Raw genomic sequence first — 57,671 nt, 5'->3', positions numbered from 1 at the left:
TTAGGATTAGCAGAGTTAATGAACCGTAAGCCTGGACAAATGTCTGGAGGTCAACGCCAACGGGTGGCTGTTGGTCGTGCTTTGGTGCGTAATGCTGATGTATACCTGCTGGATGAACCCTTAAGTAACCTGGATGCACTACTGCGGGAACGAGTCCGAGCCGATATCAAACAAATTTTTGCAGCCCAAAAAGTGCCAGTTGTCTACGTTACCCACGACCAAACATAAGCGATGACGCTCTCCACAAAAGTTGCATTGCTCAACGATGGCTATGTCCAGCAACTTGATCCACCTGACCGCATCTATAACCATCCAGCTAATCTATTTGTGGCTGGATTTGTTGGTAGTCCGCAAATGAATTTGCTGACTTTACCTTGTAAGGGACAATATGCGATCGTGGGTCACTTCCAAGTGCTTCTCCCAGATATACCAACAGTACCACCGCAGATTGTTCTGGGAATCCGTCCAGAAGATGTCCGCATTGCTCAACCAGGTGATACCCAAACTATCCAAGGGCGAGTGTTTTTAGTGGAAAACTTGGGTATGCACTATCTAGTCAGTGTCAGGATTGAGGGTTCACAAACCGGAGCGATTACGGTACGTGCTTTGTTGCCAACAGACCAAAATTGGAGTGGCGAGGATATTATATTAGCATTGCCCCCTGAGGATATTCACTGGTTTGATGTTCAATCTGGCCATGCTCTTGTTAAAAGACAAATGTTATAGCGTTTTTTAGTCTAGTGAGGTACAGTAACAACAATGAGTAAACCAGTTGCGAATATCATTCAAAGAGACTTTATTAAAAGCTGATTCAATAGCTTGTGCTAAATTTGGATAGTTTCTAGCACCTATAGAACGTAGTATACTTTTAATCTTTGACCAGCAATTTTCAATTGGTGAAAAATCAGGAGAATATGGTGGTAAATAAATTAGTTTAGCTCCTGCCATTTCAATTAAATTCTCAATTTCTTTTCCCTTATAAATGGAACAATTATCCATCACTACACAAGCACCTTCCCAAAGCTGCGGGACTAAGTGTTGGGAAATAAAAGCAACAAAAGTCAGCCCGTCAGTGGCACCTACAAGACTATGTGCATAGAGTTCGTGAACTTGGGCGGCAACCCCTGAGTGCTAAAACGAGAAGGCAAGAAGTAGGTTAAGTCCATTACTTCAAAAGTGTTGTTTGAGGCTATCAGCTAATGTTTCATATCAAAAAGCAGAAGTTGAGATTGAGGCATTAACAGGAGTGAAAGTTGGTCACACGACGCAACAAAAACTAGTTCTCGAACAAGATTTTCAACTGCCCGTAGCATTACAAGCCGTGTCAGAAGTCAGTGTAGATGGAGGAAAAGTCCGGCTTAGAGGTAAGCCGAAAGCAGGCTGTCACTGGCGAAACTATAAAACCGTTCGTCTGCAAGGGATTTACTATGGTGCATTTTTTGATGACAACCAATCATTAGTTGATTATGTCAATAGTCAGCGTCTGGTTAACCCGTTAGTCTGTTTAGGAGATGGTCATGATGGTGTGTGGAATCTTGTCATAGAAATTGGTAAAAATGAGAACTTTGAGCGTTGGGAAATTCTAGATTGGTATCACCTCAAAGAAAATCTCTATAAAATTGGTGGTTCTTTAAAACGGCTTAAAGCTGCTGAAAGTTTTTTGTGGCAAGGTCAAATAGATCATACTCAGGCTTTGTTTATTCATTGCCGAGGTAAACAGGTGAAAAATTTCATCACTTATCTCAACAAACATCGTTCTCGTATTGTCAATTACAGTTATTACCAGGCTGAAGAACTCTGTTCTATCGGTTCTGGCGCAGTCGAGTCAGCAATTAAACAGATTGGAGCCAGGATTAAAATTTCTGGTGCACAGTGGAATGTTGAGAGTGTCAACCAAATTCTCTCTGAACGCTTAAGCTTATCTTAACGGTTTACTTGCTATTTGAGTGTTTCTGCCAAAAGTGGATGCTCCCGGTAGACATAGCAGTGCTAACTCTCTACGTCTCTACTTAGGTTCTGGATAATGCGTATTTAATTTCACCATCTAAAGGTTTAATGCGTGGCAATTTTTTTTGTAACGAACTTATGCAAAGCTGTAAGAGAAAATGCCTCGTTAAAGATTATCTATGAACATCCGTAAAGTCTCTACCACTCCCTTTCCTGACCAAAAGCCTGGTACTTCTGGCTTGCGGAAAGCAGTTACTGTTTTTCAGCAGCGACACTACTTAGAAAATTTTGTCCAATCTATCTTCGATTCTGTAGGGGAGTTACAGGGGCAAACCCTAGTCCTGGGCGGTGATGGTCGTTATTACAATCGCCAAGCTATTCAAATTATTTTGAAAATGGCTGCGGCTAATGGCATTAGGCGAATTAAAGTTGGTCAAGGGGGGATTTTATCTACTCCTGCGACTTCCGCTATTATTCGCAAGTATGAGGCCATTGGTGGCATTATCTTGTCTGCTAGTCATAATCCGGGCGGGCCAGATGGTGACTTTGGCGTGAAATATAACATTAGTAATGGTGGCCCAGCGCCGGAAAAAGTGACAGAGGCGATCTATGATCGCAGTAAAGTCATTGATGGCTACCAAATTCTCGAAGCACCAGATGTAGATTTAGAAACTTTAGGTGAGTCACATTTGGGAGAGACGGTAGTTGAGGTGATTGACTCTGTACAGGATTATGAAGAGTTAATGGAGTCCCTGTTTGATTTTGAACGGATTCACCAATTGTTGACTTCTGGAAACTTTCGGATCAGTATTGATGCTTTACACGCAGTAGCTGGCCCATACACCCATGCCATTTTTGAGGAACGTTTGGGCGCACCAGTGGGAACTGTGCAGAATGGTACACCCCTCGAAGACTTTGGGGGCGGACATCCTGACCCAAATTTAGTTTATGCTCATGAGTTGGTGGATATTTTGTATGGAGAGAATGCGCCTGACTTTGGTGCAGCTTTTGATGGAGATGGCGATCGCAATATGATCTTAGGGCGTAAGTTTTTTGTCACCCCTAGCGATAGCCTTGCAGTATTAGCAGCAAACGCCAAGCTAGTCCCTGGTTATAGTGCAGGTTTAGCCGGGGTAGCGCGATCAATGCCTACTAGCCAAGCAGTAGATCGAGTTGCCGCTCAGATTGGCATTGAATCCTATGAAACGCCTACTGGTTGGAAGTTTTTCGGCAATCTCTTAGACGCAGGTAAAGCTACCCTCTGCGGTGAAGAAAGCTTTGGTACCGGCTCCAACCATATCCGAGAAAAAGATGGGTTATGGGCTGTGCTGTTTTGGCTGAATATCCTAGCAGTGCGACAAAAATCTGTTGAGCAGATTGTACGCGAACACTGGCAGATTTATGGGCGCAATTATTACTCTCGCCATGATTATGAAGAGATAGAAATAGGGCCAGCCAATACTTTAATAGAAAGACTGCGTTCCTTGTTGCCAAATCTTAAAGGCAAACAATTTGGTAACTATCAAGTTGAATATAGTGATGACTTTAGTTATACCGACCCTGTTGATGGTAGCGTTAGCCAGAAACAGGGTGTTCGTATTGGCTTTACCGATGGCTCCCGCATTGTGATACGACTTTCTGGTACGGGTACTCAAGGTGCAACTTTGAGAGTTTATCTAGAAAGCTATGAGCCAGATCCCGCCAAACATGACCTCGACCCACAGGAAGCACTTGCTTCTTTAATCACTATTGTTGAGGAAATAGCCCAGATCCGCGAACTAACAGGACGGGAACAACCAACTGTGATTACTTAGTGCTGAGTCCTGAGTCCTGAATTAGGAGTTAGGAGTTAGGAGTTAGAAGTATTTTCTTCTTTCCTACTCTCCATTTCCCATTTACCACAGGAAATAATTAAGCTAATCGTCACTTAAGTTGCATAATAAGAAGATGAAGCCGTTTAAAAGCGACGATGCCGCCCCCAGCCAAGAACTTTTTAACGCCAGAACAAGTTAGCTCCTTACAGCAAGCTCTAAAAGAGAGCGACAAACCACACGTCAGGGAAAGAATTTTAATTATTCTGCTACAGAATGATGGGAAACCGCAACATGAAATTGCTAAATTTTTAGGCTGTTCGCACAGAACAGTGGCATATTGGTGTATGCATGGTGATCCAGATGAGCTAGAAACTCTACATAATAAAAGAGAGTATGAACATTATCGAAAAGCGACTCCTGAATATATTGAACTGTTATTAAAAACTGTTGACCAAGAACCATCAGATTTAGGCTACGACTTCGGCAGATGGACGGCAGAAAGATTAGCCACATATTTAACAAAAGAAACAGGAATTGATTTAAGTAGCTCTCAGGTTAGGAGGATATTAAAGAGAAAAAAGTATAGTTATATCTGGGCTAAATATGACCTAGAAGATAAACAAAATCCTATTGAAAGAGCGAAGTTTAAAGAGAAACTTACTCAATATTTATCAATAGCGCGAGAGCAACCAGAGCGTTTACAGGTATGGTTTTGGGACGAGAGCGGTTTTAGTTTACGCGTGATTCGTCGCAAGGGTTGGGGTAAAAAAGGAAAACGCAAGAATGTTCCAGGTCAACGGCGTTGTGGTCGAGTAAATGTAATGGGGGCAATCAGAGAACTAGACCGAAAACGAGTATGCTTTTTTGTTAAAAAAGGGAACGCAGATATTTTTTATGAGCAATTACAACAATTAAATGAATTAATTAAGCAAGAATGGGTAAGCAAAGGAAACCTTGGTGAGGATTTTGCGAAATATGGGCCAAAGATTATTTTAATTTTAGATAATGCTAGTTTTCATAAACGCAAAGATGTTCTAGCTAAAATATCTGAAGAATTCCCAAATTTTGTTCTAGAGTTCTTGCCCGCTTACAGCCCTGATTACAACATTATCGAGTTAGTCTGGCATTCATGTAAAGAATATATTGCTCATCGGTTATTTAAATCAGTAGATGAATTAAAATCACTGCTAGATAAGCTGTTGAATCAAGGCGAGTTAGTGATTAGGTGGCATCGGAATATAAAACATAAAGGTAATTTCAGCTATGTTGCAGCTTAAATGCTGATTAGCTTATGACGACATTTCAGCAACCTCAAACACTGCAAAATTGGCAATTTGAAGACGATCGCACAGGGTTAAGTGTAGAAACCCTCAAACGAGCGCTTGCTGATAATCTTTTTTACATTCAGGGTAAATTTCCGGCGTATACACTTCGCAGCGAACAAGAAGCGGCGATCGCTGCCTACTATCGTGCAATCGGAGAGAAACAAGTCTAGTAGAATATGCCAAAGCCATTAGATCAACGGTGTCAGCTATGTTCTAAACTACCAACAACTCAAGCCAAACTACTACATTGTAAAGCATTCATAAGTCGGAAGTCGGAGGTGGCAATACGGTTAGGTTAACAAAGTATCTGTTGAGGCGAACAGTTCTTGAGCAGGGGGAGAAGAGAAGCAGGGGAAGATAAATTTTAATAACTTTCCTCCCCCTGCTTATGCGAACCGTATTGGACACAGAGGAACTCATCTTTAGTATAAATACGCAGCTAAAACTTTATTAAATGTGCTAATTTGAGCTTACTGTATGTAATCGACAGCATATAAACGTCAAATTTTCTATTAATGTTAAGTAAAACTTGTAACTAACAGCATTTAACTTACTGTAATATCGCAACAAAGGAGTTTCAAATCTTGAAAGACTATATCTGTGAGATTTTTGCCCAAAATGTTGGTTTATCTATTGCAGAAATTTTTGAAAATGACTTGACGCTATCGGCGATTATCGCTCGTTCCGATCGCCTACATAACAGCATCGATCTGATGGAGGTTTTCGCCAAAACTGCGAATATGCTGAAAAAGCAGTATGGAGTCCAAATACGTTTGCCAGCTTTCTCTCTTGATACACCTATTTCAGATGTATTAGAAGCATTTTTAAATGAAGCTGATACAGTTAATACTTTGAGCTAAAAATGATAAATTTTAAATCTAAAGACTTTTTGGATAATAGAGTCTAGAGAATAAAGTGTAGTGGTAAAAATTTTCATTTTTAGTTTTACAACCAGCTTTTTAACTCACGTTTGCCCTACAGCCCTTCGGGCATCCTACGGCGGGCATTACCATACTCTTTCTCCTAACGAAGACGCTAACGCGAACGGAGAACAAGCTACGCGTCAGCGTCTCGAAGAGAAAGGTAGATAGGTTTTGTTTATGTAGCCGCGACTTCCAGTCACCAAGGCTTTTCAAACAACCTCTAAAACTTAAAAATTAAATTCAAATATCTTCACTATGGTAAATACAATTTCTCGATCTGATCTTGTCAGTAACTTATATACAATTGTTGCCGAGCAACGAAGCTCTTTAGTTGATTTAATATGGGAACAACACTATTTCCATGAAAAGCGCCGATGGAGTGCAGTGGAAATGATTGGTGCAATTAACCTGGAGGCTGTGAATAAATTTGACAAAGCTAATCTCTGGAATGCTGGACGTGCAGAATTGACTACCAAGCCAGGAGCCGATCGCTTGGCTAGATTGGCTGATGCTGAGTGTCGTCGTTGGCAAGATCGCAATCCAGTTTTAGCAAGCATTATGCAAGCTTGTAGTACTTGGAGTCGTTACTGGAATGAGGAAGAAAGCTTTCACGAAACCACACTTAATCGCTTATCGACTCTACTCAGTCTAGAACCTGTCAGTGACGATACTCTCATTGAGTTTCGGAAGATTTTTCCCGACGATGACATGCTCAGAACACTAGTATTATTAGCGATTTCAGAGATTACAGCCACGGTTAACTACTCTTGGTGTGCTAATGTTGCTCAAGACCCTGGATTGAAAAAGCTATTTAAGCAAATTGCTGCTGATGAATCGCAGCATATGACATACTTCATAAGTTTTGCCAAAGCTTTAGTTGATAGTAAAGAGTACTCACCCAAAGGCGCATTTGCTGTTGCACACTTGTTTGTGCGAGAAGGGGGCGAACTTTATGGTAGTAACCGTCAACATCTTGAGCAGCGGGATTCTCACGTCAACTGGTGGGATTCCATCAAGTATGAGATGGTTCTGCCAGACAATATTGAGCGCAAACAAAGTCTGATATTTTCTGCTCTCAGACAAATTACAGGAATTCACGTAAACTCTGCGGCTGAAGTTGAACAGAAGTGGCTGGATCTGGTGGGATGTTAATTGGACTGGGGCACGATATTCAACTGATTGCAGAACTAACAACAGTTGAAGCTTTGAAAGTTCCAGGCATTTTCTTTACAAACACTGAGTGCCTTTACTTCAGCCAAAGTAAAAACCCTCTCCAAAGTATGGCAGGTACTTTTTCAGCTAAAGAAGCCTTGTTTAAGGCTTTGGCAATGGCCCCTAATTTCTACTGGACAGATGTAGAAGTGCGACATAATTCCCGTTACGCGCCTTACTTTGAATTTTACGGCTCACTGGCAGAGCATTTTCAGCTTCAAGGTTGGACTGTTCACCTTTCCATATCTCACAGTGGGGATTATGTGTCTACTGTTGTGGCTATCTCTCCCCAGGCATGATTGCAGCGACTTGGCAGTAGAAAGGTGCAAATAAACAGCAGTTGCCTTGATAATAAATATTCACGCCAACCCACTTATGAACTTTGAAGCTGTTAACCTAAAACTTCAGGTACGCCCAAATGACCTTGACAGTTTGGGTCACGTCAATAATGCCACTGTTCTCGAATACCTAGAAGCAGGGCGATGGTCATGGCTTGAGCATCACAACTTATTTCACGGACAGAGGATTATTCCTGTAGTTGCTCGTATTGAAGTCAACTATAGCCATGAAATATTACCTGGAGAGGTCAAGATTATTACGAAACTCAAAGACACGGAGGAAAATTACTATTATCAAGTAATTTTTCACCAATTTATTGAGATTTTCAAAAACGGAACTGCAAAGGTTGCTGCCGATGCTCTTGTGAAAGTAGCATTCATTGATTCAATTGAACGATCACTTAGAACTCTCCAGGATTTTCTTGATGAAAATAAGCAACAAGATGGTTGAGGTCAAAACAATGCAAGACTTACAACCCAAAACTAAGCTGTCGATGACCGCGATCGCAATGATTCAGGCTCTCAAGAATACTGACTCACACTTGGGCTTGTTCTTAAGACAGGATCGCGCTGCTGAGTCTAAGTTTCTCGCCTATTGTGAGATGTACCAGAAGATTGCAGCCTATATGGAGTACTTTCGGGCTACGGGTGTGGCAGCTGGCTCAAGGATTCTGTTTCCTTTTGAAACAACCGAAGGTGTGATTATTGCATTCTTTGCTTTAGTTGGACTGGGAGCAATTCCACTGTCAGTCAAACCCTACAGCATGGGTGTTGTTAAAGAGAGCTACCTGGAATTTTTGACGAAGGTTACAACCCAATATCAAGCTGAATTTGTGTTGGAAGCACCTAGTATTAGAAGTTTAGAATTGAGCCTCCAGCGTCTACAGTTACCAGACACAGATATTCAGCCCCAAGAATCAGCAAATTTTGCAACAATTACAGATACTGATATTGCTTTTGTGCAGTTTTCTTCTGGCTCGACTTCTTTCCCCAAAGGAATTCCAGTCACTCATGGGAAAATTGTGACACAAATGCAGGCGATCGCTAACCATGCTCAAAATAAACCCAGTGATGCAACTGCAAGTTGGCTGCCACTTTATCACGATATGGGATTAGTCGGTGGTTTGCTCACAACGCTATACGTGAGGCATAACTTGCACCTAAGTACCCCAATACATTTTTTGATGAATCCTGTGGAGTGGTTGAGCGAACTGTCAGAAAAAAAGATTGCGATCGCAGTTATTCCAGATTTTGCCATTAGCTACTGTCTCCGTCGCTTGGCAATTACCGATCCAGAAGAAATTGCCAACTTAAACTTGACCCAGCTACGAATGGTTTTCAATGGCAGTGAGCCAATTAATATAGATAAACTACATCAGTTCTTGGAAGTGCTTGCACCCTATGGATTGAAACCTACAGCAATTAAGCCTTGCTACGGCATGGCGGAGGCAGTCCTGATGATTTCTTGCTGTAAGTTAGAAGATGTTCCCCGGATTATGACTTTGGCAAATGGCTGCAAAGCTATTTCCGTAGGTCAAGCGTTGAGTACATTTGATATCCGTTTAAGAACTGAAGATGGTCTTTTATGCCATGAGGGTGAAATTGGTGAAGTTGAACTCAGAGGCGGGACTTTGGTCGATAATTATTTTGAAAGCGAACGCCCTTTTTACAATTGTGATGGTTTTTTCCCTACTGGTGATTTGGGTGTAATTACCGAGGGTGAGTTGTTCGTCACAGGTCGGCTGAACGATCGCTTCAAAATTAATGGTCAAAGTTATTTTGCGAGTGATTTTGAACATGCCATAGAGTCGCTACCGTTTGTACAACCGAGCAAAGTTGCGACAATTCAGGCTGATGCCCGCATTATCGTCTTGATAGAAACCAAACAGGCCAGTGTTCTTCAGCAATTAATTGACCATCAGCGCCAAGTCAGCGAGATTGTTCTCAACCAGCTGGGTATTAAAATCCCTGTGGACAATATACTCTTCATTCGCCCAGGACAACTAGAAAAAACTAGCAGTGGCAAGTTACGGCGAATAGCAATCACTCAAGCCTACATCACAGGGAAAATTATGCTTGCTAAAAACGCTAGGAATGGGTGTTAATTCTCTACTAAACTTTCACACAAGGTTGTACTCTCTCTCAACAGCCGCCAGCAGCTTTGCCTGCAAGGATGACAGATAAGGTTTGGCAAAATCCCCAATTCTTGCAACTGCAAAATACTTGAAAACCTTGATTTATCGTTACAATAGTATTAGTAGTTAATAACCCCCAGAGGGTTATTCTGAGCGCTATTGAGCTTACTCGTCGTCAGGAGATTCCTTATCTTCTTCGTCATCATTGTCAAAATTTGTATCTATTGCCAAACTTCAAAAAGAAATAGAAAATTGGAAATGTGATTTGGATATTCCTATCTTGATCCAAGTTCTCCCAAGGGGAGTTAAAAATTTAGAAACCAAACTTTTTGATGGGTTCGTTACCCTTTGGTGCAATTGTCCTGAATTTGAATTGTGGCGAGAAATATTTGAAACTCAACTCGTTAAGTGAACTTTGTTGCATTAAATTCTTGTTTCCTAGCTGCACCATCATTTTATCAAAAAAACACTACGCCAGAGGTATTACAACAACAAAATACTGTTTGGGCGTATCCTAGAAAATACCCTCTTCAACACATGGGTAAAACAACGGCTAATGCTTGATTATTTAACGGCAGGTATTGCGTTTTGGATGACTTTGTTTGGAGTACAAGAGTCGTTGTTAGAATTTCGCCTGGGTTATCTCGGTCGTTACTGGTTTCTTGCGATTAGTGCTAGCCTACTCCTGAGCTTTTTGCTCTCTGCCCCGATTATTATCACGCTAATCATTAAATTTGCGGTAGATCCGTTTACTTTCCCAGGTAATGTAATTCTCTCAGGAATTGCTGCGGTAATCTTTGGTGTGATTCTTACCCTGGCGCAGTGGTTGATACTTCGTCAATCCGAGATGACACCAAAAGTCTTTGCCCTGATCAATACAGTTATTGGAATTCTCGTCTACTTGATACTGGTATGGTTCAATGAGGGTAATTTGGAGTGGAGTGGTAATCCTTTTGGCGGCTGGAAAACTGTAATAATATTTTTAGCTGGTGGTGCGATTACCGGAGCAGCCACTGGTAAGGCTTTGGATTTTTACTGTGAGCGAGTAGAGCAGCGATTAATTCAGCTTGAAAGAGACAGGGTAGCAAGAGAAACCAGAGAGAGAGAAAGAATAGAAAACGAAATATTTTCAAGAGAAAAGCTTGAGGCGGAAAAGCTTGAAAGGGAAGCCCTAGAAAGAAAAATGATTGAGAGAGAAATCGCCTTAGCTGAAGAGAAAAAGTGGTACGAAGAACATGGTGATGATGATTACGATTATGAGGATGAAGATGATGAATAATATTTGAGTATCAATTTACACGCTAAACTGGATTTGCGACTAGATATCTGTTTGATTTCTCGATAAATCGATTTCTTTGTTATATTTGCGATGAAACTTTAGTAATTCCACATAAGCACATGGTATTACTAAGGGCCAGAAAATAGTGATTAAGACTAAAATTAGTCTAGACAAAAAGCGCTGTTCTCAACTCATTTTTCTATCACTCATCAAGAAAAATAACCATTGGCTAAATAAACACCTTAGCAATCCTAGATAAACGATGATGGCAAGAGAAGTCAGAAGTAAATGCAACATTAACCGTCTAATATTAATAGTAAAGTTTTGGTCAACAAGAAGCACAGGCGGAGAGAGGATGCTTCGCTAGTGCGAGAAACTCCATACATAAATTTAGGGCTGCTGAAACAAGAACCGGAGGCAGAGCGTTTCGCCTGTCCACCGCAAACACAGACAAATTTCTTAATGCTCCTCAAAAGTGAAACTATTAACCCTCTATTATCAGGCTAAAATGAGTCCAAAGCACAAAATTACCCTGACTTTTATCCTTCTTTAGTAGTAAAGGAGAATTTTTGTGTAGCCAAGGGACTTATAGTAGCCAAAATCTCATTGAGACAAAAAGGAAGCGCGGTCTTCTGCCTTTGGGAGCTATATCTGCATGGTATTTATTGAACTCTTGGAGCGCGATCGCAATCTCAAAGTTTTCTTGGCTTTTAACCATTTAATATCAAGCAGATAAATGTTATTCGCTTAAATTCAAGATTAAAATCATGATTTTAACTTGCTAAGGGAGTCCGAAATTAGCAATTCTGACAAAAGAAAGTTTTATCGCAAAAACTACTTTTGTCGGTAATTAGCAACGCTGTCAATAATAGTACAAGCAACTGCTTTCAATTAAGATCGATTGTCTCGTGTGTTTCCTGTGTTCCCGATTTAGCTGAGTTTCCCTAATTCCTATGAGTTACAAAAAATACGTTGCTGGCATTCAAAGCATTGCCAAATTAAAGCACCAATATTCCTTACAAATTTGTAGTGTATTAGCTTACAAGCAAAGGCAGTATCCGTGATCGTAATCTACAGATATCGGAGACTGTTAACTTCAATACCTATACTAACGTTTGAATACTTAACAAGCGCTATGCAAACTTAGTTGGGTTGGCTGGTTGTAGTTAAAAAATATCACTGGTGACTAATAATTACTATTGACAGCAACTTTCAAGCGTAGAAGTAGAATATAGACATGGTAGAGGATAATACAGCAAGATTTGCTTTAAAAACTGAGTTTTTATTACGTATAGATAAATTGGGACTACAGCAAAGCCTATTTCCAACCTCTGATGAACTTATTGATAAACTTGTACAACAGGATGAATAAAAATTCTTTATAAAGATAGATAACCATTCTTTTAAGGGGTAATTCACTTAAAATTTCCAAGAATTTTACATACAATTTATAGTCGGTGTATGACATGAAAGATTTTGAACTTCTGGGTATAAATCACCTCGCACTGGTTTGCAAAGACATAGCACAAACTCTGGACTTCTACGGCAACACCCTTGGACTTTCTTTGATCAAGGTTATCGAGATGCCAGGGGGCGGAAAGCACTTTTTTTTTGATATTGGAAATGGCGATGCTTTGGCTTTCTTCTGGTCTCCGCGAACACCAGAAGGGATACCAGGCATATCTTCTGTACGACCGGATGGACTCAAAACAGGGAATATTGCCACTGCACATGGCTCTATGAACCATGTGGCATTTAATATTCCTTTGGAAAAGGTGGAAGACTATAGAACCAAACTAGTTGCGAAGGGAGTTGAAGTAACACCAATTTTGCATCATGCAGATGTCGGAACTGGTTATGTACCTGAACTAGACGAAAATACTTTCATTTCCTCATTTTATTTTTTCGATCCAAATGGTATTTTACTAGAATTTGCCGCAAATGTACGCCCATTGGGTGATCCAGCACGAGACCTCCAACATAAATTAATTTAATTTAATAGTGAATTGATTGTTTATTAATTTTTCCTCCCGTTATAGTTATAGTTCAACTATAGCTATAAGTCTGCAATATCAAAAATAGGCATTACTAACTGATAAATCATTTTTAATCAGTCTTTAAAAACATAATTATGTAACATAATGAAAAATAAATATTATACTTTCATAAGATTCGCTCTAGCATCAACATTTATTTCTTGGTTAACTATATTTCCATCTAAAGCTCAAATAATTAAAGATGGGACTTTGCCCAACGACAGTATCATAAAAGTGCGAGAAAACACTATAATTATTGAAGGAGGTACTAAAGCAGATAACAACTTATTTCACAGCTTTCAAAATTTTTCTGTCTCGACTGGCAGCATTGTTTTCTTTAACAATTCAGCAAATATTCAAAACATTATTAGTCGGGTAACTGGTACATCAGCTTCTAATATCGATGGATTGATTCGTGCCAATGGCATAGCTAACATATTTCTGATCAATCCAAATGGAATAGTTTTCGGTCAAAATGCACGGTTAGATATTGGTGGTTCTTTTTTAGCCAGCACAGCGAATAGCATTAAATTTGCTGATGGCTCCCAGTTCAGCGCTGTAAATCCCTCTAATCAGCCAATACTGACTATTAGTGTACCTAGTGGTTTGCAATTTGGGAGCAATCTTGGAGTGATTCAGGTGCAGGGTACAGGCCGCATTATTCAAGATTCTGATTTTAGGGTACCTCTTGATGCCAACAAGTTTTCTAATAGCTTACAAGTGAAACCCGACAAAACTTTAGCTTTTATAGGAGGAGATATATTATTGGAAGGAGGAATTCTCAGTACGAAGAATGGAAGAATCGAATTAGGAAGCGTCGTCAAAGGAGATACCAATATTAAGCAAGAAAATAATGGATGGTCATTTAGCTATGACAAAACTTCAATTTTTGGATATATAAAATTATCAGAGAATGCCTTGGTTTATGTTAATAGCCTTAAAGGCGAAGGAAACACTATCAATATCCAGGGGCGCGATATAAGAATATTAAATGGCTCCTTGATTTTTAGCCAAAATCAAGAATACAAGCAAAACGGGGGGATTACTGTTAATGCCTCTGAGCTTTTAGAACTTAAAGATTCAACACAGTTTAGTCTGAGTGCTATTTTTACTAGTAATTTTGGGAAGACAGCAGGAGAAAATATTCAAATTAATGCAAATAAAATTAGCATGGAAGGAGCACAAATAGCTACTACTACTTTTAGTGACGCTTCAGGCGGAAACATAGTGGTAAATAATGTTGATAATTTAAAAATTATTGGTTCTGATCCATCTACTGTTAATCCTTTTGGATATGGTGGTATAAATACTTTTAGTTACATTAATCATGGAGTTGGCGGCAATATTGCTGGAAAAATAAAAACTTTAATATTAGAAAATAGGGCAAATATTACCACAAACTCTAGTTCTTATGGAAGCGCAGGAGATGTGAAACTATCGACGGAAAACATCACTCTTAAAAATGGAGGTGGTTTAGGTTCTACAACTTTTAATATGGGAAAAGGTGGTAATGTTTTTGTAAATGCAAGTAATCAGATAGAAATAATAGGTGTATCGCCTTCCGTTGGGCCTAGCACAATTAAGGCTGGTACTTTTGGCAGCGGTGACGCTGGCATTTTAGAAATTAATACCTCAAGGCTATCTATTCGAGAAGGCGCAGGTGTATCTACGAGTACAGTCTCTTCTGGAAACGGTGGTAGTCTCACCATTAATGCTTCTGATTTTATAGAAGTTTCGGGGGTTGATTCAAATTCCAATAATCCTAGTTTTATAGATTCATCGGCAGCTATTTTAGACGAAAGTTTAAGGGTAAGATTTAGCAGAGTACCACCAAATCCCACTGGAGATGCAGGAAAGCTAACCCTTAAGACTGGAAGCTTAAATATTAAAGACGGCGCTCAAGTCAGCGTTGGGAACTATGGCTCTGGCAATGCAGGAAAACTTGAAATCATTGCTAAAGACATCAATATCAAAAACAAGGGGAGTGTTAACGCAACCACTGCTGTTGGTCAGGGGGGTGATATTGATATTGAGTCAGAAAACTTGTTATTACGCAATAGTAGTATCTCCACAACTGCTGGGCAGCAAAACACTAACGGCGATGGTGGCAACATAGCTATTGATACAAAAATCCTATTTTCCTTAGGCAACAGCAGCATAACAGCTAATGCTTTTACAGGAAAAGGCGGAAATATCCTCATTAATACCGACTGGTTCTTTTCTTCTCTGAATAGCCGATTTGAAGCCAGCTCACAATTTGGCATTAACGGACAAGTTGAGATCAACAGCTTTTACTTTTATCCTAGCAGCATTAAAGCAGCGCCAGAAGCAATTAGCGAAACCCCTAAAATTGCATCACCTTGTCAAAGTCGATCAGGTATAGGGATAAGTAAGTTTGTTGTTACTGGTATTGACAGTTTATTACCCAGCCCTAACGATTTGCCATCTAATAGTCCTATTTGGCAAGACAATTCTATCTCAGATCAGTCCAACAGTAGCTCAGAAGAACTAAAATCAATAGTTCAAGAAACTACACCAATCATAGAAGCGCAAGCTTTGATAAGCAAACCTGATGGTACAGTCGTCTTGACGGCAAAATCTGATCAAGTCACCGCCGATGCTGCGTTGTTTGCTAGTCTGTGTTCTGCTGAAGCTAAGACATCAAACAATCAATAATATCAGAAAGAACAATAGAACGATGGTTAAACGTCGAAATTGGATCAAGTACTTATTTTTAAGCATTTTAGGGTTATTTACGGTTGAGAGTAAAGCATTTATTATCCCTGCTTATGCTAGTAAGAAAAAAGTACAAAAACACCATCAGGCGCAACTATTGATCCAAAGAGGAAAAAAGTATCTTGATGAAGGCCGAGCAGTAGAAGCGCTTCAAAATTGGAAAGAAGCCACAAAAATTTATCGTCAAATTCACTATGAAGAGGGTGTTACTGGCAGTTTAATTAACCAAAACCTTGCCCTACAAGCTCTAGGCTTAAATCGTCAGGCTTGCAGTATACTTTTACAAGCTTTAAATTTAGATACGGATGCTAAAATTTGCGCTATCCCATTAGAGCAATCTGATGAATCTACAACAAAACTATTGACGGCAGCAATAGATCAGCAAAAGCTAATGCCCCTAAATCTTCTGGTATGGCATAACCTGGGAGATGTATTACGTACAACAGGTAAGCTAGATGAATCAAAGATAGTTTTGGAAAAAATACTTTCAACTGCGAAACAAATGTCTTCTGTTGAGACTAGCGGAATTCTGCTTTCATTGGGTAATACTGAACAGGCTATTTACCAACAAGCACGTAACAAATATTATGAAATAGAGGAGCCAGTTTTCAAAAAAGAAATTGCCATTTTGATTCAACAAGAGGTGTTTAAATCAATTGATATATATCAACAAGTATATAATATACCAGAAGCTCCTCAAGTTACACAACTTCTAGCTCAAATATACCAGTTGAGTTTATTATTAGATTTTGAAAAATGGTTAATAGTAGAATCCAGTTTAAGTAATACACAATTAGCTAATACTCGTACTAAAATTACTCAACAGATTCAGCCTTGCGTAAACTTAGTACTGAAAAACTCTTCGGCATTTTCTCAATTATCGGCTATTCATTCTGTTTATACAAAGCTGAACTTTGCTAAGAGTTTGAATCAACTTCCAGACAAGCAATTGCATTCAGTAGCTATTGACTATGCATCATCTGCCTTGCAAACGGCTAAAATTACCAAAAACGAGCGGTTGGAGTCATACAGTCTCGGCACTTTGGGTAAATTAAAAGCGGGACAATCAGAAAAATATTTTGCAGAAGCCTTAAGCTTGGCACAATCAATTCATGCTTGGGATATTTCGTATCAATGGCAGCAGGAGTTAGGGAATTTATATAATAAACAGGGAAAGTTTAAAGAAGCTATTAAAGCTTATAGCGCAGCGATCAATAACTTAAGTCAGCTTCGTGATAGTCTTTTAGCAAGCAACGCAGATTTACAGTTCTCTTTCTTGGAAAAGGTAGAACCTATTTATCGCAATTATATGCGATTGCTTTTAGCATCTCCTAATCCAAATCTGGAGCAAGTTATTCAAACAAATGAACGGCTGCAAATAGCAGAGTTAGAGAATTTTCTTAAGTGTGGCAAACTCGATCTTGTAGCTTTAAATGAGCTTAAAGACTTACCTAGTGCCCCAGCAGTAATTCATATTGTTGATTTGGGTAGCCGTATAGAAATACTGGTTCAATCCCCTGATAAATCTTTTCATCGTCATTCTGTTGATTCAAAGCCAGTTAAAGAGAATATCGAGAATCTATTAAAGAATTTACAAGAGAATAAACTTGTTAATACTGATGAATCGGTGCTTCTTCAACCTTCTCAAGCACTCTATAGCTTGTTGATTGTACCTATCAAGAAATATTTGCCATTATCAGGGACATTGGTATTCACTTTGGACAAATCTTTCCAAAGCTTGCCGATGGCTTTGCTGCATGATGGGCAAGAGTATTTGTTCCAAGACTACAGTATTGCAGCTACTTTAGGGTCTAGAGTTCGCCAACCAAAAGCTTTATCTAAAGAACAGTTGAAAGTTCTCATTGCTGCACTCTCTAAAGTTAGTCCCAGCTTCAACGATCCAAATGCTCCTAAAGACTTGAAAGCGCTCCCAGGAGTGGAACAAAAAGTAGCAGATATTAAAAAACAAACTACTTTTTCTACTACCTTACTAAATGAAAATTTTACTAGCCCTCGGCTTGAGAAAGAATTGAGTACGGTTGATTTTCCAATTGTTCATTTGACAACTCATGCTCAATTTAGTTCAGATCCTCAGCGGACAGTAATTTTAGCCTATGAGAAGGCAATCAATGTATTAAAGTTTGATAGATTATTAAGAAATAAAACTCAAGCTGATGCAGACGGGATTGAGTTATTAGTTTTAAGTGCCTGTCAAACCGCTAAGGGTAATAAAAGGTCAACATTAGGAATTGCTGGAGTAGCCGCACAAGCAGGAGCAAGAAGTACATTAGCAACATTATGGCTAGTAGATACTGATTCTACCACTCAGCTTATGAGCGAATTTTACAAAGAACTGAGAAAGGGTATACCTAAAGCAGAGGCACTGCGTCAAGCACAATTGAGTTTATTATCAAATCCTGATTACACTCATCCTTACTACTGGGCGGCTTTTGTTCTAGTTGGAAGCTGGCTCTAAACTACTTTGGGACAACTTACTTATGGTTGTTGAAGACTTTCAAACAACTTTAGGCGCTCCTGCACCTTTTCTAATTCATCTAAGCTACCACTACTTTGAGCTAACTGCGCTGCCATCGTATATTCACGATGAGCCTCATCTGGCAACCATGCCTCTAAATAGCGATCGCCTAATATTCTGTAGAGAGTCGGATTGCTACTACCTGCTACCACTCGTTTCTTTAACGTATTGATTGTTTCATTCAAAAGTCTTCTTGACATATATACAGCATCTAAGTCCAGAAAAGCAGCTTCATCAGGAGGTAGGTTGAGAGAGTTGATTTGCTCTACCTTTTCTAAAATCTGTTTAAGATTGTTCTCTGGCAACAGATTGACTACTGATGTGTTGGCGCTCAGAGGAAAGTCACCCTTACTAGCTATAACAGTAATTTTATAAGCATTCCCATACTGCAATTCTCTTTGCTCTTTAGGATATAGCAGTGTGGTAGTTTTTACTTCTGTTTCCCAAATCACACCATTACCCTCGACAATTACTGTGTAATTATCAGCTCCAGAGACAGAATACCAAGAGATTACTGGACGAGAATTTAAAATCGAACTGCCATAAGGACTAATTACCGTTGGTGTACTGTTTTCATCATCTGGGCCTTTAGTTTTTGGACATTTCTTTCGAGTGGCAGGTGTACATCGCCTTTTCTCTGCTTGTGGTACACATTTATCAGGTGCATTTGAGATAGAGCCACTTGGTAAATCCAGAAATTTTAGATTCAAGTAGCACAAAATCTTAACTGTGCTTCCATTTGCTACTTGAAGTTTATCTTCCTCGCAAAGTTTGCTTCCTGCTCGCCAGTCGAGATCGTTATCATTGACAACTCTGGCAATAAAATCACACTTTCGCTCTAGTGAATTTAATGAATCGCGTCTTGCTGTTGGCTGGCGTTTGGCCAATACACTACTCTCATTAAGAAAAAGAATTATTGACGCGATCGCTGCAACTTGAAATCTAAAAACTTTTTTCTCTAATCTATTAGTTGGTTTAGATATGGAATGATTTAGCATCAAAAGTATTTATGTAGTTATTTGCTATTTTTTAGCATATAGGATTTTAATAGAAAAAAAGTTTAAGACAGCAATACCAGATTAATATTTTTTCAAAACACGCTCTAATACTTGCTCTCTCCATTTTTGAACCTCTGGCAGACTTGAATTTAATATTAAACAAAATTCCCAATACATTTTAGCTTGGCTTCTTATGTTCAATGCTTCTTGCACTTGTGCTAGTAAGCAATAAGCATCTGTTCGCTCTTGATCTAGTTCCGTTGACTTCTGTAGATTAGTTTTAGCTTCAGCGTAACGCTTTTGTTTTAAGAGCGCCCAGCCCAAATTCTTGTACAATGAAGCCTGTACTTCCGGTTCTTTATCTTTTTGTAACCCTTGCAAAGCTAAAGCTTCTGCTGCACTATAATCACCTATTATATTCTTCAACCTTGATAGATTATTAACGGCTGGAATTGCTTGTTCACTACTTTGTATAGCCAATTTATATTGTTGCTCTGCTAAATCATATTTTCCGTGGTCATCGTAAAAGCTTCCCAGCCCATAACGAGCTTCCCACATTTTAGGTTGTAATTTAAAAATTATTTGGTAGGTATTTTCAATACAACTTAAATCATACATTTGCTGACATATTAATGCCAAATTGTTATAAGCACTCACATTCTTAGGGTTAAACTTGATAGCTAATTCATAATTTTTCCTGGCAAGTTCAGGTTTGTCTTCGTGACGATCCCCTTGGTCAAAGTAGAATTCTGATACTGAATCAGTTAAATTAGAATTATATTTAATTGCTGTGTTAAAGTCTGACTCAGCATCTATAAACCGATTTTCTTTGTGAGCTTTCTTCCCTTGATTTAGGTAATTGTTGGCTATCACAGGTAACGATGCATATCCCAAGGCAACAAGGGTTAAAGCAAACGTGATGCTTGCACTGATTAGAAATAGCTTCGATTTAACTATTCGATTGATCTTTGATTTAAATGGTAAGCCCTCCAATCGCTGCAAAATTACTCTAGTCGTTTGGGGACGTTGCCCTGGCAAGGGAGCCATTAATTCTTCGATAAAATCTGCAAAAGGTTTGTCAATTTGCAATGCTTTATCTCTCCAAACTAGATTTCCTGTACTCTTATCTGTTGGTAGACGCATCAGTGACATGCCACTAACTAAATGTACAAGGGTTCGCCCTAAAGCATAAAAATCTGATTGAGGTACTGCTTGTCCATTTATCTGCTCCAAAGGGGTATAACGAGGTGTGATAACAGCTGTAATTTCATATACTCCTCCCCTGCCTGCACTAGTTCCCCCACTTCCACTAACTTTCGCCAGGTAGGTGTCAGTTACTCGCCGTGCAGTACCAAAATCAACTAATGCCAGTTGACCATTTATCTGAAGAACTATATTAGAAGGTTTGATATCTCGGTGAAAAAAATTAGAGCGGTGTACTGTATCAAGAATTTCAACTAACTGCTTAAGCCATTCTAATGCTAGAGATTGTGAAATTTTCCCATTAAATTTTATCCATTCCTCTAAGTTTTGTCCCTCAAATTTATCCATAACTAAGCAATGTAATGTTAGAAGACTATTGTTTGGAACAAAAGTAAAATAGTCATCTAAAGTACTGCGAGGAATTTTTGGGTGTCGAATTAGTTGTAACGTGAGAGATTCCCGCTTAATTAACTCTACAAGCTTAGGTGTATTCCATTTTAGAACTTTCATGACTCGTTGCTCACGAACTGGATGCCACTTAGTACCAATGTCATCTACTTCAAAAACATCAAAGTAGTTGTATGGATTATCAGTAAGCGCTTTTAATGGTTTGACTAGACGGATACGGTTATTAATCAGTAGTGAAGTACCACACGATACACACTTTTCAACATTGTCTGGATTTCGACGCTGAGAGCACAGGGGATTGATACAGTAACTCACAAAACTTCCTCGCGCCTTCCTCTTCCGGGTTTAAAACATGAAGAGTTACCTAGTAAATATTTCTTTTGTACATGTGTATTCATAATCGTCAGCTTTATGTAGTATTTAGTAGTCTGGTCAGCTAAGACTTAAACATTAGTTGCCTAAACCCACATTTTTCATAAGTCCCACAATGGCTACGCTTGCCGCAGGCATCAGATTCATCGTAACCTCTACCCAAAATATCTTTCAGTCATTTCTGACAGCTAAAAATTTTAATCCAGTGTGAAACGCCTGAATCTACGTTATGTAAGGCTTTGAGAAAACGAGTGATAAATCCGAGCTAAAAACCTCGGTAAGAAACTAAGGGTTGCTGACCTATTTGAAGGTCTAAGTGGTTTTATTAGAAAATATTATGATAAATATGTAATGTGAACAATTGTGAACAACGATCAAGTATCATAAAAGTGCAGTATATCCTTAGAGGTGCAGTATACTTTTTACTCCAGCTAGCTCTAATCTACAATAAAAAATCCTCATAGATATTTAATACACCAACAAAAATTATAAAGATATGGATTTTAGTGCTGAATCAAGACTTAAGTCTACTAACGCTCCCTCTGTTCTTATGAAAGAACAGAAAGTTTTAGGGCAAAGATTTTCAGCAGATGTAACTTTTGAAGATGCCTTGGCTGTAGTAGACAACTTAGTGTTAACCGAAAGACGCAAACGCTTGTCTCCGCCTGAGATTCTTGTTATTAAAGCAGCTTGGGATGGAAAGGAGTATAAGGATGTAGCAAGCAATTCAACTTACAGTCTTAACTACTTGCAACGACGAGTAGCCTCTCCCCTGTGGAATATGCTTTCAACAACGATTGGAGATGGCGAACGAGTTGAAAAACAAAGCTTGCGGTATTTTTTAGAGAGAGTAACAAAAAAGTATCAGTTTCAAGATACCATACATGAAGAACAAACATACCCTGCTAAGAATCGGATACAAGTGATTGGGAGTAAATCACCTGATGTGTCCAGTTTTTATGGTCGTGTACAAGAACTAATACATTTAAAAGAGTTAGCGATTAAGCAGAGATGCATATTGCTAGTAGGGGCAGCAGGAATTGGCAAAAGCGCATTAGCAGCAAAACTATTAGAAGAACTTAGTTTGGAGTCTCAACCTAGATTCGATTGTTTAATCTGGAAATCGGTGGCCCACGCACCATTAGTTCAAGACTTAGTAGGTGATTTGATAGAGTTAATCCAACCCACAGAAATATCTTCAAGCTTGCCTGAGCATACACAGTCCATGATTTCGATATTGATCAAGCAGTTGCAATCACGTCGCTGCTTGCTCGTATTGGATGCATCTGAAGCTTTATTTCAAACAAGTAACTTTCAGTATCGACGAGACTATGGATTATTTTTTCGTCGTTTAACAGAGGAGCTATGTCAAAGCTGCGTAATCATAACTAGTCGAGTTTTTCCTGATGAAATTGAGAGTTTAATAGCAGCTGAATTACCTATCGATTTTCTTAGAGTTGAAGGGTTAGAGGCAGACGCGGCGTTACAGCTTTTATCTAACAAAGGATTAATAGATCAAGAAAAATGCAATGATTTAATCAAAACTTATAGAGGTAATCCTTCAGAATTAAAAGCAGTAATTAATCGCATTCATCACTTCTTTGGAGGTAGCACCGAAAAGTTTTTTGAAAACCCAACTACATTAGTTAGTGACCAGTTTCAAGAAATGCTGAATAATGTATTTAGTCAATTATTGAGCAAAATTCAGAAGCGAATTATGATTTATTTAACAGAGGAAGTAACTTTAAATTCACAATACGTTGGCTTTGCTAAACTATTAAATGACATGAATCGTGAACCGCAAACATCAGTTTCAAAATTTGAGCTAATTAAGGCATTAGAGGTACTTGAAAAACACTCATTAATTGAAACTATTAAAGACCCTATTACAGAAGAAATCAGCTTTAATTTAGAACCAGTGGTGAAAAAGTATATTAAAACAGATCCGCAAGGATGGGTATACACATCCAAATCTTCATCCAATTTCCCAATCGCATCATAACAGAGGTATTCATGATTACAGGAAAACTAGAGATTACCACAAAAATCAACGAACTTCCTCAACCGAAGATACTGGAGAATAGCTGGCAGCAATTTGATATTGACTGGGACGGGCGAATCATATCAGTTACAAAACCCAAAGTTTGGAAGAAATTGACTGACACTGCTAGTAATTACCCCCAATGTATAGCAACAATCACTCTTCAACTCGGTCAGCAAACAGACAACAGGTTCGTATTGGATAAACCTAATAATTTACAACAAGTAAGTTTTTCAGCGCAAGCCTAAACCAGAAGCAACAGCCACGCCTGGTACTGCTTGAGCCAGGGTAATCACACCCTACACAAAAAGAGGTGCTGCCAACCCTCGATTACCCCTAAAGCAATCCTTAGCAAATATGGAGGTCACAAGTAAAAATCAAAACGACGCTAGATACCAGACGACCATAAGTTCTGTAATATCAAAACGAACAACAAATGGAGGGAGATACACAACAACACCAAAAATTTAAAGGACAAAATGCCACTAAAGAGTAGGCGCTTTGTCCAAGGCTCAAAAAACCGAATAATTTCAGAGCGGGGTTATCTCAAAGCAACCAAAGCAGTGGTATTTAAAGTTTGGCGACTTGTTTCCACTGACTGGTAAAAAGAAATTGAGTCCACGCTGCTTCTTGTATTATACGAGAAGCCACACGAAACTGGTGAGTTTCGTGTGGCAATTTTTGTTGTTGAAATTCATAAGTTTCTGTAAAGTTAAGTTTGATTAAGAAATATCCCGAATTTTGTAGCAAAAAATAGTAGCAGCGCGAATAACAGTTACCAGTTACCAGTTATCAGTCAGAGTCTTTGATAACTGTTAACTGTTGACTGATAACTGATGCAACCCCCTCTGAACTTGTAAACCGAGTTATCAGGGGAAAATATCGTGATAAATAGAGAATGCCCCAAGAGCGCAGTGTTAGAGCGCATGGGTTCGAGTGCAGCTTTCGCATGGCAATTTTGTGCTGTGACGAAGGGAAATTTTCGGAATATCCAGGCTAGAGCAAGGATTTCGCAGCTTGAAAGAGTTCTCTCTAAGGAATTCCGAGGGGAGAATCGATGAATTCAGCGACAATTGAATACCCAAACAACCTCACGGCTGCGGAATACCATGAGTTGTTAGCTGCTAGCGCTATTCATCCGGCGTTGATTAAGCGCAACTTTTTCCATATTGAGGGAGAATCAGTTTATGATTTCCTATTAATATCTGATAAAATCCCACGCAAGAATGCAGGGCGAGTCACCGATGGATACTTAAAGCTGTATCAGCATTTGCTGTTGGGTGGGACGTGGATTCAATCACTTGACCCATTCAAAAACTGGCAACCAATGGAGTGGGGAAGGATCAAGCCCAACTTTCCTCGCATTGATTGGCAAAAAGGGAAACCCGTCAAATACGAGTCGCCACCGAAAACTCCCAACCGTGTTACCTACTTCGATGTCGCTAACCCCATCTGGGACAAGGTTGCAAAGCGTTATTTAATTAAGCGCTATCATTCGCTTTTGGCGCTGCGCTTGCTGGATCAACTCAATCCATTAATATTCTGGGAGTGGGTAAAGCAACATCCAGAGATTCCAATTATCTTATGCGAGGGCGAGAAGAAAGCCGCTTGCTTGCTTAGTTTAGGGTTTGTAGCGATCGCACTTCCTGGAATTTGGAACGGGCGAGTAGGCAAACAAGATTTCGATGAACGATTGCACCCTGACTTAGTACCAATGGCTCAGGCGGGACGCAAGTTCATTATTTTATTCGACTACGAAACTTCTTCTAAAACCAGGTGGTCGGTGTTTCAAGCCACTGTTCGCACTGCAAAAGCAATTGAATCGGCTGGTTGTGAATGTGAAGTTGCGCTGTTACCAGGCCCAGAAAAAGGCGTTGATGATTTTGTTGTGGCGCGGGGCGAAGATGCTAACGCTTTGCTGACCGCAATCATCGATGATGCTAAATCACTTCCTGATTACAAGCGCTCGTATCGAGCTAAAAAATGGGGGTTAAGCAAGTACCAGCCGGATGTCACTGTTAATGTCAAGTATCTCTCTGAGGCTTTATGTATTCCTGAACTTGAAGAAAAATGCTTGAGAGTGCCTGAGCTTTATGATCTTGAAAAGGAACAACTTTTCACGCCATCTATAAAAGGACATTCTCGAAACAAGGAGTCTACGGATTCTGGCGGAGTTGATTCATCCAAATCGAAGGGGGCCCCTACCTTCAATTTCCCAAAATCAGGACTAGTCGTACTTTGGAGCGATATGGGCACTGGTAAAACCCAACTCATGCGCTGGTGGCGTGACCAAAACCCCGAAGCGCGGTTCCTCAACAACGGGCATCGCGTAAATTTGCTCAAAAATCTTGCTGAACGACTCCAAACTGCTATGTACTCCGACTTGGGTTACACAGGTTTAGCTCAGGCTCAAGCCCTTAGTATTACTATTGACAGCTTGCATAAACTCAACACCCAAGCCCTCACTTACGGCTGCATATTTATTGATGAGGCTTGCCAATACCTCACTCACTTACTACACAGTAATACTTGCAAACAACACCGTGCAGCAATATTGGAAGTACTGGAATATATAGTATACAACGCGCCACTGGTCGTCATCGCTGATGCACACATGGATGATTTAACGGTAGACTTCTTTCTTGCAATCCGACCAAAAGGTGAAGTCCCGTACATTATCAAAAACGAGTGGCGAAACGGTTCACGCACAATTTATTGGTACGAGGGGGATAATTCAAGCGCCCTAGTCGCCCAAATCTCGGCAGCGCTGATGCTTGGTGAGAAAGTTATGGTTGCAAGTGACAGTAAGCGTTTTATCAAAAAACTCGACAAATCCTTTACTATTAAGTGCGAAGAATCTAACTCTGACCCATCCCATACAGCACAAAAATGGCGCATTTGGTCTGTCCACTCCGATAATTCTGGCAGTGAGGAGAACATTGCGTTTATTAAAGATATCACCAACGCCGTCAAAAACTTCGATGCCTTGTTCACTTCCCCCAGTCTAGGTACTGGTGTCGATATTTCTGAGTATCATTTTGATTTGGTGTTCGGTGTGTTTCATGGCGTTTCCCAAACTGCTACCGAATGCGCCCAGCAGCTGTACCGCTATCGCCCGAAAGTTCCGTTTCATATTTGGGTGGCCCCGCGTCCTCCCTTCGGCTACCAAGATACAAACGCTTCCAAAATTAAAGAACGCCTCCTGCAAACCAACGAGGTAACAGCTTTTCTGTTGCGGATCGACCGTAAAACAGGCTTAAGGGGAGCCGAGAAAGATTGGGCGCTTGAGGCTTACTGCCAAATTCTCGCCAACCGTCACTATTCTCTTAATAATCTCCGCGATGATTTGCGATCGCTCCTCACTGAAATGGGCAATACCTTTATATGTGTAGGAAGCGACGATGATGACCAATTTCTTGAACGCATGAAAAATGCGGCGGCGGCTTTGGACACTGCCCATTATTCGGCTGTTGCCAAGGCTAACAATATTACAGCGAGTGAGTACCGCGCCCGTCAAAGCAAAGATTACCTTGACCCTAGCGAAATTTTTGAATGTGAAAAGTTTCGTATTTTTGATTCTTACGGCATTGAAGTAACAGAATCACTGGTGGAACTTGATAAAGGTGGTCGATTAATAGGAGCGATCGCTGGACTTGAGGCAATTTTAGCCCCAGCCGATGAATCAATTGTTGACCCAAAAACTGGGCGGACTTATCCCACCCCGCCCCAAATTGTCGCTCAAAAAGACCGCACCGAACGCGACAATCTACCTTTGTGCATGGACTGGGGCAATTATTCGGCGCGGTGGCTGGCTAGATTTAACCTGGGGCTGCATCAAATTCTCACTTCTTTAATGAAGGGTGATGAAGTTACCGCCGATGACCCCACTTTGCTCAAGATGAGGGAGATCGCTATACATTGTGCTGCTCACGTCAAAGCAATTCTTGGGTTTACTATTCCCCTAGACTGTAAACCTATTTGGTTGCTAGGCACTCTTATAGAGCAGCTGGGGCTAAAGCTGACTTTCCGCAAGCAGGGCAAGCGCGGTCAACAGGTGAAACTTTTTTCTTTATCTAAAGAGGAATTAGAATTTGCAATGCATGTAATTGCTCATCGTGAAACGAAGCGTAATCAAAAAGAAAATCGAACCTATTCTGCTGCTCAAACCCCTGCTGTGTATAGTGTAAACCCGAATCAGCAACCCGTATCCGCTCCCCCCCTTGATGCTATAGGGAACTCCCATTGCCAAGGGGAGGATACTACCGAATTTGAGTCACCTCCGACAGATCGCATTACGCTACTCCACTGCGTAGAAATACTTCGCTCTGGTATTTCTCGTGGAGTAGACGCAATTAAAGGCATTCTCAAGCGATGGGTTGAAGATTTGCGTTGGGAGACAGTACTGGAACTTGAGGCGATCGCCGCAAATGAACTGCGACTTGTAGAAGCTCAAGTTCCTGAATTTTATGAATGGCTCTCTGAAGAAGTGTTGCCTATGGAGGGGGCTGGCTAGAGAAAAATCCCTTTGGCACTTGAAAGCTGTTTTTTGTTTCGTTTCCGGTAGCAATCTATGCCACTGGTTCCAATTTGTGCTGCATTTTCACAAGTCATGCAAAATGTCAAAACAATTTCATTAAATGGTCAAAGATCCATCAAGTTTAAAGCGCTACTGTCATTAGGTCTAGCTTTGAGATAGCGATCGGTGATGGCTAAATTGGCATGACCCAAAGTTTCTTTCACCAATACAGGATTAGTCCCGCGCTCAATGGCGTGAGAACCGTGGGCATGACGTAACCAGTGAGCAGAAACTAGTTCGCTTAATCCAGCTTCTTGTGCAATTGCTTTGACAATCGGGTGCAAGTTTTGACGGTCTAAATGTCCCCCTTTTTGACTTGGAAACACTGCTTGATTGGAGTGAGCCGAAGCTTTGAACTCCATTAATTCCGCCCAAAGCTTTGGCTTGATGAGAATTGTCCGATTTTTGCTGCCCTTGGCTTTTCGCACGTAAACTTGACCACTCTCACCACGGGGTGTCAAATCTCCCCAAGTCAGCTCACAGATTTCACTTGCCCGTAACCCTGCCTGATACAAGAGTTTGATAATTAACAAATTACGTAGGGCTGTGTACTGTCGTTTGGGAGTTTTCGCATCAGCTAAATGCTTATTGGCTGCCCGTACCAACAATTTAATATCAGCTTCATCAAGATAGCGTTCGTTGATTACATCTGGTAATTCACCCAGTTTTAGTGCCATACCCACATTAAAAGGGAGATATCCAATTTTATGAGCGAAACTAATCAAGCTTTTAGCACAAGCTATGTATATCCGCTTTGTGCTTTCGGCATTGCCCCCAAAAGAACTAGCGTATTCTACCAAGTCTTCATAAGTCACTTTTTTGAGAGGCTTGTCCAGAAAATCCAGAAATCGCCTAGTGTATCGCTGGTAAGCCCGAATAGAAGACGACGCTTTTCCCTCCAACCACAGCGCAATCAACTTCGCCTCCGCCTGCGCTACTGGCAAGGAAGCAAGAGCCTTTCTATGCGCTGTTATATGGACAAGAGAGAGGGTCATTTTTATTACTCCCTTAAAAATCAGACACAAACGTAGTTTCGTCTGGTTTTATAGTGTCTGATTTTTATTGTCCTTTAAAATGGGCGTTTCAACTCACTCTCAAGCGACTGAAAATTTCTCGATTTTTGCGTATAGTACACCTCTAATACTGAGGAGCGTGACAAACACAATACTGTTATGCAATTGTTCAGCAGGATATTTATTTTGAAAAGCCTAAAAAGAGGTGAAAAAAATAAACTAAAAATGACTTTATAGTTAATAAATGATATAAGAGGTCAAAGAGTGTCCTCCAAAGTTTATTTACGCCGCAGTGTACTGCTTTTTAAGCGCTATCACGCCATAAAACTATAGAGTCATTTTTAGTTTATTTTTTGAGAGTGGTTTGATTGCTTTGTGTTTAAGACACTTTTTTTTCTAGAACCGCAAACGGGAGCTAGAGAAGTAGTTTCTCAAGAATTGCCAAGGCACTTACCAGTAATGAAATGCCCCACCGTCGCTTACGAGACAGCAGGGTGGTTTCATACAACGAGAGAAAAATAATAATGATTTGTAGAGGGTGGAGAAAAATGGAGAGATAAAAAGTATGAATCTCGTCGAACAATTGCAGGAAGTACCAGACTATCGGCACATCCGGGGACGAAGACATGAATTATGGTTAGTATTATTGCTGATATTGCTGGGAGCAATGACTGGGTATTGGGGCTACCGACCATTAGAGGACTTTACCAAAATACACAGGCTTGGCTTAATAGAACTGTTAAACCTAGATGAGACAATCAAGTTTCCATCATACTCAACGTTCCGACGAGTACTCAAAACAGTAGATTTTCAGCCATTCACCGACTTGATTTTTTAATTGGGCATCAGTTTTTGTTCCACCAATGCCTGATGAGAGACTGGCGATCGATGGTAAAGGCATTCGCTGCACAGTCACAGATTACAGTCAATCCTACCAAAACTTTATCAGTACCGTATCAGTTTATAGTCACGAGCGCGGCATTGTACTCAGGATGCAACCGATGTCAAACAAAAAAATTAGTGAAGTGGCGATCGTACAACAATTAATCTCGGAGTTTTGTGGTCAACAAGTCGTTTTTACCCTTGATGCTTTACACTGCCAAAAAAAACTGTATCGCTAATCATCAATAGTGGCAATGACTACCTGATTGGATTAAAAGAAAATCAACCAACACTCTATAAAATGGCTCAAACTCAATCACAACAGGATACTCCACTTAGCAGTGCCACAACTGTAGAGAATGTTCATTCACGACTAGTCCAACGTGAGTGCAAGGTTTTCGCTGCCCCCGAACAAATTCAAAAAAAATGGTCTGGACTCAAAACGTTTGTGGTTGTTGAGCGTCAGGGTGAGCGCAATGGTCAGCCATTCTACGAGGAGCAATTCTATATCTGTAGTCAATATCTCGAAGCTCAACAGTTACTTGCCGACATTCAAGGCCATTGGGGCATCGAAAATCGACTGCACTGGGTAAGAGATGTGACATTCAAAGAAGACTTTCCACCACGGCGTGGTGGCAATGCCCCTGTGAATTGGTCTATCTTACACAACTTTTTCATTACGATCGCCCGCACACTCGGTTTCCGAACTATTCCTCAAGCACAACGCGCCCTCTCCAACCAACTGCACAAAGTTTTTTCTTTCTTTGTATGAAACCACCCTGCACCGTCGCTTACGAGACAGGGGGCGAAAAGCGTTAAAGATATAGTCACCTAGCCACAATATCCTTGATACGGTGAGGCAGCGCGCAGAAAGGAAATTTCCCCCATGAGCGACTGTTGAACATTTCTAAATTGCAATCGTCGGGTGCAAAAAAGCGCTTTCCAAGCGCTGCTGTAATCGCGTATATCGCAGTTGGCCGTCACTAGAACGCAAAGCCTTGGATATCGCTTTCTTGGAACCAACGACAATCGCTAACTGCTTGGCACAAGTTAATGCTGTGTACAACTGTTTACGAGACAACATCATATAAGGCTGCGTATAAATTGGCAGAATTACTACCGGATATTCTGAACCCTGGCTTTGATGAATGGTGAAGCTCCAGGCGAGGGCAATTTGATTTAAGTCTGCTCCGGTTCTAACAACAGTATGCTTACCATACTGTACAGTAACTTCCATCTTTTCAAGATCAATGGCCTTGATAATTCCGAAGTCGCCATTAAAAATTTCGTGATTATAATCATTAGTCAGTTGAATGATCCGATCGCCTTCTCGTAATAAATTCCCGTCCCTGGTAATCTCTACTTTGTCGGGACTGGGGGGATTAATCAACTGCTGCAATACGGTATTGAGGTTACGAGTCCCAAGCAAACCGCGCGAGGTGGGGCAAAGCACTTGCACATCAGTAGCTCGATTGTAACCGAGGCGGGGAATCAAGTCTGTAATGATTTCGGATATTGCTTTAACACCATGTTTGGGGTGATGACCGCCGCCGTGCCACAGACACTCAGACACGGGATTATCGGAAATAGGTTCAATTGTAGGAAACTGGCTTCGGTTAATTTGGTGAGCAGCGGTGATAATTGCGCTCTGTTGGGCTTGCCTAAATACCTTGGTCAACCGCACCACCGGAACGTGACCAGAATTAATCAAGTCAGCAAGGATTTGACCGGAACCGATAGAGGGTAACTGGTCAATGTCACCCACTAGCAGTAGTTGGGAACCGTATTGTATCGCCTTTACCAAAGAAGATGCCAGAAACAAATCAAGCATACTAGCTTCTAGCGCGACAATTGCGGTATGGGGTAAAGGGTTTTGATTATCGCGTAAGAAGCCCATTGTCTTTGGGTCAAATTCCAACAAGCAGTGTATCGTCTTGGCTTCGAGTTGTGTGATTTGACTCAGGCGTTGAGCAGCGCGTCCAGTTGGCGCAGCTAAGGCGATAGATTTACCCATTGCTTTCCACAGAGAGACTATGATCTCGGTGGTGAAAGTTTTACCGCAACCGGGGCCACCAGTAAGAATCATTACCCTTGAATATGCAGCCATTTCTACCGCTAGCCGTTGCTGTGGTGAAAGTTTGATTTTACGACTCTTGGTGAAGCGCTCAATCCAGGCGCGAACACGAGGTATATCTTGTGCAACTGGTTGGCAAAATCTAGATTGTATTAATTGAGCAAGGTTCTGTTCGGTGTGAAAGTAGGTTGGTAGATAACATAGCAGCGTTTGGTCTGAGCTTTTCTCGCGGATTAAGTCATCCTTTCGTGCCATGTCTTTGATAATATCAGCGAGGGCATCTTCTTCGGGTGTGTGATCTGGTGTAGTCAGCAGTTTGATAACATTCTCAATGAGTTTTGGCTGGGGTAAATAGCAATGCCCATCGGCAGCAGCTTCGTTCAAAACATGAATTAAACCAGCACGGTAACGGAACTGACTATCAGGCGCAACTCCTAAATTAAAGGCAATTTTATCAGTTCTGAGAAAACCAATACCGTAGATGTCAGCAGCTAACTGGTAGGGATTGCTGGTGAGAGTAGCGAGTGCTTCATCCTTGTAGTGCCTGTAAATTTTGACTGCATAAGTAGTAGAAACGCCATGACTGTGGAGAAATAGGATTAAATAGATGTAAGAGATGTAAGAAAATAAAATAAAAATAAGTTGATAGCTAAATAAAGATATTTTGAGTTGAAGCAGAGACTTGATATTTGGGTTATGCCATCGGCGACGGCGACCCGGACGCGAACAATCCCACAAACTATCGAGTTTGCCCCAGTACCAGCGATGAATTGTGTCGCGTACAGTCTGTGGATGCCATTTTAAGTATTGTGCGATCTTTAGCACTGTCCATCCAGCAGCTGATAAGCGTAGTACAGTGGCACGACTTTGAGTTCTTGGTGGTATACCTTTTGCTTGAGTGAGTGCTAGTAGGGCTTGATCTTCTATTGGTGACAGGTCAACTTTTAAAGGCGCTGGCATCTTGGTCAGGGGTAAAAATATTTACGACTAAAAGAGATTATCCCAACTTGATGTGCCATTTTACTTTATTGAATTCTATTTACGAACGCCAAGATGCTCCCTAATGGACGAAGGAACTTTAGGTGATTGCGAGTTAGTTTATGATGTCGTAAATTACACAGTTAAAAATACAACTTTAACATGGAATGAAATTCCTGTTCTGTATCATGATACTTTATCTAGGTAAAAAAATAAGTTGATGGTAGGTTCATTTAGCCTATTTACCTAGATGAGTATAATGCAGAAAGTTTTACTGCATAGCGATGCCTACAGTAGTGATAATTGCGTAAAGCAAGGTGTTTTATATTATAAAAAATAAAGTAATACAGAGGGCATAAGGGAAGGCACAGACATCCTTTGGCATGGTGGTCTGCAAATTCCCGCTCTTTTTAACACCCTTGATCTTGGCTCATCTTATATAAAGGATTAGTTTTTGAGAATCATAATTAAGTTTTTGCCGACCAATGGTCGGCAAATTGCGATGCCGAGCAACCAACGATATTTTAATTTTTTAAAATGTAATTATTTCACAACCTTCAAGCAATTCGTCATAAACAGTTAGTTGTTGTGTTTTTAAGTGGTTTGGCAATGAATCATCATCAAAGGTCAAAGTAACAATATGAGTATTTGTGAGACTAAGAGATGATTTGCTGATATCGGTTATTGCCGCACTCATGCCGCTTCGAGTACCGATTAGATACTTCACTGATTGGCCGATCTTTAACTGTGTTGCTGGAATAGCCATAAATGTTAAAAGTGTACTTCAAGAGTAGTCTGGTTGGATGCGACGGTTGTTCTCATTTTGGGCATGGGTTTTATTATTGGAGCAGAACTGCGTCAATTGCTGAATCAATCAACTCAATTGCGGTAGTTTCATAGTGATAAGTATTAAAGCGAAACTTCCCGACAAGTTCGGGCTGTTTTGACGGACGATAACCATATTTAGACTCATACATTTGTAGTGCGAGACTACCAATAGTAGTCATCTGTCCTTGTGTAGCGGTCAGTTGGCGTTGTTGCAATCTCGAAGCAATGGTAAGAGTAGATGCTGTTCTTGGAGATTTGGTAGCGTTACCTAATCTGCGCCAAATATTTGCTAATTCATCAAGGGGTGAGATGAGTAAATTGGTTAGCCCAGTAAAACGTTTAGCGGGCTTATCTGTAGCGACAGCAATCTTTAATGCAATATCTTGTCCAACAGCGATAAATGTACCCATTGCGCGGGTCATAGTAGTGTAAAGCAATTGACGGGTTAACATTCGGGAGTTGGAGGTGAGTAATGGAAAAATCACATAAGGAAATTCACTACCCTGGCTCTTGTGGCAAGTGATACAAAAGGAATGCATGATTTGTTCAAAGTCACTCCTGTAATAGTCAACTCGTGCGCCACCTTCCCAATCAATTGTCACCAGTTCTTTGATTGGGTCAACAGCAATAATTCTGCCCATCTCCCCGTTCATTACGGGTGGGACAGTTTCATAACGATTTTTCAATTGGATAACGCGATCGCCAACTCGGTAAACAACCGACCCAGAAACAACTTCTGCCTGATTCTCAAGTTTTGGATTGAAAATAGGGGCAAGAAGCTTATTAAGGTTATGAACACCTGCTAGCCCTGACTTTTGCGGTGCTAGTACCATTAGTTGTTGATTTAAATCCACATTCTCTTTACTCATGGCCAGGGCTAAAGAGACGATGGTGTTAGCGGTGGCTTGGGGTGAAGGAGTTTCTAGCATGGCGCAGTCGCTCACATCCATCCACTGATTGGGTTGATTAAATTTGTGTAATGTCGGCACTGTACCAAAATTTACATCACTAGCTGCATAGATAATCAAGCTCTCGTGTCGCTGCCGATAAATGGTTTGCAATCTTGTTGTTGGTATTAAATCGGAATGAAGCAAATCTCGTAGCACCATTCCGGCTCCAACACTAGGTAATTGGTCAGAATCTCCTACCAACAAAATTTGGGTTTTTACAGGTATTGCTTTGAGGAGAGAATTAAACAGGAATATGTCTACCATTGAAAATTCATCAACAATCAGCCAGTCGAGAGCAAGCAAATTCTCTTCGTTATAAAGGAAAGCTTGCCCAACTCCCTGCCACTGAAGTAGACGGTGAATGGTACTTGCTTCCATACCTGTGGCATCTTTCATTCGGTTAGCAGCTTTTCCAGTGGGGGCGGTAAGAGCAATAGTTGCCTTAATTGAAGTCAACCATTCCACTAAAGTTTTCAGAACATGGGTTTTGCCGCGACCAGGGCCACCAGTAATAATGCTGATTGGATGTTTAGCTGCCATGACCAAAGCACTGAGTTGTTCATCGCTCAAGCGTGAGAGTTGGCGATAGTCAGTTGCTTGAAGATTTACTAACCAGTGTTCAAGATGTTCTTTGGGACGAGTCGGTTGATTCAGGTGAACTTGAATTTTTAAAGCCACAGAAAGTTCAGCACGGTAAGCAGCTTTCAGGTAAATGCCCTCCCCATCACCAGAAATTAAAGTTCCCTTATCTATTAACTTAGCAAGAATAGTACTTAAAGATTGAATATCAGGTGTATGCAAAGTATGGTTGAGCGCATCCATAGCGGCGGCAAGTAATTGCGATGAGGGAAGGAAACAATTACCTTCTTGCATTGCCGATTTCAAAACATGGATTAGAGATGAAGCATAGCGAGTCTCACTATCAAGTGAGATTCCTAAAGATATCGCTAAAGAATCAGCAGTTTTAAAACCAATGCCATCGACTTCATCCGCTAGGCGATAAGGGTTGTTTTGCAGTACAGAAGACGTTTGGTGTCCGTAATGGTCACAAATTTTTAAGGCTAACTTTAATGATGTTCCCACAGCCACAAGTTGAGTAATAACCCCAAAGTTAGGATTAGTTTTACTTTGTGACCAAGATGAAATAATTGCATTGATTCGATAAGTAGTAAGTCCAGGAACTGAGTCCAGTTTTTCCGGGGCGTTGTCTAATACTGATAAGGTGGAAGTTCCAAAGTAATTGACAAGAGTTTGAGCAGTTTTCTTGCCGATGCCACGAAACAGCCCACTCTCTAAATACTGCTGGATTTCGGACAAGGTTAGCGATGGAAATTTCTCGACTTGAAGGAGACTCGTCATGAGTTAAATCTTCGTTGAGAGATTCTGTTCTCATTCCAGAATAGCGCATCAAACCAATTCGCAATGGGCTGCGCCCCGCTACGCGAACGCAATTATTACCCCACGCACGTCACTTGCTCTATTTGGGGAAACCCCCTTGGCGCTAGCCTCTCCCTTTGGGAGAAGACCGCAGTGGCTTATAAATGCGGGGGCTTGAATATTGATACGTGTTTTAATTTTTTTCATCAATAAATTGAGTAGCCAGTGCGGTCAAGGTCTGCATCTCATCAAGTGGAGCATCTGGCGTGGGCTTGTATCCCAAATGAATCAATTATTCAATTACGTCGGAAAAAGCGAATTGCTCGGTCAAGCTCCGTTATAGCTAGTCGGAGAATTATCAACTGCAAGTTTTCAGGTTTTCCTCCGACTATTCTGCTCCCAAACGGGCTTGACCATTTTCTTGAAAATGGTGTGTCGGACAAAATTTAACTGGCCAATATATAACGAATAAAAGTGAAAAAGCAAGGGGCGAAAGTACGGATTATTTTCGTACCTTTATCGATTCCTTTGTCATTGCAAAATATGGGATATTAAAACACAATATGCAACAGGTAGTAGTAATTTTTTATAAAAAAACAGATAGAAGTTAGTTATAAAAAAGTTAGTTTTGGCTACTAATGACTAATGTTTTTATTAAATAATTAAGATAAATAAAGATTAAAAATATCTTGTATTTTCAACACTAAATATTAATGAATGAGTAACTAATTGTGCTACAAATATAGAATAGTTTATCATGCAAGTATCAAATAAATACTATGCACCCAATAGAGTTTAAGAAGAAGTGGAAATTAACTTATCAAGAGATGGCGTTTGTATTAGGATACGAAAGTGATTACACTGTTCGCTGCTGGGGAATGAAAGGAAGATTTAAGCGAAACCCTCAAAACGTTGTTCACGTAGCTTGCAGCCTTCTAGATGAAAAATGGGCAAGTCAGGGTAAGAAGCTAAATTCTTGTCTTTGAACAAAATTTTTCTCTTGTAGTTGCATTTGCGACTTGCCCGCCACGAAAAAAGCGGGTATTTTTATGTGTAGTTAGAAGTTCCAAGAAGTTCTCAGAGTCATGGGGATAGGGAGGTTTACCTGGCAAAATGAAGAACTAACAAGACCAGAAGTTGCGGCGATGTTAAAGCCAAAGGTTTCTGCAAGACAACTACAAGCATACTTGAATATAGCTCGGAAGTACTTGCCAGAGTTCCAGAAGTTCACCAACAAAAAAACAGGTGGTCTAGATGGCTATGCAAAGCTATACGAGTGTCACATTACAGTACTTCAGGAAATTCGCTCACTAGCTAGGGAGCATACTTTAGCTGACATAGAAACTGAATTTCAACAAAGAGCATTAAACAAGTCAGAAGTGGGAAGTTGGAAGTAGATTTTTTGTTATTTCCAACTTAGATAATAAGGTCAAGAAAAAGGGTGTAAGGGGTAGGGTGTGGGGTGTAGTGAGGACGGCATTGGACGTAGCTCTGAAACCTCGACCAATGCAATTGCCTTAAAATACAGGGCTTAAACACAAAAGGTTGTTGGGGCTATTTCTTCCCACACCCCAATACCTACACCCCGCCCCAACGGGGCTTGGTGATTTTTAGATTTTTCCTAGAACAATGAAAAAAGGAGTAATTGCCTTGGCATCTAGTAATTCTGTGCGAAGAACACAAACTCAAGTTCTGGCTAAGGCTAGCGCGGCGATTGGGCGCAAGTATCAGCATCACATTTACGCGGCGGGTACAGCGACAATCATTGTCATGCAGTCAATGCCCTCTTATGGGTGGGGCTTGTTCGATTCGGCTCAGGTGGCAATGACTTGTATGTTCGGCGGCGCTGGTGGTATTGGTGGTGGTGGTGCGGCGGCGGCTACCGCCATTACAGCACTTCCCTCAGTTATCAATGCAACAATCACAGTACTTTTGTTTGTATACTTTGTGGCTTCTGGGCTTAAGGTTGCCAACGGCATTGGTGAAGGGCAGGAAGTAACGCAGATGGTTCAACAGCCCGTAGGCGTATTTTTCATAATCCTGGTGCTTTGGATTGCTCAAAGCATCTTATTTAACGGCGTTACAGCCGCTTGCTAGTGATGAGCGAGTATAATAAATCGCCCATGAAACGGGTGAATCAGTCACTTGGTCAAAATGCAACAATAGGCATTTTTACTGGCTTTCAATTTGCAATCGCCTTATTTATGTTTGGTGTGGGCTTCATCATAGCGATTATGTTTGGGGTGGGAATAGTTTGGGGACTGCTGGCTGGTGTTTGGTTGAGTGCCACGGTGATAGTTTTATCTGGCAAACGTCCTTACTTGTTCTGGTCAAGAGTGTTCCCAAGCGTTCCAACTTTCACACGCGGCTATATCAGATATACTTCGCCCCAAAACAAAAAAAGGGCGGGTTCCAAAGGGATGCCTAAGCTATGGTAAAAAACAGTATTCATAATCAAAAAATAGTACCATTTGAAGACTTTTTAGACTTAGTAACTTTAGTAAAACTAAAAAAGGGTAACTATCAAATCGGAGCTTACTTGTTGAGCAAAAAACAAGTAAGTGACACTAACAATACCCTGCAATTAGTATTCGGATATGAATGCACTGGCTTTCACCCACTGTTTAATTCATCAGAGAGACTGGAGGCGATGGCGAAGGCTTTTGAGAACGGCTGTAAAGAGTTCTCGGAGGGTGAGAAATTCACGTTTAGATGGTCTTCGTTTTGCGACGAAGACAAAGTGATTGAAAGCTATCGTCAGAGACTAGATAGCCCTGTATCTCAAGAGACAAAATTTTTGGATTGGGGGCAGGTTGCGCGGATGCAAGAACTGACGCGTAATCATCAGCGCAAGGATATCAAGCTCAGTATTTACACGACTTTTACTGTCCGTCCAGGAGGAACCGAAGGTGGTGACGCGGTAGATAGAGCGATAGTGAAGCTGGCAAACTTTTTACAGCGCAAATTCACCCCAACAGGAGCGACCGAACTCACTGTTCAAAACTTAATTCAAGTTCTTGAAAAAGCAATAATCGTCTCTTTGCGCCACCAACAAATACTATCTGAAATGGGCTTGTTTCCCTCGCCAAAATCAGACAAGCAATTGTGGGGCGACCTAGTTGATAGAATGGGTGCGAAGGCTGTAAAAGTGCCCCATACATTGGTTTATGATATTGGTGAATTAAGGGAAGAGATTAACGAAGCCGCGCCCAACCCATCGCGGTATAACGATCAATTGCACGCTACATCCGTACTTCTGAATAACGGCATACCCCACGCTGATAGGCGCTGGGTATGTTTGCCGAATCAATGTGGTGAAAAAAAGAAGTATATCGGCGTAATGACCCTTGCCCAAAAACCAGAAGTGTTTGCTTCCACCCATCAGCAAATACGTTTTTTATGGGACGTATTCTCACGCGAGGTTATTTATGATGTCGAGATAATAACAGAGATTAGCCCAGCCGATCAAAAAATGATTAGGCTTACCCAACAATTGATTACGAGGCGGTCAATAAATGCCTCCGCTAGCGCCAGCAAAAAGACTATTGACGTAGGAGCGCAAATTAATACGGAGCGGTCAGTCGATGCTCAGAAGCAGCTTTACACAGGTGATGTCCCTGAAAATGTAGCGGTTACTGTTCTCGTTTATCGCAATTCTCCTTCCGAGATAGACGACGCTTGTCGGTTAATTTCCGGCTATATCAATCAACCTGCTGAGTTGATTAGAGAAATGCAATATACATGGTCAATCTGGCTTGACACTTTGCTGTTGAGACAGCGACCGCAGCTGACTTTTCCTTTCAACAGACGCGCCACTTTCTTTGCCAGTGAAGTAATTGGTTTAACGCCAGTCGTTCAAACAGCGCACGGTGATAAACAAGGCTTTGAATTAGTAGCTGACGAGGGTCAATCCTCGGTTCACATTGACCTGTCGAAGCCGAAAAACATGATGGTAATCGGCACTACCGGGAGTGGAAAATCGGTAATAATTGCCTCTATCATTTATCAATGCTTGGCGTTGGGAATGTCAGTATTAATGATTGACTTGCCAAATGATGATGGTTCAGGAACCTTTGGAGACTTCACGCCCTACTTTAATGGATTTTACTTTGATATCTCAAAGGAATCAAATAATCTTGTACAGCCGCTAGACCTATCAAAGATTCCTGAGTCGCAGTGGGAGGAAAGAACAAAAGCCCATCGAAACGATATTAATTTAATCGTGCTTCAATTAGTTTTAGGAACGCAAAACTTTGACGGGTTGCTATCACAAACTATTGAATCTGTAATCCCTTTGGGTACAAAAGCCTTTTACGAAGATGCGGAAATCCAAGAGCGATTTGAATTAGCGCGAAAAGCAGGGATAAACACCCCAGAGTGGGCGAATACCCCGACATTAGCAGATATGGAGAAATTCTTCTCGCTTGCGTACATTTATTTAGGTTATCAGGATGACAATGTAGAAAAAGCGTTAAATTACATCCGCTTGCGGTTACAGTACTGGCAAGCTAGTAGTATCGGTAGCGCTATCTGCAAGCCTTCAACCTTCCAGGCAGATAGCCAGTTGATTACCTTTGCTCTGACTAATCTGCAATCAGGAAAGGATGCAGAAGTGTTCGGGATGAGTGCATATATCGCCGCGTCCCGTCAATCCCTCTCCTCGCCCAACAGCGTGTTCTTTATGGATGAGGCTAGCGTATTGCTTGGTTTTTCTGCATTGTCGCGGCTTGCGGGTCGGAAATGCGCTACGGCTCGAAAGCAAGGCTGTCGGGTGTTTCTGGCGGCACAGGATGTCATTTCTATTGCTAAATCGGAGTCAGGAGAACAAATATTACAAAATATGCCATTGCGGTTGATTGGGCGGATTGTCCCAGGCGCGGCTAATAGTTTCTCTGAGTTACTGGGCATCCCTAGAGAAATTATCGATAAAAACGAAAGCTTTGTCCCTAATATTCAGCAGCTATATACGTTGTGGCTGCTCGACTATAACAACAAGTATGTGCGCTGCCGCTATTATCCCTCCTATCCCCTGCTGGCGTTGGTTGCCAATAGCAGAGAAGAACAAGCCACGCGAGATAAGTTCAAGAAAATTCACAGCGACAAGTTCACCTGGGTGGCAGAATTTTCTAAATATTATGTCGATTGCGTTAAGCAAGGGAAGCCGTTATGAAGGTTCTATCATCAGTCATTCAAAATAAGCTATTGATGGCAATACTCGCGGGTGTTTCGTCAATAGGAGCTTTTCAGGTTTGGCAACATAACCAAGCCCAATATGAAAAACGTATGAGAAACGCAAAGAATGACTGCGGGGTGTACATAGAATTGGGTGAAGATGCCGTTAGATTCAGTCCTAGTTTAAAAGCAGTGAAGTATCAAAATAAGATCCTTCCGGGGTTAGAACAACCTGGGATTAATTCGGAATCGGCTGAACCTGGAGATTACGTGATGATTTTGAGATCGCAGTCTTCCACCCTTCCGCCTAATGCAAAGCCCTTTGACGACCCCTTTTTTACGAGCTTGTTAAATAGAGAAACATTACCAAAAACATTAATGGTTTCAGTCGTGTCCTTTGATAAATCAAAAAAACAAGCGACTGTCGAATCCTACTGTACCAAAAAACCTTTTGTAGTAGACATGGATAATTTGTATGAAAGATACCAAACGGTTGATCGTAATCTCCGGCACAGTGGTTTTGATATCCTTTTCTAGTCTCCCAGCTAACGCCCAAACAAATCAAAACCAATCTTTTCTGACTCAATTTCAACAAATTTACAGTAGTTTACAGGCTTACATTAGCAATTATCAGAAAGAATTTTCTAAAAGTTTGGGCAAGTTAGAAGCAGAATTAAATCAGGCGATTGAGTCTAGTGTTGGAGATTTAGGTATTCCCGATCCTCTAAAAGCTGGTAAGAACATTGAGAAAGTCATTGAAAAACAAGAAGGGGATTTACTAATATTAGATCCACGCATTCAAGCTGATAATGCCATCAAGGATTGGAACCAACAATATACACGCGGACAGTCTCAATCAGTTCTTGGTGTTGAAGGACAAAAAGTCCAGTCACAGGAGGCAGAAACCACTAATGATGCTACCTCCCAATCCAGCGAAAATGCTAATGCCGCTCAAGATGATGTCATCACCCAAGACATTCTCAAAAAGATGGCTACTCAAAACTTACAAAGCGTTGTGATTGCAAAATCCATTCACTCAGAAGCACAAAAACAATCCCGTTCTTTGGCAGTTACCAATATTAATCTTGCTGATATTTCTAGTCGTATGGATGAGCAAGTGGCTGCGAAGGAACAGGAATCTATTGCAGCTACCCGTCAAATCATCCAATCTGCCGCCGCTAACGATTCATTCTGGAAAAATCAATAATGCTAGCGCTCTTAACTATTCTATTTGCTCAAACTACGGGACAGCTTGCAGGGGAAAATACAGGGACTACAAACGCAGGAGAAATAGTTGAAGGTGCTGTGAACGGCGCAGACTTAATCTACAAATCCTTTGAGAATGATTGGGCTGAACTGGCATCAGGAACAAACCCAATTTATACGGCTGTTGTCGCTGTTTCTACTCTTGCTGCTGTGGTTATGATTGGTTTTGCTTCCTTTGGGTGGTATCGGAAATATGCAGAAGAAGGTTTTGGGTTTGATTTTGTCTCTGAGATGGTTTTACCTTTGCTAGTAATTGTCATGCTAAGTAACAACGGGTTCCTTCTCGCCAATACGACAATCGCGCTGAAAAATGTATCCACTGGACTAAATAGAAACATTCTAAATATTACTAGAAATGGCGTGAATTTGAGAGATGCTATCCGAAATGTCAACGCTGACCAAAGCTTTATTTTAGCCGCACAGATAGCTTTAGCTAATTGTGAAAAACTGAGTCAGGAGAAGGAAGAAGGCGAAGAGTTCAGCAAGAAGCAAATTTGCATCAATAAGGCTATAGAGGATACCAGAAATTCTGCACAGCAAGCTAGAGAAAAAACTGGAACAGGTTCAGGGGGAGGAAGCTGGAATCCTTTAGACCTTAGTGGTGAACTAATCAATAGCGCGATTCAAGGTATTGTTTATGTCATTCTCAGTGGACTATCCGCCGCTTTTCAATATATCGTCCAACTGTCCTTCTTAATGATTGCATTCGTCGCCCCCGTCTTCCTAGTTCTATCTTTACTGCCTTTCCAAAGCAAGCCTATCTATGCTTGGTTGTCTGGCTGGCTAGGACTAACATTGGTTCTCATTTCGTACTCGATAACAGTCGGAATTATTGCCAGCGCAATTGTTTCTAAACCTTCGAGTAATCCTTTATTATTGCAACTACTACAAGCTATTTTTTCGCCATTACTCGCGGTAGCCATAGGTACTGGTGGCGGGATGGCTGTATTCTCAGCTTTTACAAGTGGGGTTAAATTCACTGTGGGGTTACGGAGATGAAATTGTTAGAGAGAAAAGAGTTAAATTTTACCCCAATTTTCTTAATAGTCAATGCGGGTTTATTAACGATTTTGCTATTAATAGAAGTTGTTAATTTTGTTCGGATAGGAATAATTTCTAAAACGAAAGCTTCGACCTTGGTAGAATTGTCTGACGGCGAATCTATCAGAGTTATTCCTATAGGCAGTTTGGAGCGAACGCCGCAAGCTATTACGTATTTTGTTGGGCAGACAATGACCGGACTTTTAAGTTGGAATGCTCTACCAAAGTCAAGCGATGATTACAATCCAGACCCCACCAAACAATTAAAGTTAGATACTGGGGTATCAACATCAAAAGCCAAGATTACTACTAGTGTATGGGCTTCAGGTTTTGCGTTGTCAGAAGATTTTCGCGCACCATTCCTTGAGGAGATAAGTAATCTTACGCCGCCCGATGTCTTTACTGGGTCTACACAATCAATCCTAAAAGTTAGCCTCATCAGTCAGCCGACTCGGATTAAGGATGGGCAATGGAAAGTAGATATGGTTGCAGAGATTGTTGTTTTCCAAGGCAGTAATTTAGTTGGTAAGCCCATCTCTTTTAACAAAACTGTATTCGTCAGGGCGATTGATACGGCTGCCATTCCTAGATTTGCATCCCAGGTTCAAGAAACCGCTTCTCGCGTTCGGAAAGCTGGGCTGGAAATTTATAAAATCCAAGATTTAGACCTATGATCCAAAATCAGGAACCCTTAGCGTCAGCAACTATTGAGATAGAGTCGCAAGATTTTGCCGCCATGAACGGGGCTAAAACCTCTTCGATTAATGATTCAATTCAACCAGAACAGAACCCCGCACCAGAGGAAATCGTTACCACTCGAACAGTCTCGCAATCTCCACTCTTAAAAATGGGCGTTGTTGCCCTGATTTGCTCTCTCTTTGTAATAATCATTGGGGCTTTAATCGATAATTCAATGAATGTGCTGAAGTTTTCCAGTAATAAAGTGCAGCCAACCCTAGAAGAGCAAACGCCCCTAGCAGAGCCGGAAAATGAGACAGGTAAGGATAAAACAGCGCTTGCTCTGACTAGCCAAAATTACGAGCTAAAGCAGATTCGCGATCGCTTGCCAAGCCCAACGCCAACCCCTAGCCCAACCCCAATCGCACCCGTTACCCCTCCGATGGAACCAGTGCAGCGCCGACAACGTTCTTACCCAGTCGCCAGTCAGCCGACAGCGCCCTTCACTTTCCCCCAGGCTAGAGTATCTATTCCCCAGCCCCAGCCCAAAATTGCCCAGCCGATCAGACAATCTCCTTTGGCGTTCCCAACGGCTGCAACCAACGCCCCCACCAAAGACCCCACTCAGCAATGGCTTCTCGCTGCAAACGCTGGCAGTTTCAGGAGTTCAGGAGATGAATCAGAAAGCGAGAAACCCATCAAGACTAATGGAATTGAAGGAGGTACGGGAGGAGCTACACAAGTCGCCCAGAACACTACCATTAATTACAACGCAAAACGCGTACTCGTTGGCACCATAGCAGAGGGCAGACTAGAAACGCCGATTGCTTGGGGCACTGGTGACGCTGGCAACCAGAATTACTTGGTGAAACTAACAAAACCCTTAAAAGCCTCAGATGGTAGCGATGTGCTAAGAGTGGGCGCTTATTTGGTTGTTCAACTAGCAGAGTCCAATGGTTCGGGTTTCGCCAAACTGCGCGGCGTTTCAGTATTGGTCAATATAAACGGCGATACACAAGAAAAACCGCTACCACCAAATGCTGTTTTGATAATGGCCAAGGATGGTGGTTTCTTAAAAGCAGAGTCTCGCAAAGGTAGCAATCTGGGTAACAATTTCATTTCTGCGATCATCGCGGGAGTTGCGAAGGCTGCCCAGGTACAGAATCGCCCTGTAACTCAAGTTAGTACGAACTCTAATGGCTTCTCTACTAGCTCCACTACCAACGGTCAAAAAGATTTATCTGCCGCTTTTGGAGAGGGTGCATTTAATAGCATTCTCGACAATATCAAAAGCTCAAATGTCGCCCGTTCTCAACAGTTAAGCGGTAGAGAAGAAGTATTTGTGATCGATGCTGGCAAGTCAGTTCAAATATTCATCAATCAAACAATATCGTTATGAGGGAACAGGGAACGGGGAACAGGGAACAGGAAAAACTGATGGTTTTTAAACATGAGATTGAGTTGAAGAAGGCAGAAGGCAGAAGGCAGAGGGCAGAAGGTTCAATGTTTTGTAGGGGATTCAAACCCATCCTAAATTGGGGCCACCAAATTTTCAATTTGGTGGGGGTCTTAAACCCTTGTTCCATGATTGTCACGGGCAGAAAACAGTATTCCAACTGAAGCTCCTGCCTTCTGCCCTCTGCCTTTCTTGATAACGTTACGGTAACTGAGGATATAAATGTTAAAGAAAACCACTATTATTGCAGCATTTTTAATCTTAACTAGCGCGGCAAAAGCAACGGCGATACCTGCCCGAACGGTTTACCAGAACGACGCAAACTCCAATGCCATCGAATTAAAAGTGTGGAAGGGCTACGGGCTAACTATTAATTTGATGTCTACAGGGGAAACTATCAAGCAAGTTTGGATCGGCGATCCAAGTCGCTTCGCCTTTACTTCAAATGGTGCTTTATGCCCGTCATCAGGCAACGATTCTGACTGCACAGGAGGCAAAGCGACTGTAATTTTCCTTCGCCAGATTGACCCGATCAACTTCCCTGTTACCTCTAGTAGCAATGGAAGCACTCAAATTACAGTACTTACGAATGAAAAACAATATCAATTTAAGATAGTCCCTGCTACTGGCAACCCAGCCTATACAAGCTTGGTGATTAAATCGGATTCAGATCGCCCATTGCCAATTACGCGTCCGCGAACGCCACTTCCCCTAACAGTTGAAAAACCGCAATCAGCGCCGCCAGTAGCCCACCAGCCCTCGTTGCCACCACAAACAATAACAGTCCAAAAGCCTCAGCCTGTTGCCGTTTTACGCCCCAATCCTGGGACTACGCTAAATGGTGCGATTCAGAGGAACGATGCTAATGCTCTCGCTTTTGGGCTAGCAGAAGCGGGGCGCAAAGGTCAAGTTAAACCCGGATCTACCATCTGGAACAAGGTGCAAGATGCAATTAAATTGTTACGGCGTGGCAAGACTATAGATGAGGCGATTTCACTTTCTCAGGTCGATAGAACTACTTTTGATCAATTACTTGAATGGGGGCGGTTGTGAACAATTTTTCTAAATCTATTCGCCAAGAATTAGGCGATTTTCTGGATTCATGTAGGTGCGAAGGTGAGTTATGGATGTTTCCACCAATCGGCTATTTGCTGCTTTTGACTACTCTTTTGGCTGTGGGTCAGACAAAGCTTAGTCCTGCAACAACCTACTTAAAATGGCTGTTACCCATGCCCTTTGCAACCTTAACTGTATTGCAAATAAACCAGTACAGAAAATCCAAAAAGCTGTTAGCACCAACAGGAAATGTAGAGCTACAGCAATCCAAAAGTGGATGCGAAAGTTGTGCCTATTTTCATGGGCGACAATACGACCAAGAAATCCTAATATGCACGGTACATCCACGCGGCTCCAATCAAGAACAATGTCCCGATTACTTTAACAAAAATCATGAAACTTAAGCCTTTTCTACTGGCTGCAATAGCTTCTCTAGTTCCGCTTTCCGCCTCAGTCGCACAGACACCAACAATCGATTATTCACAAGGCTTGTACAAGACGGCTGCCCCCGACTGGTCGAAAATCACATGGGATACTTTGCCACCCGTTCAACAGCCAGGATTTTTAAAGATACCTAAAAACCTGATTTCAGTTTTTGGCTACGACCCCTCGCGCTCGTGGACAGCAGGGCAAAAAGTAGACTCTGTTGTGATGTTGGGGGATGCAGATGATGCCTTTAAGATGTCTGCCTTGAGCTTAAAGTCCATTGACACGGTGGCTTTGCCCACTACAGGCACAACCACCAAACCCACCCTCAAAGACTTTGGATTAATGCAATGGCAAACGCCAAAAACATTAGTTAAAGCAATGCCTGAATTAAGCAATTTGAGCCTATCAGAAGTTCCCCCATTAGCCGAACTATTCTCCAAGAATGGCGGCGGTGGCGGCACTATTTCTCAGTCCATAGCCTCAAATCCTCAAGTCGCAAACCTGACACTAGATAAGATTGACCTAAGCAAATATTCGCTTGATTCAATTCCTGGGTTGGACAAAACTCAGCTAGGAAACTTTGAATCATGGCAGCAAGCATTAGTCAATCAAATTCCTAAATTAAGTCAAGTGCCCTTTGATAAAATGCCTCAGCCTATTAGCTCTGGGATAGACGTTGTGGGTATCGCGTCGGTTGTACTTGGGACGGCTGAAAAAGGCGATGCAAGGGCTGGGAATGATTACTTTGTGTCTGGCAGCGTTGTCAGAGGCGATCGCACTTTAACAGTCGCCTGTCCTCCAGGCATTGAATGCTCATACTTAGAGATGGGGGATTTTGCTGGCAGTCAGGGCGGCTTATATGGCAAGCGCTGGGCATCTGGCTCATCCCAACAAGTATTGGGTGGTTATGGAATTCTAGCCTCTGTGAATGGGGGCAAGGAACCGACGGGGCGGCTAGTGTATGGTAGTGGATTCAAAGTGGCGCTAACTGGAGTTAATGAAGCGAAAGGAACCGCAGACTTTGGTCTTTTCTTTAGGATTTGCGCTCGTCCGCCATTTCAGCAGAAAACTTGCACCCCTTACTTCATTGGGCCAGTTCCCTGGTTGCCCGTGAGTGAGAATGATTTGGTTATCGTGGGGACGGGACGATGACAGGGACTCCTAAGACAGAGGTTAAGCCAAATCAATTTATTCCCCCAGGTATTGAATCGGCTCTGTTTTCCCCCGCAGGTTTAGGGGTACTCGTCTGTGGTGCGATGATTGTAATCGCCAAAATCATCGATAGTAGGGGAGGTATTGCCAAGCTAGCGACCGCGAGGTGGGGCGGCGCGGTGGAGAAAAAAGCCGCTCGTCAACTGGCGATTAAGCAAATTACAAGCCGCTTGCATAACCGAGTATCTTTATATGTTGGCACTCCCAAGAATATAAAGAGTCAGATTATCGATGGAATTAGGAAAACGAGTATCCCTGAAGATTCAAAAACCCTTTACTTCCCAGAAGCACAGCGAGGCATCCTAGTTTGTGGTGGGCCGGGGAGTGGAAAGTCATTTTCAATGATTGTGCGATTCGTTGACTAGTGAATCACGGTGTAAGTCCGTACATAACTAGTCCAACCTGACAGCAGATAACTGTCATTACAGGTTGAACTCTCGGCTTGATGTAGGTGTAAGTCCTACCATTCAGACTCAGAATTGACTCCTTACCTGCCCACACTGAGTAGACTCGGTTTCTACAGGGTGAAGCTGGGAACAGGGCGTAATTAGACAGCCGTTGCGGGCTGACACTAGCGCTAATAGGGAGTTCCCATGATGAAACAGAGCCTATAAAAGCAACTTAGAAAAAAGCAGGGCGCAACATAAAACCCTTGACTTCACTGGAGATAACCCCGCCGTGGAAGATCATAACAACGGTAAGAGTCCTGGGGTTCCCGTAGTTGAATTGGCTACATCTAAAGGAACAATCAATCATACCGAGGGAACGAATAAAAACGATTTGGGAGTCTAGGGGAAGTCGAACCCCTGGTAGGTAAGACGGGATACGGAATTCTCACAAGTCGGGTAGGACGCAACGTAATTGTTGCGAGGTGTTCAGAATACATTAACTAGAGAAGAGAAAATGATTAGGCACGGTTACAAAACTAGTGAATCTTGGAGAGCTTTACCGTGGAAGAAATTCCGCCGTAACCTTTTCCGCCTTCAAAAGCGCGTGTACAAAGCTGTTCAAGTTGGAGACAAGCGGAAAGCTAGGTCACTCCAAAAGCTCATTCTAAAATCAACCTCGGCTCGATTTCTTGCAATAAGACAAGTATCTCAGTTAAACGCTGGTAAAAAGACGGCGGGTATTGATGGCAAAAAATCCCTAACCTTTTCCGAACGCTTCTATCTAGAAGAATGGTTAAGAGTTAATAGCGGAGATTGGAAGCATCAAGGCTTACGGGAAATCCCCATCCCCAAAAAGGACGGGACAACCAGAATGCTTAAAATACCAACCATAGCGGATAGAGCTTGGCAATGTCTAGCTAAATACGCTCTGGAAGCCGCACATGAAGCAACTTTCCACGCCAGGAGTTACGGGTTTAGACCTGGGCGCTCTGCCCACGATGCACAACAGAGCATCTTTAATAACCTAAACTCAAGTAGCAACGGAATAAAAAAACGAGTAATAGAACTCGATATCGAAAAATGCTTTGATAGGATTAATCACTCAACGATTATGGATGAACTCATTGCCCCTAAAGGCTTAAAACTCGGTATCTTCCGATGCCTCAAGGCTGGAGTTAACCCACAATTCCCCGAACAGGGTACGCCTCAAGGGGGAGTAGTTAGCCCATTACTAGCTAATATCGCTCTCAACGGGATTGAAAGTATCCACAGATACCATTATGGATACAAAGAAGGAAAGATAATAACGGAAAAAACACCGGCAAAATCGATTAGTGAGCCATCAATCCGCTATGCGGATGACATGGTTATTATACTCCGCCCCGAAGATGATGCAGAAGAGATACTTGAAAGAATCGCCGAATTCCTCCGCATTCGCGGAATGAATGTAAGCCAAAAGAAAACCAAAGTCACCGCCGCGACAGACGGGTTTGATTTCCTCGGCTGGAACTTTAAAGTCCAGAAAAACGGAAAGTTCAGAAGTACTCCCTCAGTGGATAACTTTAAAGCATTCCGTAAGAAAGTAAAACACGTTGTCAACAACTCGAATTATGGTTCTATCGTCAAGGCTGAGAAATTAGCACCGATAGTTAGAGGTTGGAGAAACTACCACAAGTTCTGTAAGATGGATGGTTCAAAGCATTCGCTTTGGTTCCTGTCCAGCAGAGCATACACGGTATTTAACAAGGAAACAAAGCAAAACCGCTATTCGAGTGAAAAGCTCATAAAGAAAGCATTTCCAACGATTCCTTACTCCGAAAATAAACACGTCATGGTTCAGGGTACAAAATCCCCCTATGACGGAGATACAGCCTATTGGAGTAAACGTAACAGTAAACTCTACGACGGCGAAACTTCTATTGCTCTTAAAAAGCAAAACCATAGATGTGCTTCCTGCGGCTTAAAATTCATTGATGATGAGCGCATTAACTTGCACCACATCGACAGAAATCACGCCAACTGGAAAAAGAACAATCTAGAGGCAATCCACGAAAGTTGTCACGATTATAAGCACATGAGCAAAAGCGCAAGCTGAGAACATCGGGAGCCGTGTACACAGAAATGGGTACGCACGGATCTAACTGAGAGGTGCGGGGAATAATATCCCCCATCGACTCAACCAATCCCCTGATCCGCTCCGCAGTAGATCAGGGGCTACCCATCGTCCTTTATGATTTCAAGTACGCACAGCAAGAATCAGCCACAGCAGTTGCCAAGGGGCAAGCGCCAATACTGGCAGGGTATGCGCTCTCTCGCGGTTATCAAGTTACCGTACTTGCCCCAGGCTTTGCAGAATCAGCAGTTGCCAACCCTATAGACTTTCTTCGTAGCAATGAAGACTCAGAGATGGCGCGGCAGCTTGCAATTACACTCAATCGCAACTTTCAATTGGGTGATAAAGATTCTGGAAATAGCTTTTTCACCAATGCTGGAGATCAGTTAGTCCAAGCCGTCTTTATGCTGGCAAAGGGCACAGAGTATCCAGATATTATGATGTGCCAAGCAATCCTGGGGTTGCCAAAGTTAGTTAAGCGCATTGAGCAAGCCGCCGAACTAAACTTCATGGTTAGAGAGGCTTTCGCACAGTTTGTATCTGTTGCAGGGTCGCCAGAAACAGCAGCTAGTATTGTGGGTACGGCTAGCGGATTGTTCAGCCGCTTCATGGTTCCCTCGGCCTTGGCTGCCTTCTGTGGAAAAACCAATATTCCACTGGATTTGAAGGGGCGGCAGATGGTGATTTTCGGAATGAACAAAGAGAAGCGTGATGTGATTGCACCCTTGCTAGTCTCAATTCTGCATCTATTAGTGAGCCGGAATGTAGCTAACAAACGTACTTGTCCTTTGGTATTAGGGATTGACGAATTGCCTACTCTTTATTTACCAGCACTGGTTGATTGGCTGAATCAGAATCGGGAAGATGGCTTAATCTCTCTGCTGGGCTTGCAAAACTTATCAATGCTGATTGAATCCTATGGTGAAAACACAACTAATGCAATATTTGGTGGTTGTGCTACCAAAGCATTCTTTAATCCCCAAGATGATGTCGCCGCCGAACGATTTAGTAAGTTTTTAGGTGAAGAGGAAATTAAATACAAGCAACGTTCTCGCTCATCAGGAGGTAAGGGTGGTGCAAGCATTTCTAATTCTGACCAAAACAGTACCCGAAAATTATTTGATGTCAATCAATTTAACACTTTACCATCGGGGAAAGCAGTAATTATTAGTCCAGGTTTCCGTTCTCGTGGTCAAATAAGTTTGCCAATATTGCAATCAATTAAAATTCCTCAACATGAAATCCAATCGGAAGCTGACAGTGTGAAAGCTTGGTACGAGTTTCAAAAGTTTTTATCTAAAAAGTCTACTCTCTTAACTCCAGCAGATGAAGAAATGAAAATTCGCCGAGCCTCCGCGATAAAATTGTTACCTTTAATAGAGAACCAAGAGCAGTTATCAGAATATGCAAGTCTGATTTAAAGTGAAATTTCCTGCCCTTAATAGTCATCACAAATATTCAGGATAAATACCATGTCGTCACGCGATTTTTACTCACTTAATGATTATGACAGACGAGAAATTGCAAAACTTCCACCTCAGATAGCAGCTTTAGCAGATAAATATCCATGTGAGATTGTAAATGTTGTCGATGCTTGGGACGATGAGCCTTTTGAGATTAATTATGTTCCTCAATATGTTGAAATTTATAGCGATGCGGGTGAAAAGGCTAGCTTGTGTATTTTAGACGGGGTTCTCACAGACTATACACCTGCTAATCCAGAAATTAATACCTCAACTGTCCAAGTAATCATTGATGGCAAGTTTGCTTATATCGAAATTGAAGGAAGGGTAATAATCAATCATTTGGGCGGAATAATTCTCCCCAAAGTAACTGTCAATCCTTCGGAGTTAATTCAAGTTTTACTAAAGGAATAAAATCATGATTGATGATGGAGATGCCAAAGAAATTAAACGTGACTACTTGGATATTCTAGAAGCACTACTTAAAAATATTCAGCAAAAAGCAAAATCAAAAGAAATACCGACTAGCAACGATATAAGTATTTATGCTGGTGGAAAGCAGGTATATAAAGGACTTGTCGGACAATCACCATCTAAAAATTTATTGACTTCCGAACAACTAGAGAATATTAACCTAGCAATAACTGACCCCAAAAATTCTCAAGGTACTATCTCGATCAAGATTGGTAAATCGGAAGTTTTTCGCGTTCAAAATGGACGGATAACCAATGATTTATTAGGTTTAGCTCCCCCATCACAGCCAAATAAAGTTGTAACGAAGGAGCGAATTTACAGTGTAGAAGCTTTGCAAAAACAAGTGAAAGTTTTACAAAGTAAACTTCAAGCACAACAAAAACTTGTTGAAAGTATCAAAGAGACGCAACAAACGCCCGAATCGCTGTCAAAGTTAATTGACCAAGTTGCCGAAATGGGTAAATCTTTGGAGAAACAACAGCAGTTGATTGAAAATACCCAAAAAGCATTGTCCCAGGTGAATGAACGTTCTTTACCACAAATTCAAAATACGGTTCTTCAAAACTGGGTGGGTACGGTTGAGAACCAGGTAAAACAAACTGCCAAGAATGTTTTTGAGTGGGTTAAAGATGCGCTAACACCTGAAGTTACCAAGCTCAGAAACGAAATTGCTTTACTCAAATCTCAAATTAATGAACAAATTACTAGCTTCAAGGATGAAGTTAAATATCAGACTGACAGTGTAAGAAATGAACTCAATCAACAAGTTGGTAACTTAACTCAAGAGTTACGTACACAAGTAGATGGTGTTAAAAACACGGTTGAGCAAAAGATTAAGGGTGTTCAGTCAGCCATTGACAATACTCGAACTGAACTACGGGCTGCTGTCGATGATGTCAAAGGTCAAGCAATTGAGCAAAGTGTTAAAGCCCTGCTGAACATCTTGGGCAAAGATAACCCTGATGGTTCTAAGAGTTTTAAAAGTACAAATTTTGATTTTGAACGCCTTGGCGATAATGTAATTGTTCGTGCCAAAAACGGTGAGGCTGTTCTCACTGATGGACTTTTATCGCCTAACGTTTCAGAGAAACAGTTACAGGCACTTGATAAAGTTCAATCTGTTGTTGATATGCATCATCAAATTCAGCAGTATTCTCAACAAGAATCACAATCTAAAGGTATGCACAGATAAAGCAGATGGGGCAGTGGGAGCGTAAAATGATACTAATTCTAATCATTGGTTTGTTGTTTGCACTGGGTGGAATAATTTTTCTAGCTTGGCTGTTTGTATTATTTCCACCTTCAACGCCAAAGTCAAAGTATCGCTCCCAAGGTTTTAAGCAATCGCCATTACCACCCAAGAGTACAAAATCGTCTGACATTTCACCTCAAAATTTTGTACGACAAAGCCCAGCACCAACGCAAAAGACTCTCTTAGCTAAAAACTTTAACAAGCCTGTACGACAAAGCTCAGTACCAAGGCAAAAGGCTTTCTTAGCTAAAAATTTTAAGAAGCAATTACTACCAAGCCCAGCGCGAACACTAAGGGTTAGATTACCTAAAAATCTTAAGAAACACTTGAACAATATTGAGTACGCTAGTCAAGTATTACTTGAGCTTCGTAGCATAACTCAATTAGCCAAATTGCCAGTAGTAATCGCTACGCTACGCAGGATATCGCCTTACGTTTTTGAAGAATTGGTACTTACTTGCTGCTTTGAACAGGGCTGGCAAATCCAACGCAACTTTCGGTACACTGGTGACGGCGGAATAGATGGTCGAGTGTTGATTTTGGGAAAGCTTTATGTAATCCAGGTTAAGCGTTACGCTGATTACATTAGCCCAGAACACATCAAAGATTTCCTGTGCTGTATTGAAGGAGAAGGAGCTAGTGGTGGATTCTTCGTGCATACTGGCATAACTGGACAGTTATCAAAACAATTGATTCGTCGCTCCGACAAAATAATCTTAGTGAGCGGTCAGAAACTAGTAAATTTTGTCTTAGGTAAGCAGTTAAAAATAGTGGGAATAACAATATCAGTTAAAACAGTGAACAGTTATCAGTGAACAACTAACCTATGAATGAATTAATGGAAATATCTGATACCTGATACCTGATAAGTTAGCGTCGAAACCGGATCTGCTCCCCGTTATCATCTGATTGTTGAGGGTTTATTTTCAATCTTTTCATAATCGATGGTTTGTCATCTTTAATCAGTTGCCTAACGATGTTCATTTTCTGATCAAAAGTCAAAGCCTTGGCATCAGTTGTAACACTCGTAAATAACTCACTGACTTTTGCTCCTGTTACTTTTTCACCTTTGACATATTTTCCTACTTCCATAACTACTTCTGCCAATCTTTCAATATCTAAACCCGGAATTATTTGTTTAATGTGCAATTTAACTGACTCTTTTAATAACTCAGTTTCTACTTCTATTGAGAGGGATTGAACATTTCCTTCTTCATAATTTTGATGATGTCCCCATTTTTCAGTCAAGTCAAGCATCTTTTGTAAGGCAGTAGTAAACCCGGTATAAGTTTTAGATTCGCTCACCCCTAGCAATTCTTTCAGTTTTGAGAGCGCTAATCCAGTCTCATAACTTGCAACAGTTTCTTGAGCAACGTAGTCAGAAATAGCATTAAGAGCTAAGTGTTCTGAAGTTCGAGTTTTTTGGGTCAAATACCCTACGAATTCATTGTCCAGTAGTTGCTGAAACTGGTTGAATTTGGTTTTTCCTCCTTTTAGCTGCTGACTGAATTGAGAGAGTTGTTTTATTAGTCGTGGTAAGGTTTCAGTAATGATGGACTCAACTAATGACTGTTCTATATTTTGAGCAATTGATAAGATAGCTTTTTGTGAATCAAGTTGTTGTTGAATTTGAGTAATAGCTGTTTCTAAGTTTTCAAACTTAGTTCTTGTTCCCTTTAGCTGTTGACAAATTTGAGAGAAATGTTCTATTAATTGTGGTAAAGTTTCGGTGAGGGCAGACTCAACAGCCGAGTATTCGATATTCTCAATAATTGATAAGACAGTTTTTTGTGAATCAAGCCGTTGTTCAATTTGAGTAATAGCTACTCCTAAGCACTCAAAGGTGGTTCTTCCCTTATGCTGCTGGCAAGTTTTAGAGAGTTGTTCTATTAGTTGTGGTAAGGTTTCAGTAATAATGGATTCAACTAATGACTGTTCTATATTTTGAGCAATTGCGTTTACAGCCCTTTGTGAAGAAAGATATTGTATTTCATGCTCAATTCTTGTAGATATTTTATCAAATGCGGGTTTAAGAGCTTTTTGCTGTTGGCAAGTTTTAGAAAGTTGTTCTATTAGCCGTGGTAAAGTTTCAGCTAGGGCAGACTCAACTAATGACTGTTCTATGTTTTCAACAACTGATAAGACAGTTTTCCTTGTTGAAAGGTGCTGCTCAAATTGAGAAATTGCAGTTTCCAGGTCGTCGAAATTAGTTATTCTTCCTGATATATGCTGGTGATGTTGAGAGAGTTGCTCTATTAGTTGTGGTAACGTTTCACTGAAAGCAGACTCTACAGCCAACTGTTCAATATCCTCAGCAATTATATCGATAGTTTTTTGTAAATCAAAGCGTTGTGATAATGGCTCAATTGCTGTAAATATTTTATCGAATGTGGCAATACCTTTTTTTAGCTGCTGTCTCAAAGGAGAAAATTGTTTTATTAGTTGCGGTAAAGTTCCAGTGAGGGCAGAGGAGACAGCCGAGTATTCAACATTTTGAGTAATTGCGTCTATAGCTCTTTGTGATGAAAGTCGTTGCTCAATTTGAGTAATGACTGCTTCTAAATCGTCAAATCTACTTCTGACTCCTTTTTGCTGCTGTCTCAAGGGAGAGAATTGTTCTATTAGTTGCGGTAAAGTTTCAGTGAGGGCAGACTCAACAGCCAAGTATTCAATATTTTCAGCTATTGCCCAAACAGTTTTTTGTGAACTTGAAAGTTCTGACTGTTGAGCAATAGCTGTTGTGTGAGCTAATTGCTGACTGCCTTGAGAGAGTTGCTCTCTTCTTTGTGGCAACAAAGTTGTTAGGGTGGACTTAACTACTGACTGTTCAATAAAGTCAGAGATTACATCCACTGTTCTTTTTGATAAAATTTGTTGCTCAATTGAAGCAATCACTGCTCCAAAGTCATCTAATCTGGTTCTGGCTCCTAAGAGGTGTTGCTGATAGCCGTACAGTTGTTCTGTTAATTGTGGTAACGTTTCAACCAAGGCTGATTCAACTACTGACTGTTGAATATCCTCAGTAATTGCGTTTAGGAGTTGTTCGGTAGTTGGTCGTTTGGCGTTTCCATTTTGTTCAAAACTGACATCACTTGCTGTGCCGTCAATAATTGCTGAATTTTCTGGGTTAACTTGTCTTGAGAAGTTCGTTGCTCGTTGACCTCGAAGCCAATCATCTGTAGAGCTTGGGTTAATTCTTGCACTAACGGCTCCAAGTTCGAGGACTTCTTGGCATTCAATGTCTCGGCTAACTGCTGCAAGAAGCTCGACTGACTCGCGCTCATCTCGATTAGGTTCTGGGCTTGGCTCGTTTCTAAGAACTCGATTTTCTGGGTCAATTGCTCTATCTTCTCGGTTAGCAACTGTATCTGAGTTAGGTTGTTGTCGTTGGTTAAAGTCATGGGTTTGTACCTCTGGTTTATTTTGTAAAAGATAGGGAACAGGCAATGGGGAACAGGCAACAGTTTTTTGTATTTCATCTTCCCTGTGTGTCGGTAAGAGATCCAATTTGTCATTCCCTGTTGCCTGTTCCCTGTTGCCTGTTCCCTCAAGTTGTATAGAACGTTGTTCTGGTGTCAGATGAGGCAAAGGTGGAAAAGCCGCAGTCTTTGAATGCTGATTCTGCTGTTGCCAGTCCCTTAAACGCTTTGCTTCATGGCTCAATTTCTCGTAAGCGAGTGGCCCACTTG

General features: G+C 41.3%; 46 protein-coding genes and 2 pseudogenes (1 of these 48 running past the window's edge). 40 read left to right on the top strand and 8 right to left on the bottom strand.

The features are described 5' to 3' along the window. Positions 1–726 (top strand): annotated as a pseudogene (locus tag ACWATR_RS32610) (ABC transporter ATP-binding protein) (it extends 363 nt beyond the left edge of the window). Between the two features lie 6 nt (positions 727–732). Here the strand turns inward: ACWATR_RS32610 and ACWATR_RS32605 are convergent. Then, positions 733–1,065 carry a transposase gene (locus ACWATR_RS32605; protein WP_460342657.1) on the bottom strand — a complete coding sequence of 111 codons (333 nt, stop codon included), beginning with the start codon at positions 1,063–1,065 and terminating at the stop codon, positions 733–735. A gap of 76 nt (positions 1,066–1,141) precedes the next feature. Here ACWATR_RS32605 and ACWATR_RS32600 point away from each other — a divergent pair. From ACWATR_RS32600 to ACWATR_RS32530, 15 genes and pseudogenes are all read left to right on the top strand, one after another. After that, positions 1,142–1,946 (top strand): annotated as a pseudogene (locus ACWATR_RS32600) (ISKra4 family transposase); the annotation flags it as partial. Positions 1,947–2,126: 180 nt separating this feature from the next. Further along, entirely contained in the window at positions 2,127–3,761 is a 1,635-nt protein-coding gene (locus ACWATR_RS32595; RefSeq protein ID WP_460342152.1) for an alpha-D-glucose phosphate-specific phosphoglucomutase, read from the top strand. Positions 3,762–3,916: 155 nt separating this feature from the next. After that, positions 3,917–5,038: an IS630 family transposase gene (locus ACWATR_RS32590; protein ID WP_460329681.1), complete on the top strand. Its 1,122-nt coding sequence runs from the start codon at positions 3,917–3,919 to the stop codon at positions 5,036–5,038. A gap of 14 nt (positions 5,039–5,052) precedes the next feature. Then, positions 5,053–5,256 carry a hypothetical protein gene (locus ACWATR_RS32585; RefSeq protein ID WP_460342149.1) on the top strand — a complete coding sequence of 68 codons (204 nt, stop codon included), beginning with the start codon at positions 5,053–5,055 and terminating at the stop codon, positions 5,254–5,256. 414 nt (positions 5,257–5,670) lie between these two features. Next, entirely contained in the window at positions 5,671–5,946 is a 276-nt protein-coding gene (locus ACWATR_RS32580; RefSeq protein ID WP_069074099.1) for a hypothetical protein, read from the top strand. Between the two features lie 318 nt (positions 5,947–6,264). Next, the gene (locus ACWATR_RS32575) at positions 6,265–7,161 is read left to right on the top strand and encodes an acyl-ACP desaturase (RefSeq protein WP_460342144.1); all 897 of its coding nucleotides are present in this window, start codon (positions 6,265–6,267) and stop codon (positions 7,159–7,161) included. Beyond that, the gene (locus tag ACWATR_RS32570; protein WP_141699883.1) at positions 7,137–7,520 is read left to right on the top strand and encodes a holo-ACP synthase; all 384 of its coding nucleotides are present in this window, start codon (positions 7,137–7,139) and stop codon (positions 7,518–7,520) included. Before ACWATR_RS32575 ends, ACWATR_RS32570 begins: the two co-directional genes overlap by 25 nt. 76 nt (positions 7,521–7,596) lie before the next feature. After that, entirely contained in the window at positions 7,597–8,010 is a 414-nt protein-coding gene (locus tag ACWATR_RS32565) for an acyl-CoA thioesterase (protein ID WP_179076987.1), read from the top strand. Between the two features lie 10 nt (positions 8,011–8,020). Then, a complete protein-coding gene (locus ACWATR_RS32560) occupies positions 8,021–9,664 on the top strand; it encodes an AMP-binding protein (RefSeq protein ID WP_460342140.1) in 1,644 nt (547 codons plus the stop codon). A gap of 586 nt (positions 9,665–10,250) precedes the next feature. Beyond that, entirely contained in the window at positions 10,251–10,973 is a 723-nt protein-coding gene (locus tag ACWATR_RS32555; RefSeq protein ID WP_460342137.1) for a hypothetical protein, read from the top strand. A 366-nt stretch (positions 10,974–11,339) separates the two neighbouring features. Continuing rightward, positions 11,340–11,480: a hypothetical protein gene (locus ACWATR_RS32550; RefSeq protein ID WP_460342134.1), complete on the top strand. Its 141-nt coding sequence runs from the start codon at positions 11,340–11,342 to the stop codon at positions 11,478–11,480. A gap of 730 nt (positions 11,481–12,210) precedes the next feature. Continuing rightward, positions 12,211–12,345: a hypothetical protein gene (locus ACWATR_RS32545; protein ID WP_460342132.1), complete on the top strand. Its 135-nt coding sequence runs from the start codon at positions 12,211–12,213 to the stop codon at positions 12,343–12,345. 94 nt (positions 12,346–12,439) lie between these two features. After that, positions 12,440–12,967: a VOC family protein gene (locus tag ACWATR_RS32540; RefSeq protein ID WP_460342129.1), complete on the top strand. Its 528-nt coding sequence runs from the start codon at positions 12,440–12,442 to the stop codon at positions 12,965–12,967. Positions 12,968–13,114: 147 nt separating this feature from the next. Then, positions 13,115–15,685: a two-partner secretion domain-containing protein gene (locus ACWATR_RS32535; RefSeq protein WP_460342126.1), complete on the top strand. Its 2,571-nt coding sequence runs from the start codon at positions 13,115–13,117 to the stop codon at positions 15,683–15,685. Positions 15,686–15,707: 22 nt separating this feature from the next. Further along, the gene (locus tag ACWATR_RS32530) at positions 15,708–18,221 is read left to right on the top strand and encodes a CHAT domain-containing protein (RefSeq protein WP_460342123.1); all 2,514 of its coding nucleotides are present in this window, start codon (positions 15,708–15,710) and stop codon (positions 18,219–18,221) included. 20 nt (positions 18,222–18,241) lie between these two features. Here ACWATR_RS32530 and ACWATR_RS32525 read toward each other — a convergent pair whose 3' ends face one another. Then, positions 18,242–19,279 carry a hypothetical protein gene (locus ACWATR_RS32525; RefSeq protein ID WP_460342120.1) on the bottom strand — a complete coding sequence of 346 codons (1,038 nt, stop codon included), beginning with the start codon at positions 19,277–19,279 and terminating at the stop codon, positions 18,242–18,244. Between the two features lie 81 nt (positions 19,280–19,360). Continuing rightward, a complete protein-coding gene (locus ACWATR_RS32520) occupies positions 19,361–21,205 on the bottom strand; it encodes a protein kinase domain-containing protein (protein ID WP_460342117.1) in 1,845 nt (614 codons plus the stop codon). A gap of 607 nt (positions 21,206–21,812) precedes the next feature. Here ACWATR_RS32520 and ACWATR_RS32515 point away from each other — a divergent pair. The 3 genes from ACWATR_RS32515 (at position 21,813) to ACWATR_RS32505 (ending at position 27,816) form a co-directional block, all read left to right on the top strand. After that, positions 21,813–23,264 carry an NB-ARC domain-containing protein gene (locus tag ACWATR_RS32515; protein ID WP_460342114.1) on the top strand — a complete coding sequence of 484 codons (1,452 nt, stop codon included), beginning with the start codon at positions 21,813–21,815 and terminating at the stop codon, positions 23,262–23,264. Positions 23,265–23,275: 11 nt separating this feature from the next. Continuing rightward, complete coding sequence (locus tag ACWATR_RS32510) at positions 23,276–23,551, top strand: fertility inhibition FinO-like protein (protein ID WP_460342111.1); 276 nt, start codon at positions 23,276–23,278, stop codon at positions 23,549–23,551. An 809-nt stretch (positions 23,552–24,360) separates the two neighbouring features. Next, the gene (locus ACWATR_RS32505; RefSeq protein WP_460342108.1) at positions 24,361–27,816 is read left to right on the top strand and encodes a plasmid replication protein, CyRepA1 family; all 3,456 of its coding nucleotides are present in this window, start codon (positions 24,361–24,363) and stop codon (positions 27,814–27,816) included. 128 nt (positions 27,817–27,944) lie between these two features. Here ACWATR_RS32505 and ACWATR_RS32500 read toward each other — a convergent pair whose 3' ends face one another. After that, a complete protein-coding gene (locus ACWATR_RS32500) occupies positions 27,945–28,874 on the bottom strand; it encodes a tyrosine-type recombinase/integrase (protein WP_460342105.1) in 930 nt (309 codons plus the stop codon). Between the two features lie 583 nt (positions 28,875–29,457). Between ACWATR_RS32500 and ACWATR_RS32495 the strand changes: the two genes are divergently transcribed. From ACWATR_RS32495 to ACWATR_RS32485, 3 genes are read left to right on the top strand one after another with little or no spacing between them, the layout of a single operon-like run. Further along, positions 29,458–29,730 (top strand): transposase family protein, encoded by a 273-nt coding sequence (locus ACWATR_RS32495; RefSeq protein ID WP_099102122.1) that lies wholly within the window; start codon positions 29,458–29,460, stop codon positions 29,728–29,730. A gap of 25 nt (positions 29,731–29,755) precedes the next feature. Continuing rightward, positions 29,756–30,013: a hypothetical protein gene (locus tag ACWATR_RS32490; protein WP_460342102.1), complete on the top strand. Its 258-nt coding sequence runs from the start codon at positions 29,756–29,758 to the stop codon at positions 30,011–30,013. Next, positions 29,989–30,546 carry an ISAs1 family transposase gene (locus ACWATR_RS32485; RefSeq protein WP_460342654.1) on the top strand — a complete coding sequence of 186 codons (558 nt, stop codon included), beginning with the start codon at positions 29,989–29,991 and terminating at the stop codon, positions 30,544–30,546. Before ACWATR_RS32490 ends, ACWATR_RS32485 begins: the two co-directional genes overlap by 25 nt. A 135-nt stretch (positions 30,547–30,681) precedes the next feature. Here the strand turns inward: ACWATR_RS32485 and recD2 (ACWATR_RS32480) are convergent, their stop codons facing one another. The 3 genes from recD2 (ACWATR_RS32480) to recD2 (ACWATR_RS32470) all read right to left on the bottom strand — a co-directional run bounded on the left by recD2 (ACWATR_RS32480) (position 30,682) and on the right by recD2 (ACWATR_RS32470) (position 35,963). Next, a complete protein-coding gene (recD2, locus tag ACWATR_RS32480; protein ID WP_460342099.1) occupies positions 30,682–32,808 on the bottom strand; it encodes an SF1B family DNA helicase RecD2 in 2,127 nt (708 codons plus the stop codon). Between the two features lie 550 nt (positions 32,809–33,358). After that, complete coding sequence (locus ACWATR_RS32475) at positions 33,359–33,592, bottom strand: hypothetical protein (protein WP_069068253.1); 234 nt, start codon at positions 33,590–33,592, stop codon at positions 33,359–33,361. 73 nt (positions 33,593–33,665) lie between these two features. After that, the gene (gene recD2, locus ACWATR_RS32470) at positions 33,666–35,963 is read right to left on the bottom strand and encodes an SF1B family DNA helicase RecD2 (protein ID WP_460342094.1); all 2,298 of its coding nucleotides are present in this window, start codon (positions 35,961–35,963) and stop codon (positions 33,666–33,668) included. Between the two features lie 1,103 nt (positions 35,964–37,066). Here recD2 (ACWATR_RS32470) and ACWATR_RS32465 point away from each other — a divergent pair. The 18 genes from ACWATR_RS32465 (at position 37,067) to ACWATR_RS32380 (ending at position 54,797) form a co-directional block, all read left to right on the top strand. After that, on the top strand, positions 37,067–37,378 hold the full coding sequence (locus ACWATR_RS32465; protein ID WP_460342091.1) for a hypothetical protein: 312 nt from the start codon (positions 37,067–37,069) through the stop codon (positions 37,376–37,378). 232 nt (positions 37,379–37,610) lie between these two features. Continuing rightward, positions 37,611–38,078, top strand: coding sequence for a hypothetical protein (locus tag ACWATR_RS32460; RefSeq protein WP_420762309.1), 468 nt, complete (start codon positions 37,611–37,613; stop codon positions 38,076–38,078). 26 nt (positions 38,079–38,104) lie between these two features. Further along, a complete protein-coding gene (locus ACWATR_RS32455; RefSeq protein WP_460342088.1) occupies positions 38,105–38,419 on the top strand; it encodes a hypothetical protein in 315 nt (104 codons plus the stop codon). After that, the gene (locus ACWATR_RS32450) at positions 38,413–41,151 is read left to right on the top strand and encodes an AAA family ATPase (RefSeq protein ID WP_460342085.1); all 2,739 of its coding nucleotides are present in this window, start codon (positions 38,413–38,415) and stop codon (positions 41,149–41,151) included. Before ACWATR_RS32455 ends, ACWATR_RS32450 begins: the two co-directional genes overlap by 7 nt. Beyond that, positions 41,148–41,690: a hypothetical protein gene (locus ACWATR_RS32445; RefSeq protein ID WP_460342082.1), complete on the top strand. Its 543-nt coding sequence runs from the start codon at positions 41,148–41,150 to the stop codon at positions 41,688–41,690. Before ACWATR_RS32450 ends, ACWATR_RS32445 begins: the two co-directional genes overlap by 4 nt. Further along, positions 41,629–42,360, top strand: coding sequence for a hypothetical protein (locus tag ACWATR_RS32440; protein ID WP_460342079.1), 732 nt, complete (start codon positions 41,629–41,631; stop codon positions 42,358–42,360). Before ACWATR_RS32445 ends, ACWATR_RS32440 begins: the two co-directional genes overlap by 62 nt. Further along, on the top strand, positions 42,360–43,418 hold the full coding sequence (locus ACWATR_RS32435) for a hypothetical protein (protein ID WP_460342076.1): 1,059 nt from the start codon (positions 42,360–42,362) through the stop codon (positions 43,416–43,418). Before ACWATR_RS32440 ends, ACWATR_RS32435 begins: the two co-directional genes overlap by 1 nt. Then, positions 43,415–44,134, top strand: a complete 720-nt coding sequence (locus ACWATR_RS32430; RefSeq protein WP_460342073.1) for a hypothetical protein — start codon at positions 43,415–43,417, stop codon at positions 44,132–44,134. Before ACWATR_RS32435 ends, ACWATR_RS32430 begins: the two co-directional genes overlap by 4 nt. Continuing rightward, positions 44,131–45,537, top strand: coding sequence for a hypothetical protein (locus tag ACWATR_RS32425; protein WP_460342070.1), 1,407 nt, complete (start codon positions 44,131–44,133; stop codon positions 45,535–45,537). Before ACWATR_RS32430 ends, ACWATR_RS32425 begins: the two co-directional genes overlap by 4 nt. Positions 45,538–45,816: 279 nt before the next feature. Then, positions 45,817–46,647: a hypothetical protein gene (locus ACWATR_RS32420; RefSeq protein ID WP_460342067.1), complete on the top strand. Its 831-nt coding sequence runs from the start codon at positions 45,817–45,819 to the stop codon at positions 46,645–46,647. After that, positions 46,644–47,054 carry a hypothetical protein gene (locus tag ACWATR_RS32415; RefSeq protein WP_460342064.1) on the top strand — a complete coding sequence of 137 codons (411 nt, stop codon included), beginning with the start codon at positions 46,644–46,646 and terminating at the stop codon, positions 47,052–47,054. Before ACWATR_RS32420 ends, ACWATR_RS32415 begins: the two co-directional genes overlap by 4 nt. Next, complete coding sequence (locus ACWATR_RS32410; RefSeq protein WP_460342061.1) at positions 47,044–48,231, top strand: hypothetical protein; 1,188 nt, start codon at positions 47,044–47,046, stop codon at positions 48,229–48,231. The genes ACWATR_RS32415 and ACWATR_RS32410 overlap by 11 nt, the downstream gene beginning before the upstream one ends. Next, entirely contained in the window at positions 48,228–48,656 is a 429-nt protein-coding gene (locus ACWATR_RS32405) for a hypothetical protein (RefSeq protein ID WP_460342058.1), read from the top strand. Before ACWATR_RS32410 ends, ACWATR_RS32405 begins: the two co-directional genes overlap by 4 nt. Positions 48,657–49,194: 538 nt before the next feature. Further along, positions 49,195–50,775: a group II intron reverse transcriptase/maturase gene (locus ACWATR_RS32400; RefSeq protein ID WP_460342055.1), complete on the top strand. Its 1,581-nt coding sequence runs from the start codon at positions 49,195–49,197 to the stop codon at positions 50,773–50,775. A gap of 53 nt (positions 50,776–50,828) precedes the next feature. Then, complete coding sequence (locus ACWATR_RS32395) at positions 50,829–52,214, top strand: type IV secretory system conjugative DNA transfer family protein (protein ID WP_460342052.1); 1,386 nt, start codon at positions 50,829–50,831, stop codon at positions 52,212–52,214. 51 nt (positions 52,215–52,265) lie between these two features. Beyond that, positions 52,266–52,670 (top strand): hypothetical protein, encoded by a 405-nt coding sequence (locus tag ACWATR_RS32390; RefSeq protein WP_460342049.1) that lies wholly within the window; start codon positions 52,266–52,268, stop codon positions 52,668–52,670. 4 nt (positions 52,671–52,674) lie between these two features. Then, on the top strand, positions 52,675–53,922 hold the full coding sequence (locus ACWATR_RS32385; RefSeq protein WP_460342046.1) for a hypothetical protein: 1,248 nt from the start codon (positions 52,675–52,677) through the stop codon (positions 53,920–53,922). A 26-nt stretch (positions 53,923–53,948) separates the two neighbouring features. Continuing rightward, a complete protein-coding gene (locus tag ACWATR_RS32380) occupies positions 53,949–54,797 on the top strand; it encodes a restriction endonuclease (protein ID WP_460342043.1) in 849 nt (282 codons plus the stop codon). Between the two features lie 55 nt (positions 54,798–54,852). Here ACWATR_RS32380 and ACWATR_RS32375 read toward each other — a convergent pair. Beyond that, positions 54,853–57,671: phage tail family protein (locus ACWATR_RS32375; RefSeq protein ID WP_460342040.1), on the bottom strand; the 2,819-nt coding region annotated here is incomplete at its 5' end.

The sequence above is a fragment of the Nostoc sp. UIC 10890 genome (genome assembly GCF_054786515.1).
The sequence above is the reverse complement of the archived record's forward strand: the minus strand, read 5'-3'. Positions and strand labels throughout refer to the sequence as shown.

Bases quoted from the DNA above. Each gene is read 5' to 3' on its own strand.
- ACWATR_RS32595 (WP_460342152.1), top strand. From the start codon at position 2,127: ATGAACATCCGTAAAGTCTCTACCACTCCCTTTCCTGACCAAAAGCCT.
- ACWATR_RS32590 (WP_460329681.1), top strand. From the start codon at position 3,917: ATGCCGCCCCCAGCCAAGAACTTTTTAACGCCAGAACAAGTTAGCTCC.
- ACWATR_RS32585 (WP_460342149.1), top strand. From the start codon at position 5,053: ATGACGACATTTCAGCAACCTCAAACACTGCAAAATTGGCAATTTGAA.
- ACWATR_RS32575 (WP_460342144.1), top strand. From the start codon at position 6,265: ATGGTAAATACAATTTCTCGATCTGATCTTGTCAGTAACTTATATACA.
- ACWATR_RS32565 (WP_179076987.1), top strand. From the start codon at position 7,597: ATGAACTTTGAAGCTGTTAACCTAAAACTTCAGGTACGCCCAAATGAC.
- ACWATR_RS32560 (WP_460342140.1), top strand. From the start codon at position 8,021: ATGCAAGACTTACAACCCAAAACTAAGCTGTCGATGACCGCGATCGCA.
- ACWATR_RS32555 (WP_460342137.1), top strand. From the start codon at position 10,251: ATGCTTGATTATTTAACGGCAGGTATTGCGTTTTGGATGACTTTGTTT.
- ACWATR_RS32545 (WP_460342132.1), top strand. From the start codon at position 12,211: ATGGTAGAGGATAATACAGCAAGATTTGCTTTAAAAACTGAGTTTTTA.
- ACWATR_RS32540 (WP_460342129.1), top strand. From the start codon at position 12,440: ATGAAAGATTTTGAACTTCTGGGTATAAATCACCTCGCACTGGTTTGC.
- ACWATR_RS32535 (WP_460342126.1), top strand. From the start codon at position 13,115: ATGAAAAATAAATATTATACTTTCATAAGATTCGCTCTAGCATCAACA.
- ACWATR_RS32530 (WP_460342123.1), top strand. From the start codon at position 15,708: ATGGTTAAACGTCGAAATTGGATCAAGTACTTATTTTTAAGCATTTTA.
- ACWATR_RS32525 (WP_460342120.1), bottom strand. From the start codon at position 19,279: ATGCTAAATCATTCCATATCTAAACCAACTAATAGATTAGAGAAAAAA.
- ACWATR_RS32515 (WP_460342114.1), top strand. From the start codon at position 21,813: ATGAAAGAACAGAAAGTTTTAGGGCAAAGATTTTCAGCAGATGTAACT.
- ACWATR_RS32510 (WP_460342111.1), top strand. From the start codon at position 23,276: ATGATTACAGGAAAACTAGAGATTACCACAAAAATCAACGAACTTCCT.
- ACWATR_RS32505 (WP_460342108.1), top strand. From the start codon at position 24,361: ATGAATTCAGCGACAATTGAATACCCAAACAACCTCACGGCTGCGGAA.
- ACWATR_RS32500 (WP_460342105.1), bottom strand. From the start codon at position 28,874: ATGACCCTCTCTCTTGTCCATATAACAGCGCATAGAAAGGCTCTTGCT.
- ACWATR_RS32495 (WP_099102122.1), top strand. From the start codon at position 29,458: ATGAATCTCGTCGAACAATTGCAGGAAGTACCAGACTATCGGCACATC.
- ACWATR_RS32490 (WP_460342102.1), top strand. From the start codon at position 29,756: ATGCCTGATGAGAGACTGGCGATCGATGGTAAAGGCATTCGCTGCACA.
- recD2 (WP_460342099.1), bottom strand. From the start codon at position 32,808: ATGCCAGCGCCTTTAAAAGTTGACCTGTCACCAATAGAAGATCAAGCC.
- ACWATR_RS32475 (WP_069068253.1), bottom strand. From the start codon at position 33,592: ATGGCTATTCCAGCAACACAGTTAAAGATCGGCCAATCAGTGAAGTAT.
- recD2 (WP_460342094.1), bottom strand. From the start codon at position 35,963: ATGACGAGTCTCCTTCAAGTCGAGAAATTTCCATCGCTAACCTTGTCC.
- ACWATR_RS32465 (WP_460342091.1), top strand. From the start codon at position 37,067: ATGGGGATAGGGAGGTTTACCTGGCAAAATGAAGAACTAACAAGACCA.
- ACWATR_RS32460 (WP_420762309.1), top strand. From the start codon at position 37,611: ATGAAAAAAGGAGTAATTGCCTTGGCATCTAGTAATTCTGTGCGAAGA.
- ACWATR_RS32455 (WP_460342088.1), top strand. From the start codon at position 38,105: ATGAAACGGGTGAATCAGTCACTTGGTCAAAATGCAACAATAGGCATT.
- ACWATR_RS32450 (WP_460342085.1), top strand. From the start codon at position 38,413: ATGGTAAAAAACAGTATTCATAATCAAAAAATAGTACCATTTGAAGAC.
- ACWATR_RS32445 (WP_460342082.1), top strand. From the start codon at position 41,148: ATGAAGGTTCTATCATCAGTCATTCAAAATAAGCTATTGATGGCAATA.
- ACWATR_RS32440 (WP_460342079.1), top strand. From the start codon at position 41,629: ATGAAAGATACCAAACGGTTGATCGTAATCTCCGGCACAGTGGTTTTG.
- ACWATR_RS32435 (WP_460342076.1), top strand. From the start codon at position 42,360: ATGCTAGCGCTCTTAACTATTCTATTTGCTCAAACTACGGGACAGCTT.
- ACWATR_RS32430 (WP_460342073.1), top strand. From the start codon at position 43,415: ATGAAATTGTTAGAGAGAAAAGAGTTAAATTTTACCCCAATTTTCTTA.
- ACWATR_RS32425 (WP_460342070.1), top strand. From the start codon at position 44,131: ATGATCCAAAATCAGGAACCCTTAGCGTCAGCAACTATTGAGATAGAG.
- ACWATR_RS32420 (WP_460342067.1), top strand. From the start codon at position 45,817: ATGTTAAAGAAAACCACTATTATTGCAGCATTTTTAATCTTAACTAGC.
- ACWATR_RS32410 (WP_460342061.1), top strand. From the start codon at position 47,044: ATGAAACTTAAGCCTTTTCTACTGGCTGCAATAGCTTCTCTAGTTCCG.
- ACWATR_RS32405 (WP_460342058.1), top strand. From the start codon at position 48,228: ATGACAGGGACTCCTAAGACAGAGGTTAAGCCAAATCAATTTATTCCC.
- ACWATR_RS32400 (WP_460342055.1), top strand. From the start codon at position 49,195: ATGATTAGGCACGGTTACAAAACTAGTGAATCTTGGAGAGCTTTACCG.
- ACWATR_RS32390 (WP_460342049.1), top strand. From the start codon at position 52,266: ATGTCGTCACGCGATTTTTACTCACTTAATGATTATGACAGACGAGAA.
- ACWATR_RS32385 (WP_460342046.1), top strand. From the start codon at position 52,675: ATGATTGATGATGGAGATGCCAAAGAAATTAAACGTGACTACTTGGAT.
- ACWATR_RS32380 (WP_460342043.1), top strand. From the start codon at position 53,949: ATGATACTAATTCTAATCATTGGTTTGTTGTTTGCACTGGGTGGAATA.